At 73.4% G+C, this 50,890-nt stretch carries 36 protein-coding genes and 2 pseudogenes; 26 read left to right on the top strand and 12 right to left on the bottom strand.

The annotated features are described in order from the left end of the window. Positions 1-78: 78 nt before the first annotated feature. The 3 genes from ACZ3UD_RS31415 to ACZ3UD_RS31405 all read right to left on the bottom strand — a co-directional run bounded on the left by ACZ3UD_RS31415 (position 79) and on the right by ACZ3UD_RS31405 (position 2,915). Positions 79-993, bottom strand: a complete 915-nt coding sequence (locus ACZ3UD_RS31415; protein ID WP_465595263.1) for a metal ABC transporter permease — start codon at positions 991-993, stop codon at positions 79-81. Next, positions 977-1,876 (bottom strand): metal ABC transporter ATP-binding protein, encoded by a 900-nt coding sequence (locus tag ACZ3UD_RS31410; RefSeq protein ID WP_465595260.1) that lies wholly within the window; start codon positions 1,874-1,876, stop codon positions 977-979. Before ACZ3UD_RS31410 ends, ACZ3UD_RS31415 begins: the two co-directional genes overlap by 17 nt. A 73-nt stretch (positions 1,877-1,949) precedes the next feature. Then, positions 1,950-2,915 carry a metal ABC transporter solute-binding protein, Zn/Mn family gene (locus ACZ3UD_RS31405; RefSeq protein WP_465595257.1) on the bottom strand — a complete coding sequence of 322 codons (966 nt, stop codon included), beginning with the start codon at positions 2,913-2,915 and terminating at the stop codon, positions 1,950-1,952. 303 nt (positions 2,916-3,218) lie between these two features. Here ACZ3UD_RS31405 and ACZ3UD_RS31400 point away from each other — a divergent pair, with 303 nt between their 5' ends. The 4 genes from ACZ3UD_RS31400 to ACZ3UD_RS31385 are packed head-to-tail and all read left to right on the top strand — an operon-like array spanning position 3,219 to position 8,937. Continuing rightward, a complete protein-coding gene (locus ACZ3UD_RS31400; protein WP_465595254.1) occupies positions 3,219-4,814 on the top strand; it encodes an ABC transporter substrate-binding protein in 1,596 nt (531 codons plus the stop codon). Next, the gene (locus ACZ3UD_RS31395) at positions 4,811-5,755 is read left to right on the top strand and encodes an ABC transporter permease (RefSeq protein ID WP_465595251.1); all 945 of its coding nucleotides are present in this window, start codon (positions 4,811-4,813) and stop codon (positions 5,753-5,755) included. The genes ACZ3UD_RS31400 and ACZ3UD_RS31395 overlap by 4 nt, the downstream gene beginning before the upstream one ends. Next, positions 5,752-8,187 (top strand): ABC transporter ATP-binding protein/permease, encoded by a 2,436-nt coding sequence (locus ACZ3UD_RS31390; RefSeq protein WP_465595248.1) that lies wholly within the window; start codon positions 5,752-5,754, stop codon positions 8,185-8,187. Before ACZ3UD_RS31395 ends, ACZ3UD_RS31390 begins: the two co-directional genes overlap by 4 nt. Before the next feature lie 12 nt (positions 8,188-8,199). Beyond that, positions 8,200-8,937 (top strand): thioesterase II family protein, encoded by a 738-nt coding sequence (locus ACZ3UD_RS31385; RefSeq protein ID WP_465595245.1) that lies wholly within the window; start codon positions 8,200-8,202, stop codon positions 8,935-8,937. Positions 8,938-9,015: 78 nt separating this feature from the next. On the opposite strand, the gene ACZ3UD_RS31380 is transcribed toward ACZ3UD_RS31385, so the two are convergent. Next, on the bottom strand, positions 9,016-10,530 hold the full coding sequence (locus ACZ3UD_RS31380) for a DHA2 family efflux MFS transporter permease subunit (protein WP_465595266.1): 1,515 nt from the start codon (positions 10,528-10,530) through the stop codon (positions 9,016-9,018). A gap of 207 nt (positions 10,531-10,737) precedes the next feature. Here ACZ3UD_RS31380 and ACZ3UD_RS31375 point away from each other — a divergent pair, with 207 nt between their 5' ends. The 13 genes and pseudogenes from ACZ3UD_RS31375 to ACZ3UD_RS31315 form a co-directional block, all read left to right on the top strand. Further along, positions 10,738-18,336, top strand: a complete 7,599-nt coding sequence (locus ACZ3UD_RS31375; protein ID WP_465595242.1) for an amino acid adenylation domain-containing protein — start codon at positions 10,738-10,740, stop codon at positions 18,334-18,336. A gap of 61 nt (positions 18,337-18,397) precedes the next feature. Next, positions 18,398-19,483, top strand: a complete 1,086-nt coding sequence (locus tag ACZ3UD_RS31370; RefSeq protein WP_465595239.1) for a saccharopine dehydrogenase NADP-binding domain-containing protein — start codon at positions 18,398-18,400, stop codon at positions 19,481-19,483. Next, complete coding sequence (locus ACZ3UD_RS31365) at positions 19,480-21,738, top strand: Gfo/Idh/MocA family oxidoreductase (RefSeq protein WP_465595236.1); 2,259 nt, start codon at positions 19,480-19,482, stop codon at positions 21,736-21,738. The genes ACZ3UD_RS31370 and ACZ3UD_RS31365 overlap by 4 nt, the downstream gene beginning before the upstream one ends. A gap of 5 nt (positions 21,739-21,743) precedes the next feature. Continuing rightward, a complete protein-coding gene (locus ACZ3UD_RS31360) occupies positions 21,744-22,454 on the top strand; it encodes a VOC family protein (RefSeq protein WP_465595233.1) in 711 nt (236 codons plus the stop codon). Next, on the top strand, positions 22,445-23,800 hold the full coding sequence (locus ACZ3UD_RS31355) for an FAD-binding oxidoreductase (protein WP_465595230.1): 1,356 nt from the start codon (positions 22,445-22,447) through the stop codon (positions 23,798-23,800). Before ACZ3UD_RS31360 ends, ACZ3UD_RS31355 begins: the two co-directional genes overlap by 10 nt. Beyond that, entirely contained in the window at positions 23,797-29,160 is a 5,364-nt protein-coding gene (locus tag ACZ3UD_RS31350) for a non-ribosomal peptide synthetase (protein WP_465595227.1), read from the top strand. Before ACZ3UD_RS31355 ends, ACZ3UD_RS31350 begins: the two co-directional genes overlap by 4 nt. 11 nt (positions 29,161-29,171) lie before the next feature. After that, a complete protein-coding gene (locus ACZ3UD_RS31345) occupies positions 29,172-30,467 on the top strand; it encodes a salicylate synthase (RefSeq protein ID WP_465595224.1) in 1,296 nt (431 codons plus the stop codon). Positions 30,468-30,493: 26 nt separating this feature from the next. Continuing rightward, positions 30,494-32,101 carry a (2,3-dihydroxybenzoyl)adenylate synthase gene (locus ACZ3UD_RS31340; RefSeq protein ID WP_465595221.1) on the top strand — a complete coding sequence of 536 codons (1,608 nt, stop codon included), beginning with the start codon at positions 30,494-30,496 and terminating at the stop codon, positions 32,099-32,101. Beyond that, positions 32,094-33,929, top strand: coding sequence for an ABC transporter ATP-binding protein (locus ACZ3UD_RS31335; RefSeq protein WP_465595218.1), 1,836 nt, complete (start codon positions 32,094-32,096; stop codon positions 33,927-33,929). The genes ACZ3UD_RS31340 and ACZ3UD_RS31335 overlap by 8 nt, the downstream gene beginning before the upstream one ends. After that, positions 33,926-35,719 (top strand): ABC transporter ATP-binding protein, encoded by a 1,794-nt coding sequence (locus tag ACZ3UD_RS31330; protein ID WP_465595215.1) that lies wholly within the window; start codon positions 33,926-33,928, stop codon positions 35,717-35,719. Before ACZ3UD_RS31335 ends, ACZ3UD_RS31330 begins: the two co-directional genes overlap by 4 nt. 707 nt (positions 35,720-36,426) lie before the next feature. Further along, the gene (locus tag ACZ3UD_RS31325) at positions 36,427-38,073 is read left to right on the top strand and encodes an IPT/TIG domain-containing protein (protein WP_465595212.1); all 1,647 of its coding nucleotides are present in this window, start codon (positions 36,427-36,429) and stop codon (positions 38,071-38,073) included. Positions 38,074-38,575: 502 nt separating this feature from the next. After that, positions 38,576-39,539: pseudogene (locus ACZ3UD_RS31320) on the top strand (integrase core domain-containing protein). A gap of 20 nt (positions 39,540-39,559) precedes the next feature. Then, positions 39,560-39,769, top strand: a pseudogene (locus tag ACZ3UD_RS31315) (MerR family transcriptional regulator); the annotation flags it as partial. Positions 39,770-40,595: 826 nt separating this feature from the next. Here the strand turns inward: ACZ3UD_RS31315 and ACZ3UD_RS31310 are convergent. From ACZ3UD_RS31310 to ACZ3UD_RS31300, 3 genes are all read right to left on the bottom strand, one after another. Then, positions 40,596-40,976: a CBS domain-containing protein gene (locus ACZ3UD_RS31310; RefSeq protein WP_465595209.1), complete on the bottom strand. Its 381-nt coding sequence runs from the start codon at positions 40,974-40,976 to the stop codon at positions 40,596-40,598. Between the two features lie 162 nt (positions 40,977-41,138). Continuing rightward, on the bottom strand, positions 41,139-42,662 hold the full coding sequence (locus tag ACZ3UD_RS31305; RefSeq protein WP_465595206.1) for a DEAD/DEAH box helicase: 1,524 nt from the start codon (positions 42,660-42,662) through the stop codon (positions 41,139-41,141). 355 nt (positions 42,663-43,017) lie between these two features. Further along, on the bottom strand, positions 43,018-43,221 hold the full coding sequence (locus tag ACZ3UD_RS31300) for a cold-shock protein (RefSeq protein WP_099897249.1): 204 nt from the start codon (positions 43,219-43,221) through the stop codon (positions 43,018-43,020). Between the two features lie 516 nt (positions 43,222-43,737). Between ACZ3UD_RS31300 and ACZ3UD_RS31295 the strand changes: the two genes are divergently transcribed. The 3 genes from ACZ3UD_RS31295 to ACZ3UD_RS31285 all read left to right on the top strand — a co-directional run bounded on the left by ACZ3UD_RS31295 (position 43,738) and on the right by ACZ3UD_RS31285 (position 45,054). Continuing rightward, entirely contained in the window at positions 43,738-43,965 is a 228-nt protein-coding gene (locus ACZ3UD_RS31295; protein WP_280682232.1) for a hypothetical protein, read from the top strand. A gap of 344 nt (positions 43,966-44,309) precedes the next feature. Then, complete coding sequence (locus ACZ3UD_RS31290; RefSeq protein ID WP_465595202.1) at positions 44,310-44,597, top strand: hypothetical protein; 288 nt, start codon at positions 44,310-44,312, stop codon at positions 44,595-44,597. A 94-nt stretch (positions 44,598-44,691) separates the two neighbouring features. Next, positions 44,692-45,054, top strand: coding sequence for a hypothetical protein (locus tag ACZ3UD_RS31285; protein ID WP_465595199.1), 363 nt, complete (start codon positions 44,692-44,694; stop codon positions 45,052-45,054). A gap of 382 nt (positions 45,055-45,436) precedes the next feature. Here ACZ3UD_RS31285 and ACZ3UD_RS31280 read toward each other — a convergent pair whose 3' ends face one another. After that, on the bottom strand, positions 45,437-45,718 hold the full coding sequence (locus ACZ3UD_RS31280) for a helix-turn-helix domain-containing protein (RefSeq protein ID WP_380396685.1): 282 nt from the start codon (positions 45,716-45,718) through the stop codon (positions 45,437-45,439). Between the two features lie 915 nt (positions 45,719-46,633). On the opposite strand from ACZ3UD_RS31280, the gene ACZ3UD_RS31275 reads away from it, so the two are divergent. After that, a complete protein-coding gene (locus tag ACZ3UD_RS31275; protein ID WP_396254322.1) occupies positions 46,634-46,828 on the top strand; it encodes a hypothetical protein in 195 nt (64 codons plus the stop codon). 321 nt (positions 46,829-47,149) lie between these two features. Here the strand turns inward: ACZ3UD_RS31275 and ACZ3UD_RS31270 are convergent, their stop codons facing one another. After that, positions 47,150-47,548 (bottom strand): DUF2267 domain-containing protein, encoded by a 399-nt coding sequence (locus ACZ3UD_RS31270; RefSeq protein ID WP_465595196.1) that lies wholly within the window; start codon positions 47,546-47,548, stop codon positions 47,150-47,152. Positions 47,549-47,603: 55 nt separating this feature from the next. Beyond that, the gene (locus ACZ3UD_RS31265; RefSeq protein WP_400673481.1) at positions 47,604-48,008 is read right to left on the bottom strand and encodes a DUF2267 domain-containing protein; all 405 of its coding nucleotides are present in this window, start codon (positions 48,006-48,008) and stop codon (positions 47,604-47,606) included. Positions 48,009-48,207: 199 nt separating this feature from the next. Here ACZ3UD_RS31265 and ACZ3UD_RS31260 point away from each other — a divergent pair, with 199 nt between their 5' ends. Next, positions 48,208-48,495, top strand: coding sequence for an STAS domain-containing protein (locus ACZ3UD_RS31260; protein WP_465595191.1), 288 nt, complete (start codon positions 48,208-48,210; stop codon positions 48,493-48,495). Here the strand turns inward: ACZ3UD_RS31260 and ACZ3UD_RS31255 are convergent. Next, the gene (locus ACZ3UD_RS31255; RefSeq protein ID WP_465595188.1) at positions 48,458-48,892 is read right to left on the bottom strand and encodes an Hsp20/alpha crystallin family protein; all 435 of its coding nucleotides are present in this window, start codon (positions 48,890-48,892) and stop codon (positions 48,458-48,460) included. The genes ACZ3UD_RS31260 and ACZ3UD_RS31255 overlap by 38 nt on opposite strands. A gap of 109 nt (positions 48,893-49,001) precedes the next feature. Between ACZ3UD_RS31255 and ACZ3UD_RS31250 the strand changes: the two genes are divergently transcribed. The 4 genes from ACZ3UD_RS31250 (at position 49,002) to ACZ3UD_RS31235 (ending at position 50,196) form a co-directional block, all read left to right on the top strand. Then, entirely contained in the window at positions 49,002-49,271 is a 270-nt protein-coding gene (locus tag ACZ3UD_RS31250) for a hypothetical protein (RefSeq protein WP_465595185.1), read from the top strand. 18 nt (positions 49,272-49,289) lie between these two features. Next, complete coding sequence (locus ACZ3UD_RS31245) at positions 49,290-49,532, top strand: hypothetical protein (protein ID WP_465595182.1); 243 nt, start codon at positions 49,290-49,292, stop codon at positions 49,530-49,532. Next, positions 49,507-49,803, top strand: a complete 297-nt coding sequence (locus ACZ3UD_RS31240) for a hypothetical protein (RefSeq protein ID WP_280682213.1) — start codon at positions 49,507-49,509, stop codon at positions 49,801-49,803. Before ACZ3UD_RS31245 ends, ACZ3UD_RS31240 begins: the two co-directional genes overlap by 26 nt. 228 nt (positions 49,804-50,031) lie before the next feature. Continuing rightward, positions 50,032-50,196 carry a hypothetical protein gene (locus tag ACZ3UD_RS31235; protein ID WP_280682209.1) on the top strand — a complete coding sequence of 55 codons (165 nt, stop codon included), beginning with the start codon at positions 50,032-50,034 and terminating at the stop codon, positions 50,194-50,196. A 94-nt stretch (positions 50,197-50,290) separates the two neighbouring features. Here the strand turns inward: ACZ3UD_RS31235 and ACZ3UD_RS31230 are convergent. Continuing rightward, positions 50,291-50,890: hypothetical protein (locus tag ACZ3UD_RS31230; protein WP_465595177.1), on the bottom strand; the 600-nt coding region annotated here is incomplete at its 5' end.

Here is a 50,890-nt window from a genome sequence, read left to right as displayed (position 1 = left end):
GACGGGTCAGCGTCCTGTGGGCCCTCCTGCGCGACAACCGGGTCTTCACCCCCGATCCGGCCGCGCAGACGGCTTGACTCAATCATTGAGACTCCCCGTTTGTAGTGGCGCCCGACGGCCGACGGCCTCACGGGCGAAGCGGTACAGGTGGGCGAACACGAAGGCGGCGAAGGCGAAGCCGGTGACGAAGAAGCCCAGCGGGTACGGCTGGTAGTACGCCGCGATCAGCCCGGCCCAGCACGCCGCCAGCCCGATGGCCACGGACAGCAGCAGGCTCAGTCCCGGCCGGGCGGTGAGCTGTTGGGCGGTCGCCGGCGGTATCACCATCAGCGCGAACACCAGCAGCGTGCCGGTGATCTGGCTCGCCTCGGCGGTCGCCGCGCCCAGCAGCACCAGGAACAGCGTGCCCAGCAGGCGCACCGGCACGCCTCGTCCGGCCGCCACCTCGGGGTCGACCGAGGCGAACAGCAGCGGCCGTCCGATCACCGCCAGCACGGCCAGCACCACCGCGCCGACCACGGCGAGGACCACGACCTGGCCGGTGGTGATGCCCAGGAAGTCGCCGAACAGCAGCGCCGTCGGCCCCTCCAGCAGACCCTTGTACAGGCTGATGAACAGGTACCCGCAGGCCAGCGCGAACGCCTGCACCGTACCGGTGACCGCCGACTCCTCCGCCCCGCTCTCCCGCCCCTTGCGCCGCAGCGCTGCTATCACCAGGGCAGCGGCGACACAGAACCCGAAGTAGCCGAGCGAGGCGCTGAAACCCAGCAGGACCGCCAAGGAGGCGCCGGGGAAGGCCGCGACCGACAGCGTGTGCCCGGCGAACGTCTGCCGGCGCAGCACCATGAACCAGCCGACGACCGCGCACACCACGGCCACGACCAGGCCGGCCCGGAAGGCGTTCACCATGTACAGGTAGGACCACATGTCCTGGAAATCGGCGATCGGATTCCAGCTGAAGACCGGCGAGGTCGCGTCAGATGCCAGCAGCATGGCCGCCACCGTTCCCGTGCCGGTCGGTGTGGACGGCCGGGGCCTCCGGCTGACCGACGACCACCAGCCGCCCGTCGCTGGTCTCCAGCACCTCCACAGGTGTGCGGTACAGGCGGGTCAGCGTCTCGGAGGTGATCACCTCGGCCGGGATGCCGGACACCGCGCCGCCCTCGGCGATGTACACCACCCGGTCCAGGTGGTGGAGTATCGGGTTGACGTCGTGCGCGACCATGACCACCGACACCTGTTCCAGGTGGCAGATCTTGCCCAGCAGGCATGCGATCGCCGCCTGGTTGGTCAGGTCCAGGCTGTCCAGCGGCTCGTCCAGCAGCAGCACTCGGGGACGGCGGACCAGCGCCTGCGCGATCAGCAGCCGCTGTTGCTCGCCGCCCGAGCACTGCCCGATCGGCCGGTGCGCGTACTTCGATGCGCCCACCAACTCGATGACCTCCATCACGCGTTCACGAGCGGCCAGGCGCTTCGCGCGGTTCAGGAACGGGACGGGTATCCCCCACGAATCCCCGTCCAGCCCAAGCCGCACCACGTCGAGACCGCGGATGCGCACGCTCGCGTCGAAGTGCCGCCGCTGCGGCAGGTAGCCGACGGCGGCGTTGCGCTCGCCGGGCGCCGCGCCGAGCACGCGCACCTCGCCGGCCGCGGCCGGGAGGATGCCCAGCAGGACCTTGACCATGGTCGACTTCCCGACCCCGTTGGGGCCGAGGACGGCGGTGAACTCCCCGGCCCCCACGGTCAGATCGACACCCGACCACAGGGTCCGCCCGCCCACGCGCACAGCGGCCCCGCGCAGCGACAGCACCGGCTCCCCGCCGGGCGCGGTGCGCTCCATCTCCGTACGGACCTCCTCGGTCGGGTGGATGCTCATGCGCCCGTCTCGCTCCGCTCGCCAGGGGCATTCGCCGATGCGCACCTCTTGATGGTGAGCTCGCTTCGCTCGCTCACTTGCCCGTCGCCTGCTTCAGCGCGTCGGCGATGCCCTGGAGTTCCTGGGTCTGCCAGTCCTGGAAGGTGGCGTTCGCCGGGGTGAGGGTCTCGGTGACCTGGGCGACCGGGATGCCCTGCGCCTTGGCGGCGTTGACCTGGGCCACGACATCGGGGTTGGAGTTCTGGGAGTTGTAGACGTAGATCTTGATCTGCTTGCCGGCGATCTGCTGGTCGATGGCGGCCTTGTCGGCGGCGGTGGGGTCGGTGCCCTCGCTCTCCGCGTCCAGGAAGGTCTCGGGGGTGAGCATCTTGAGGCCGACGCTGTCGGCGAGCGGGGTGACGATCGACTCCGAGGCGCCGATCGGGGTACCGGCGTACTTGGCCTTGATGTCGGCTTCCAGCTGGGTGTACTTGGCCAGGGTCTGGGTGGTGAAGGTCTGCTTCTGGGTGTCGAAGTAGGCCGCGTCGGCCGGGTCTATCTTCTTGTAGTCGGCGGTGATCTGGTCGATGACCTTGGTGACGCTCTCCGCCGAGTACCACTGGTGCGGGTTGTCGCCCTCCTTCTTGCCCAGCAGGTCGCCGACCTTCAGCGCGGTCCGGCCCTGCGCCGGGTTCGCGGACAGCAGCTTGTCCGACCACGCGTCGTAGCCGATCCCGTTGCTGATCACGTAGTCCGCGCCCGCGATCGTGCGGCCGTCGGCGGCGGTCGGCTCGTAGGAGTGCGGGTCGGTGTCCGGGTTGGTGATGATGCTGGTCACCTTCACGTGGTCCCCGCCAAGCTGGGTGGCGATCGAGCCCCAGAAGTTCTCCGCCGCGGTGACCTGGATCACCTTCGAGCCGCCGCCGGCACCGCTCGAACCGGCGGACGCGGTCTTCGCCGGGGAGGTGGTCGAGCAGGCGGTGGTCGTGGCGAGTGCGGCGACGGCAGCGGCGCCGAGAACGGCTCTGAGGGGCTTGCGGCGGGACGGGGCGGTGCTCATGGCGGACTACTCCTCGCATACCTGCCGACCCTGCCCCGTGGGCAGGGTCCGGCGCTGGTGGACACCGCACACCCTAGGTGGAAACGATTTTCACAACCAGCCCCGCCAGGGCCGAGATGGAAATCATTACCAAAGCTTGGCGTACTCCAGGACCGAGAGTGACCGCCGAGGCCGGGCCGCGTCACCGCATGTCCCGGAGTGGCGCGGAGGTACCCGGAGCGAGCGACATCCGCAGGCTTATTGAAAAGCATTATCGTTTCATTCTAGGATCGCGTGCATCGACATGCCTGGAGTGAGGACGCCGTGACGTTTCATCAGATAGACCGCCGTGCCCTGCTGCGCGGCGCCGGAGCCGGGCTCGGAACCCTGCTGGCCGGCGGACTGCTGGCCGCCTGCGGGAGCGGCGGCGGCAAGGCCCCGCAGCTCGCCACGAGCAGCGGACCGTCGATGGCCCCACGCAAGGGCGGACGGCTGCGCGCCGCGTTCGCGGGCTCCGCCGCCGAGTCCACCAACGTGCTCCAGGCCACCAACAGCGCCGTCGACTACGTCCGGGCCCGGCTGGTCTGGGACACCCTCGGCGAGATCGACGCCAGCAAGCCGGTGTGGCGCCTCGCCGAGTCCGTCGAGCCCAACGCCGACGCCACCAGGTGGACCGTCCGCGTCCGCGACGGCGTCACCTTCAGCGACGGCCGCAAACTCACCGCCGAGGACGTGCTGTTCAGCCTGCGTACCCTGGCCGGCAACCCGACCACCCAGGCCGGCCTGCTGGCCGGGCTCGACCCGGCCGCCAGCGCGGTGCGCGACCCGCGCACCGTCGAGCTGGCCCTCAAGTCCCCCGACGGCTTCTTCGACCTCGCGCTCGCCCAGTCCATCTTCGTCATCCCGAACGGCACCACCGACTTCGAGCACGCCGTCGGCTCCGGCCCGTTCGTCCTCAAGAACTGGACCCGAGGCGCGAGCAGCCTGCTCACCGCGCGCACCGACTACTGGGGCGCGGCGCTCGGCGGCGGGCCCTACCTGGACGAGATCGAGCTGTCGTCGGTCGCCGACGCGGGCGCCCGGATCAACGGGCTCAAGGCCGGCCAGTTCGACTACGCCGGCGGGATCACCCTCACCGCCGCCCGCGCCGAGGCCAGGAACCCCGACGTGCGGGTGGTCACCGCGCCGCAGGAGCTGTGGAGCGACCTCGCGCTCACCATGAACCTCGGCCTCCAGCCGTTCGACAAGCCCGCCGTGCTCCAGGCGGTGCGCTACGCGATCGACCGGGAGGCGATGGTCCGCACCGTCACCCTCGGCTACGGCGAGGTCGCCGACGACGCGCTGGGCCGTCACCAGTCCTGGTACGACAGCTCGTTGCCGCGCCGGGCGTACGACCCCGAGAAGGCGAAGAAGGCGCTGGCCGACGCCGGGCTCTCGGACGTCAAACTGTCCGTGCGCACCAGCGACTACGAGTACGGCACCCTGGAGAGCGCCACCGCCTTCGTCCAGCAGGCGCAGGCCGCCGGGCTCGCGGTGGGCGTCGACAAGATCCCGGCCGCCGACTACTACACCGACTTCAAGGCACTGCTCAGCACCCCGCTGCAGACCAACCTCTACCACGCGATGCCGCTGCCGCTGCAGCTGTCGTTCTTCTACGGCTCCAAAGCGTCCTACCCGTTCACCGGGCCCGCCGGCCCCACCCTGGACGGGCTGCTGACGGCGATGCACGCGGCCGTCGGCGACGACGCCAAGCGGACCAAGGCCGTGCAGGACGTCCAGCACTACCTCTACGACCAGGGCGGCGACGCCGTCTTCGCGCGGATCCCCCCGGTCGCGGCGGCGAAGCCGACCGTTCAGGGCGTCAAGGCGCTCGGGTCCTTCGACTACCCGTGCCTGCGCGACGCGTTCCTCTCCTCGTGATCCGCTGGTTGCGCCGGCTCGGTGCGGCGGCCGTGACCCTGCTGGCGGCGTCGGTCCTGGTGTTCACCGCCACCGCGCTCGCCCCCGGGGACGCGGCCTCCGCCCGGCTGGCCGGCCGGGCCGGGCCCGAGCAGGTCGCCGCGCTCCGGCACCAGCTCGGCCTCGACCAGCCGTCCTGGGCCCGCTACCTGCACTGGCTCTGGCACGCCCTCCACGGCGACCTCGGCACCTCCTACGCCAACGGGGTGCCGGTCTCCCGGCTGGTCACCGAGCGGGCGGGCAACTCGCTGCTGCTCGGCGCGGTGACCGCGCTGCTGCTCGTGCCGCTGGCGATCGCGCTCGGGCTGTGGGCGGGGCTGCGGGCCGGGCGGCTCACCGACCGGGTGCTCTCGATCGGCACGCTCACCCTGGTCAGCCTGCCGGAGTTCGTCGTCGGCACGTTGCTGGTGCTGTTGTTCGCGGTGGGCCTCGGCTGGCTGCCCGCCGTCTCGGTTCCGGCGGCCGGCGAAAGCCCCTTCTCCCAGCCGGAGTTGCTCGTCCTGCCGGTGCTCACCCTGCTCTCGGTCAGCCTGGCGCAGAACGTCCGGCTGGTCCGCTCCGGGGTGGCGGAGGCGGCCGGCTCGGACGCGGTGCTCGCCGCCCGGCTCGGCGGGGTGCCGGAGCACCGCGTGGTGTTGCGCTGGATCCTGCCGGCCGCCGTCGTGCCGGCCGTTCCGGTGCTCGCCCGCTACCTCGCCTACCTGCTCGGCGGCACGCTGGTCGCCGAGAGCCTGTTCGGCTACCCCGGGCTGGCCGCGGCCTTGGTCAACGCCACCGCCTCCCGCGACACCCCGGTGGTGCTCGGCATCGCACTGCTGGTCGCCACGCTCACCGTCGCCCTCAACCTGCTGGCGGACGCCCTCGCCACCATGCTCAACCCGGCTGCCAGGAGAACGAATTGACCCCCCATGTCAACCCGGCTCCATCGAAGCGGCGGCGGCTGCGGACGGCACTCTCCGGGACCGTCCTGGCCGCCGCCGTACTGCTCGCCCTGGCCGGCCCGGCCCTCGCCCCGCACGGCCCCGGCGAGGTGCTCGACATGCCGTACGGGCCGGCCGGCGGCGCCGCCCCGCTGGGCACCGACCATCTCGGCGCGGACGTCCTCAGCCGCTTCCTCGACGGCGGACGCTCCCTGGTCATGCTGTCGCTGGGCGCGCTCGCCGTCGCCTACCTGGCCGGCGGCGCGGTCGGCATGACGGCCGCGCTGCGCGGCGGGCGGGTGGACGCCTGGATCCTGCGGGCGGCGGACGTACTGCTCAGCCTGCCCGGATTCCTGCTGCTCAGCGTCACCGTGGTGGCCACCGGGCGGGGCGCCCTCGGGGTGGGGGCCGCCGCGGCCGTCGTCCTGTTCCCCGAGATCATCCGGGTGGTCCGGGCGACCGCGCTGCAGGCGCTGCAACACGATTACGTGGAGGCCGCGTTGGCGCGCGGCGAGCGCACTTGGTACGTCCTGGCACGGGAGGTGCTGCCCAACGCGGCGCCGGTGCTGGCCGCGGACGCGGGGGTGCGGTTCGTCGGGGCGGTGTTCATCGTCTCCACCGCCTCGTTCCTCGGGTACGGGGCACAGCCTCCGGCGGCGGACTGGGGGTTGATGATCCTGGAGAACCGCGACGGGCTTGCCCTCCAGCCGCTCGCGGTCGCCGTTCCGGCGGTCGGCATCCTGGTGCTGCTGCTGAGCGCCAACCTGCTGGTGGACAGCGCCTTTCCGGCCGCTGCTCGGCGAACTCGCCCCGCGAGTAGCACAGTTGCGGCATCCGACCACAAGTCGGTGCTCGCGGTCCGGGAGTTGACCGTACGGACGTCGGCCGGCGCCGTCGTCCTGGACAGCGTCGACCTGGACCTCGCGCCGGGCCACATCCTGGCCCTGGTCGGCGCCTCCGGCAGCGGCAAGACCACCCTCGCGCTCGCCGCCCTCGGCGAGATCCGCCCGGGGCTGGTCGTCGAAGGCGGCTCGGTCCACCTCGCCGGCGAGCCCGTCCTCGGCCTGCCCGACCGGACGCTGCGCCGCCTGCGCAGCCGGCACTCCGGGTACGTCCCGCAGGACCCGCGCACCTCCCTGGCGCCCACGCTGCGGGTCGCCGACCAGATCGGCGAGTTCCTGCGGGCCCGGGCGGTACCGAAGGCCGAACGGTCCGAACGGATGCGCGCCGCCCTGCGGTCGGCCCGGCTGCCGGACGACCCGGCCTTCCTGCGGCGGCTGCCGCACCAGCTCTCCGGCGGCCAGCGGCAACGGGTGGCGCTGGCCGCCGCGCTCGCCCACCGGCCGGACCTGCTGGTGCTCGACGAGCCGACCAGCGCTCTCGACCCGGCCACCGCGAGCGCCCTGCTCGCCGACGTACGGCGGCTTCGGGCCGACGGCGGACCGGCCGTGCTGCTGGTGGCCCACGACCTCGCGCAGGTGGCCGAGGTCGCCGACGAGGTCGCGGTCCTGGACGGCGGGCGGGTGGTCGAACGCGGCCCGGTCGGTGAGGTGCTGGCACGGCCCGCGAGCGCGGCGGGACGGCGGCTGGTCGAAGCGGTCCGGGTCACCGCGCTGCCCAAGGCGGTGGCCGCCTCCGGTGCTCCCGTCCTGGAGTTGACGGGCCTGGTCGCCCGGCGTGGTGGCACCACCGTCCTCGACGGCATCGACCTCGCGCTCGCCCCCGGCGGCTGCCTGAGCGTGGTCGGCCCGTCCGGTGGCGGCAAGACCACCCTGCTGCGCTGCCTCACCGGGCTGCACGCCGACTGGACCGGCACCCTGCGGCTCGGCGGCGAGCCGGTCGCGCCCGGGGTGCGGGCCCGGGGGCGGGCCCAGCTGCGCCGCCTCCAACTCGTCCCGCAGGACCCGCAGGACTCGCTCAACCCCCGCCACCGGGTCGGCGCGGCCGTCGCCCGCCCGCTGCGGCTGTACCGGCCCGAACTGGACGCGGTGGGCGTCCGGGCCGAGGTGCACCGCCTGCTGGACCGTGTCGGCCTGACGCCCGAGCACGCCGAGCGGCTCCCGTCCGGACTCTCCGGCGGGCAGCGCCAGCGGGTCGCGCTGGCCCGTGCCCTGGCGGCCGGGCCGGACGTGCTGCTCTGCGACGAGGCCACCAGCGCCCTCGACCCGCCGACCGCCGCCACCGTGCTCGCCCTGCTCGACGAGCTGCGGCGGGAGCTGGGCGTCGCACTGGTCGTCGTCACCCACGACCTGACCGTGCCCGCACGGCTGGGCGGTCACCTCGCGGTGCTGGCCGAGGGTGCGATCCGGGAGGCGGGGACGGTCGAGCGGGTGCTCGCCGCCCCGGCCGACCCGGTCACCGCCGCTCTGCTGGCCGCCGCCCCCGGTCTGCCCGCTCTTGTCTCCGACTCCTGAGGATCCCGTGCCATGACCACCACCCGCTGGCTGCGCCGCCCGCAGCCGCGACCGGCCGCCGCGGTCCGGCTGTTCTGTCTCCCGCACGCCGGCGGCTCGGCCGGCCTCTACCGCTCCTGGGCCCCGCTCCTGCCGCCCGACGTCGAGCTGCTGACGGTCCGCCTGCCCGGTCGCGAGGACCGGCTCGACGAACCCCTGCCCGTCGACCTGCCCACGCTGGTGGCCGACCTCGCCGCGGCCGTCGGGCCGCTGCTGGACCGGCCGTGGGCGGTGTTCGGGCACAGCATGGGCGCGGCCGTCGGCCACGAACTGGTCCTGCACCTGCTGCGGCAGGGCCACCGTCCGCCCGTCCACCTCTTCGCCTCCGCCCGCGAGGCGCCGCAGTACCACCGCGGCGGCACCGTCCATCTCCAGGACGACGACGCGCTCTGCGCCGAACTCGCCCGCCTCGGCGGCACCGACGCCGAGCTGCTGGCGATCCCCGAAGTCCGCGCCCTGGTCCTCCCGGCCGTGCGCGGCGACTACCGCATCATCGAGACGTACCCCGCCCGCCCCGAGGGGCTCCTGCCCTGCTCCGTCACCGCCCTCGTCGGCACTGAGGACGAGGAGCTCACCGTCGAGGAGGCGGAGGGCTGGAAGTCCTGGACCGACGCCGGCTTCGACCTCCTGGGCTTCCCCGGCGGCCACTTCTACCTCTCCGAGGGGCCCGCGGCCGTCGCGGCGGCCGTCGTGGAGCGGCTGCGGAACTGAGCTGCGGACCCGACCCGGCAGGACACGTGCCTGTGCCCGGCCGCCCTCACGGGGGCGACCGGGCACAGGCGTCGGCGGCTACGCGGCGGCGTCGCGCGGGCGGACCAGGAGCAGGCTGGCGCCGGCGGCGACCAGGGCGGCGATGGCGGCGATCAGGAAGATGGAGGACAGGGCTGAGGTGTAGGCGGAGTGGGCGAGGGCGAGGACCTGGTCGCGGGCGGGGGCCGGATAGGGGGCGGCCATCGCGTCGAACTGCCCAGCGGTGACCAGCTCGTGGACGTGGCCCGCGTCGGAGGCCGGGACGCCGAGGGCGGCGAGCGCGGACGGGGAGAGCGCGGAGTCGACCCGGTGGGACAGGATGACGCCGAAGAGCGCGACGCCGCAGGCCGTGCCGAGCGGGAAGAAGCTGTTGGCCGCGCCGGAGGCGGTCCCGGCCCGGGCGGCGGGGACGACGCCGACGGCGAGGTCGAGCAGGTGCGGGAGGGCCAGGCCGGCGCCCGCGCCGAGCAGGATCAGCATCGGCAGGACAGCGGTCCAGCCGTCCGCCGAGCCGATGCCGACGGCGGTGAACATCCCGGCGGCGACCAGCACCATGCCGAGCGCCAGGACCACCGAGACCGGAACCTTCTTGGCGAGCAGCATGCCGACGGGTGCGGCGACCAGCAGCGCGACGGACTGGGCGAGCAGCACCAGGCCGATCCGGAACGGGGAGAGGCCGAGCATGCCGCCGAGCCAGAGGGTGAGGAACGGCAGCAGGCCGAAGCTGAAGATCCGGGCGGCGAAGCTGAGCAGCACAGCTCCGCTGAACGTGGGGATGACGAACAGCCGCAGGTCGAGCATGGCGTGCTCGCCGAGCCGCCACTGGACGAGGGCGAAGGCCGCCGTCAGCACGGCCCCGGCGGCGAGCGAGCCGACCACGTCCGCCCGTGACCAGCCGTGCTCGGAGCCGGTCAGGAGGCCGTAGTTGAGCGCGAAGAGGGCGAGGACGGCGAGCACCGCGCCCGCCCGGTCGACCCGGCCGGACGCGGCGGGGTCGACGCTCTCCGGGACCTTGCGAACGGCGCCGTAGAGGATCAGCAGGCCGACGGGAACGTTGACGGCGAACAGGAAGGGCCAGCTCAGCCACTCGGTGATCGCGCCGCCGACCAGGGGGCCGAGTGCTGCGGAGACGGCCGCGCCGGCGGTGTAGAGGCCGATCGCGCTGGTGCGGGCCCGGGCGGGGGCGCCCTCATAGGCGCCGGCGATGAGGGCGAGCGAGGTGCCGAGGACCATGGCGCCGCCGGCGCCCTGGACGGCCCGGGAGGCGATCAGCACGCCGGCGTCGGGGGCGAGCGCGCAGGCGGAGGAGGCGACGGTGAAGACGGCGACGCCGACGAGGAAGACCTTCCGGCGGCCGATGCGGTCGGACACCGAGCCTGCGGTGAGCAGGAGGGCGGCGAAGGTCAGTGTGTAGGCGTTGACGATCCACTGGAGGGCGTCGAGCGAGGCGTCGAGGTCCGCGCCGATCCGGGGCATCGCGACGTTCACGACGGTGATGTCGAGGGTCATCATCGCTGCCGCGAGCGAGGTGACGGCGGTGGTCCAGGTACGCATCGAGCGCACGCCGGACGACACTTCCTCCGCCTCTTCCCGCCTACTCACAAGTGCTTCTGACGCTGCGTCATTCATTCCCGCCCCTTCCTCGCTACCTGCTGGAGACAGCGGGGACGCTAGCACTAGATGGAAATGGTTTTCAATGCTATTAATGATGAACACACCACGCCTTCGTGATTCGCCCCATGCCTAAGGAAGGATCTCCACGTGTCGCATGACCGCGCGGCGACCGCCGTCAATCTGCCCCAGGCGGTCGGCGAACTGCTCGACCTGACCGCCGAGTCCATCGCCGACGACGCCAACCTGATCGAGCTGGGACTCGACTCGCTGACGATGATGCGACTGGCCGGGAACCTCAACCGGGCCGGCGTCGACGTGGGCTTCGCCGAGCTCGCCGCCCAGCCCACCCTCGCCGCCTGGCGAGCCCTGGTCAACGGGCACCGTACCCCCGCCGACGCCGCTACGGCGGCCGAGCGCGCCGTCGTCGACGAGGACGCCCCCTTCGACCTCGCGCTGATGCAGCACGCGTACTGGGTCGGACGGGCCGACGGGCAGCAACTCGGCGGCGTGGCCGCCCACTTCTACCACGAGTTCGACGGCGCCGGAGTGGACCCGGAGCGGCTGGAGGCCGCAGTCCGGTCCGTGCTCGCCCGCCACGGCATGCTCCGGGTGCACGTCCTCGACGACGGCCGGCAGCGGATCGCACCGCAGGCCGCCTGGCCCGGGCTGCGGGTGCACGACCTGCGGGAACGGAGCACGGCCGAGGCCGAGACGGAACTCGCGGAGCTGCGCCGATGTCTCTCCCACCGCACCCTGGACATCGCCGCCGGCGAGGTCCTGGACGTCCGGCTCACACTGCTGCCGGACGGCGTCCGCCCGGGCGGGACCAGACTCCACCTCAACCTCGACATGGTCGCCGCCGACGCGCTCAGCCTGCGTGTCCTGCTCGCCGACCTCGCCCGCGCCTACAGCGCCCCGGACCAGGAACTCCCCGCCCTCGGCTACAGCTTCCCGCGCTACCTCGCCGACCGGGCCGCGGCCACCGACCCGGCTGCCCGCGAGGCCGACCGCGCCCACTGGCGCGCCCGCCTGCCCGAACTGCCCGCCGCGCCCCTGCTGCCGCTCGCCCCGAACGCGCACGGCGCCGCCGCGACCACCGTGCTGCGCCGCCATCGCCTGCTGGACACCGCCGAGTTGGGACGCTTCGAAGCGCACGCCAGACGGCACGGCCTGACCCCGGCCATGGCCCTGGCCGCCGTGTTCGCCGAGACGCTGACCGCGTTCAGCGCCGAACCGGACTTCCTGCTCAACCTCCCGCTCTTCGACCGCGCCCCGCTGCACCCCGAAGTCGGCGAACTGGTCGGCGACTTCACCTCCTCCGTGCTCCTCGCCTGGGACGGCTCCACGCCGGGCACCTTCGCCGAGCGGGCGGTGCGCCTGCAGCGGCGCTTCCACGCGGACGCCGCACACTCCGGGCACTCCGGCGTCGAGGTACTGCGCGACCTGTCCCGGCTGCACGGCGAGCAGGTGCTCGCGCCAGTCGTCTACACCAGCGCGCTCGGCCTCGGCGAGCTGTTCGCGCCCGCCGTACGGGAGGCCTTCGGCGAGGCGTCCTGGATCATCTCGCAGGGGCCGCAGGTCTGGCTGGACGCCCAGGTCACCGAGATCGGCGGCGGCCTGCTGGTCAACTGGGACGCCCGCGAGGACGCCTTCGCCCCCGGCGTCCTGGACGCGATGTTCGCCGCCTACAGCGGCCTGCTCGACCGGCTGCTCGCCGACGAGACCGCCTGGTCCGCCGCCGTCCCAGCGCTCCTGCCGGACGCTCAACTCGCCATCCGCGCCAGGGCGAACGACACGGCGGCGCCCCGCACCGGCACCCGGCTGCACGACGGCTTCTTCGCCCACGCAGCCACCCACCCGCAGGCCCCCGCCCTGCTGTGGGGCACCGACGGCGCCCTCGACTACGGCGGGCTCGCCCACCGGGCCCTGGCGCTGGCAGGCCACCTGCGCACACGCGGGGCCGGACCGGGAGAACTGGTGGCCGTCACCCTGCCCAAGGGCCCCGAGCAGATCCTCGCCGTCCTCGCCGTGCTGGCCACCGGCGCCGCCTACCTGCCGCTCGGCGTCGACCAGCCCGCCGCCCGTCGCGAGCGTATCCACCGCGCCGCGGGCATCCGCCTGGTGGTCGACGACGTCACCGTCCCCGCCGGCACCGATCCCCTGCCCGCCCCGGTACCCGGCGGTGACGGCGACCTCGCGTACGTCATCTACACCTCCGGCTCGACCGGCGAGCCCAAGGGCGTCGAACTCACCCACGCCGCCGCGATGAACACCATCGAGGACCTCAACTCCCGTCTGAAGATCGGCGCTTCGGACCGCACCCTGGCCCTGTCGGCCCTGGACTTCGACCTCTCGGTGTACGACGTCTTCGGCCCGCTGTCGGCCGGCGGCTCGGTGGTCTGCGTCGAGGAGCCGGACCGCCGGGACGCCACCGCCTGGGTCGACCTGGCAATCCGCCACAGCGCCACGGTGGTCAACTGCGTACCCGCGCTGCTGGACATGCTGGTCACCTCGGCGGACCGGCCGCTGACCGGTCTCAAGGCCGTCCTGCTCGGCGGCGACTGGGTGCCGCTCGACCTGCCGGCGCGGCTCGCGGCCGTCGCCCCGCAGTGCCGGTTCGCCGCGCTCGGCGGCACCACCGAGACCGCCATCCACTCCACCTGGTGCGAGGTCCACGAGGTCCCCGCCGACTGGGCGTCCATCCCGTACGGCACGCCGCTGGAGAACGTCGCCTGCCGGGTGATCGACCCGCTCGGCCGGGACCGCCCCGACCACGTCCCCGGTGAGCTGTGGATCGGCGGCGCCGGCGTCGCCCGCGGCTACCGGGGCGACCCGGACCGCACCGCCGACCGCTTCACCGAACTGGACGGCGTGCGCTGGTACCGCACCGGCGACCGCGCCCGCTACCGGCCGGACGGCACCCTGGAGTTCCTCGGCCGGGCCGACCACCAGGTCAAGGTGCGCGGCCACCGGATCGAACTCGGCGAGATCGAGGCCGCGTTGACCGCCTTCCCGGGCGTGGCCCAGGGCGTCGCGGTGGTCTGCGCGGACGGCCGGCTCGCCGCAGCCGTGACCGACGACCGGGCGCAGCCGCCCGCCGACTGGTCGGCGCTGGCCACCGTCGGCGCGCTTCGCGACGGCGGAACCCCAGCCGCCCTGCGCGAACACCTCCAGCGCGTGCTTCCGGCCCCGATGGTCCCCGAGCGGATCGCCGTCCTGCCGGGCCTGCCACTGACCGCCAACGGCAAGATCGACCGCGGGCTGCTGCGCCGCGTGCTGGCCACCGCCGAGCTGCCCGGCCGTACGCCGGTGACCCCACCGGCCGGCGAGGCCGAGCAGCGGGCGGCGGCCGCCTGGGCCGAGGTGCTCGGCGTCGACGCGGTCGGCCGCGAACACGACTTCTTCGCGCTCGGCGGCGACTCGCTGCTCGCCACCCGGCTGATCGGGCGGCTGCGGGCGGCCGGTTTCGCGGGCGTCCGGCTGTCCGAACTGTTCGCCCACCCGGTGCTGGCCGACTTCGCGGCGACGCTCCAGCCGCTGAAGGCCGAACCGGAGAACGCGGCACTCGCGGCCGACCCGGCGCTGCGGCACGAGCCGTTCCCGCTGACCGACGTCCAGCGCGCGTACTGGCTGGGCCGCGGCGAGGGCTTCACGCTCGGCGGCACCGGCTGCCACTACTACCGCGAGTACGACGTACCGGACCTCGACCCGGCCCGCCTGGAGGAGGCCGTCAACCGGCTGGTCGCCCGGCACGAGATGCTGCGCGCGGTCGTCGACGAGCGCGGCGAGCAGCGGATCCTCGCCGAGGTGCCCCGGTTCACCATCCCGGTCACCGAGGCCGGCGACGACCCGGAGGCCGCCTTCACCGAGCTGCGCGAGACCGCCTCGCACCAGGTGTTCGACCCCGGCTGCTGGCCGTTGTTCGCGATCCGCGCGGTCCGCGCGGGCGGGCGCACCCGGCTCGGCATCGGCATGGACAACATCGTGCTGGACGCACTGAGCATCCTGCGCTTCTACGGCGAGCTCGGCGCCCTCTACAAGCACCCGGACGCCGAACTCCCGCCGGTGGACGTCTCGTTCCGCGACTACGTGCTCGGCGCCACGCCCGCGCCGCAGGAGCTGGCCGCCGCCCGGGCGTACTGGGCGGAGCAGCTGCCCGCGTTGCCGCCGGGGCCCCAACTGCCGCTCGCGGTGGACCCGGCGGAGATCGGCCGGCCGCGCTTCACCCGCCGGGAGGCCCGGGTCCCCGGCGAGCGGTGGCGGCCGGTGGTCGAGCGGGCGCGCGAGCACGGGCTGACCCCGTCGGCGGTGCTCCTGGCCGCCTTCGCCGAGGTGCTGGGGCGCTGGAGCGCGCGCCCGGACCTCACCGTCAACCTCACCCTGTTCGATCGCCGCGACGTCCACCCGGACATCGGTCTGGTGCTGGGCGACTTCACCTCGCTGGTGCTGGTGCCCTCCCGCCCCGAGCCCGGCGAGAGCTGGCTGGCGGCGGCCCGGCGGGTGCAGCGGGAGCTGTGGCGCGGGCTGGACCACCGGGAGCTGTCGGCGGTCCAGGTACTGCGCGAACTCGCCCGCTTCACCGGCGAGCCGGAGACCACCATGCCGGTGGTGTTCACCAGCGCGCTCGGTGTCGGCGGCGAGCCGGCCGAGGGACCGTTCACCGAGCCGGTCTGGGGCGTCTCGCAGACCCCGCAGGTCTGGCTGGACCACCAGGTCACCGAGACCGCCGACGGCGGCGTCCGGCTGACCTGGGACGTGGTCGAGGAACTGTTCCCGGCCGGGCTGGTGGACGAGATGTTCGCTGCCTACCGACGGCTGGTCGACTGGCTCGGCGGGACCGGCGCCGACTGGCAGGGCGCGGCACCCGACCTGCTGCCCGAGGCGCAGCGGCGCACCCGGGCGGCAATCAACGCGACCGGCGAGGGGGCCGAGGACCGGCTGCTGCACGCGGAGTTCTTCCGCCGGGCCGCCGAGCAGCCCGAGCGCACCGCGCTGGTGTGGGGCGAGGACGAGTCGATGACGTACGGCGAGCTGGCGCAGCGGGCGCTGCGGGTGGCCGCAGTACTGCGCGACCAGGGGGCCGGGCCCGGCGAGCCGGTGGCGGTGACGCTGCCGAAGGGCCCGGAGCAGCTGGTGGCGGTGCTGGGTGTGCTGGCCACCGGCGCGGCGTACCTGCCGGTCGGGGTGGACCAGCCGACGGCGCGGCGCGAGCGGATCGTCGGCGTGGCCGGGGCACGGCTGGCGGTGACCGAGGAGGTGCTGCGGCAGGCCGAGGCGGCCCTACCGGCAGCTCTGGCGCAGGCCTCCCCGGACGACCTGGCGTACGTCATCTTCACCTCGGGCTCCACGGGTGAGCCGAAGGGCGTGGAGATCACCCACCGGGCGGCGGCGAACACCGTCACGGACGTCAACGAGCGATTCGGCGTCGGCGAGCAGGACCGGACACTCGCGGTGTCCGCGCTGGACTTCGACCTGTCGGTGTACGACGTCTTCGGCCCGCTGTCGACGGGCGGGGCGATCGTGCTGATCGGCGAGGAGGACCGCCGGGACGCCCGGCGCTGGCTGGAACTGGTGCGCCGGCACGGGGTGACGGTGTGGAACACCGTGCCGGCCCTACTCGACATGCTCCTGACGGTGGCCGAGGCGGCCGACACACCGGACCCGCTGCGGCTGGCGCTGGTCTCCGGCGACTGGGTCGGGCTGGACCTGCCCGGCCGGCTGGCCGTGCTGCGGCCGCGGTGCCGGTTCGTGGCGCTCGGCGGGGCGACCGAGGCGGCGATCTGGTCCAACTGCTTCGAGGTGGCCGGGGTGGACCCGGCCTGGCGCTCCGTCCCGTACGGCCACCCGCTGCGCGGCCAGCGCTTCCGGGTGGTGGACGCGCTCGGCCGGGACTGCCCGGACGGTGTGCCGGGCGAGCTGTGGATCGGCGGCGCGGGCGTGGCGCGCGGTTACCGGGGTGCCGTCGAGCTGACGGCGCGGCGCTTCGTGGCCCACGCGGGCGAGCGCTGGTACCGCACCGGGGACCTCGGACGGTACTGGGCGGACGGCACGCTGGAGTTCCTCGGCCGGGCCGACCAGCAGGTCAAGCTGCGCGGCCACCGGATCGAGCTGGGCGAGATCGAGGCCGCGCTGCGCTCGGGGCCGGGGGTGGGCCAGGCGGTCGCCGCGGTGGTCGGCGAGGGGACCGGCCGCAGGCTGGTGGCGGGCGTGGTACCCGTCCCGGCGGCTGTCGACGGCTCCGGGGCACCCGGTGGCGCCGGGGTGCCCGCCGACGTCGCCGTGGCCCGGGCGGGCGCGTGGGAGCTGGAGGCGGACACCGCGAGCGCGGTGCTGGCCCGGCTGCTCGGCCTGGACGCCCTCGGGGAGGGGACGGCCTGGCGGTTCGAGGACCTGGTGGCGCGCCTGGACGCGGTGGACGAGCACCATGCGGTGCTGCGGCTCTGGCTGGGGCTGCTGGTCGACCGGAAGGTGCTGGCCGAGGACGAGGGCCGCTACCTGGCGGGCCCCGAGCTGGCGGCCGCGCTGCTCCGCGAGGCCCCCCGGGCCGGGGCGGACGAGTACGGCGCGCTGGTCGCGCGGGCGCACCGTCGGCTGCTGGAACGGCTCGGCGACTACCGGGAGATCCTGGCGGGCCGGCTCGACCCGGCGGCGCTGCTGGACGACGACGTCCTCGCCCCGGCCAGCCTGGCCGACCACGACCCCGGGACGGCCCTTGCGCTCGCCAAGCTCGCTTCCCAACTCGCGGACATTTCCGATGAGTTGGGTCGACCGGTCGAGGTGGTCGAACTGGCCGGGCGGGACGGCCGGACCGCCGAGCGGCTGCTCGGCCTGGTCAGCCCCGGCCAGGTGCGCTACACCCTGCTGGACACCGCCCCCGGCCTGGTCGCCACGGCGACCAGGCGGCTGGAGGCCCTGCCTCACGACACCGTCTGCCGTCTGCTGCCCGGCTCGGCGGTCCCGGATGACCTGCGGTACGGCTTCGACGTGGTGCTGGCCGGCAATGTGCTGCACCGCTACCCGGAGCCCGGGCAGGGCCCGGCGATGGCCGCTCTGCTGGCGCGGCCGGGCGGACGGCTGCTCGCGGTGGAGCGCGCCGCGCTGACGCCGGTGGCGTTGCTGACGGCAGGTCTGCTCGACCGCGGGTACGACGGCTTCGACCGGGCACGGCGCCTGGCCGGCTCGCCGATGCTTCCTGGAGAGCGCTGGGCGGAGCTGTTCGCGCGCGCCGGGCTGAGCGGGGCCGGTCACCGGCCGGTGGGTGGATCGTTCATGGACCTGCTGTGGGCCGAACGCCCGCACAGCGTGGCGGCTCCCGACCCGGCGGCGCTGCGCGAGCACGTCGCGGGCCTGCTGCCGGGCCACATGGTGCCCGAGCGGATCGAGGTGCTGCCCTGGCTGCCGCTGAGTGCCAACGGCAAGGTCGACCGCAAGGCGGTGGCGGCGGTGCTGGCCGGCGCCGGGGACGAGCTCGGCGCCGACGAGCCACCGGAGGGCGAACTGGAGTGCGAGCTCGCCGCGATGTGGCGGGAGTTGCTGGGAATCCCGGAGGTCGGCCGACGGCGCGGCTTCTTCGAGCTGGGCGGCGACAGCCTGCTCGCCACCCGTTTCATCACCCGGGTGCGGCAACGTTTCGCCGTCGAATTGCCGCTGCGCCGCATCTTCGCCGGCCCGAGCCTCGCCCAGGTCGCCGCCGTGGTGGCCGACGAGCTCGCCCAGCTGGCGGACGTGGAAGAAGGGGCGCTGTGACCGGCGTCGTCGGCCCTCGAACACACGTCGCCCTGCTCGACGACCTGAGAGAGGAAGCTCTGTGATCGGCATCATCGGCGGCTACGGCGCCGTCGGGGCCCAGGCCGCCCGGCTGCTGGCGGCCTGGGGAGCCGGGCCGCTGCGGATCGGTGGGCGGGACGAGGCGCGCGCCGCCCGGCTGGCCGCCGGCCTCGGCCCGGAGGCGGAGGCCGCCCGGGTGGACGTCGAGGACGAGACCGCGCTGGCCGCCTTCGTCGACGGGTGCGAGCTGGTCGTGCACTGCGCGGGGCCGTCACACCGCACCGCCGTCCCGGTGGCCCGTGCGGTACTCACGGCGGGTGCGCACCACGTGGACGCCGGGACTGCCGACGGCCTCGACACGCTCGAAGCGGCCGACGGCGCAGCCGTGTTCGCGGCCGGCGCGCTGCCCGGCCTGTCCGGGCTGCTGCCGCGCTGGCTGGCCCGGCAGGACTTCGCCGAGATGCACCGGCTCACCGCCTATGCGGCCGTCCTGGACGCGTTCACGGCGACCGGTGCCGAGGACTACCTGCACGGCGTCCTCGGCACCGACAGCGAGCCGCTGGCCGCCTGGACCGACGGCGCCCGCCGCCCGGGTGCACTGGCCCGGGCCACCGGGCAGCGCCTGCCGTACCTGCCGCGCCCGGTCACCGTCCTGCCGTACCTGGACGGCGAGGGCGAGCGGGTGGCCCGCGCCCTCGGGCTCGACCACGGCCGGTGGTTCACCGCGCTCGACGGCGAACACCTCGCCGCCGCCCTCGACGCGGCCCGCACGCTGAACCGGGCGGACGCGGTCGCGGCGCTGTGCCGGGCGACGGCGCTGGATCTCGCCGGGCGCAGCCCGTACGCCGTGCTGCTGGCCCAGCTGGACGGGGTCACCGAGGGCCGCCCGGTCAGCCGGACGGCAGTGCTGCGGGCGCCGGGGATCGCCGAACTGACCGGCGCGGCAACGGCGGTGGCCGCCCTGGCGGTCCTGCACGGCGAGGTGCCGGCCGGGGTGCACCTCGCGGACGCGGTACTCGACCCGGTCGCGGCCGTCGGGCGGCTGCGGGAGGTGCCGGGGGTCGTGCTGACGGTGGCCGACGAGGCGGTCGCCGAGCTCGCCGTGGAAGAGGAGGGTGCGCTGTGAAGGGCCGTCGGCTGCGGGTGGTGGTGTGCGGGACGACGTTCGGCCAGTTCTACCTGGCCGCCCTCGCCGGGCTGCCGGAGGAGTTCGAGATCGCCGGGGTGCTGGCGCGCGGCGGTGAGCGGTCGGTGGAGTGCGCGCGCCGGTACGGGGTGCCGCTGTACACCGATCCGGACACGCTGCCGGGCGACGTCGACCTGGCCTGCGTGGTGGTGCGCTCGGGCGTGATGGGCGGCGCCGGCACGGAGTTGGCGCTGAAGCTGCTCGGCCGGGGCGTCCATGTCCTCCAGGAGCAGCCGGTGCACCATGACGACCTGGCCGCCTGCCTGCGCGAGGCCCGCCGCCGGGGCGTGAAGTACCGGCTGGGCGACCTGTACGTCCGGCTGCCTGCCGTGCGGCGGTTCACCGCGGCGGCCCGGCGGCTGCTGGACCGGCGGTCGGCGCTGTACCTGGACGCTGCCTGCTCGGTGCAGGTCGCGTTCCCGCTGGTGCACATCCTCGGGGACGCGCTGGGCACGCTGCGCCCGTGGAAGCTGGAGGCGCTGCCGGCCACCGGCCCGTTCGGGCTGCTCACCGGGACGGTCGGCGGGATCCCGGCCGCCCTGCGGGTGCAGAACGAGGTGGACCCGGCGGACCCCGACAACCACGTGCACCTGCTGCACCGGGTGACCCTGGGCACGGCAGCGGGCAGCCTCACCCTGACCGACCCGCACGGCCCGGTGCTGTGGAGCCCTCGGCTGCACATCCCGGACGCGGTGAAGGAGCGGTTCGACTTCGACGGTCCGGACACCGGCCACCTGGCCGAACCCACCACGGCTGCCCTCGGCCCGGCCGAGCCACCGTGCTACCGGGACGCGCTCGGCGCGGACTGGCCCGGCGCGATCGGGGCGGACCTGCTCGGCCTGCGGACGGCGGTGCTCGGCGAGCCCGGCGCGGAGCGGCCCGAGCAGTACCACCTGACGCTGGCCCGGATGTGGCAGGACGTCACGGCCCGGCTCGGCTACCCCGCGCTCCGGCCCGGGCAGCACCACGAGCCGCTCCCGGTGACCGAGCTGTGGCCGGCGGGGGCCGCCGGGGCGCCGACGCTGGACGGCGTGGTCCGGGCCGCCGCCGAGGCCGCCGAACCGCAGGCCCGGCACGTCGCACGCGGTCAGACGGAGGAGTTCGTCCGCCGGCTCGACGAGGCGGTACTCGCCGCGATGCTGCTGTCCTTCCAGGACCGCGGGCTGCTGCTGCCCGCCGGGACCGGACACACCGTCGAGGAACTGCTCACCGGGGTCGCACCCGCCCACCACGTCCTCGTCGGACGCTGGCTGACCGTGCTGACCGAGCGCGGGTGGCTCACTCGGGACGGCAAGCGCTACACCGGGGTCCGCACCGCCGACGCGGCCTCCACCGCCCGGGCCTGGGACCGGGCCGCCGGGCTGTGGAAGGACGGACTGGGCGGCGCCGAGTTCGTCGACTACCTGCGGCTGAACGCCGAGCTGCTGCCCGCGCTGCTGACGGGCGAGCAGCAGGCGACGCTGCTGCTCTTCCCTGAGGGGCGGACCGAGCTCGCGGACGCCGTGTACCGCGACACCGTGACCGCCCGCTACCTCAACACCGCCGTCGCCACCGCGGTCCGCCGGCTCGCCGCCGCGGGCGGCGGCGAGCCGCTGCGGGTGCTGGAGGTCGGCGCTGGGACGGGGGCTACCACCGAGGCGGTGGCGATGGCGCTCGCCGGCGAACCGGAGGCCCGGGTGGACTACCTGTTCACCGACGTGTCCCGGTTCTTCCTCGACCCGGCCCGGCAGCGGTTCGCCCGGCTGCCGTGGCTGCGCTACGGAACGTACGACATCGACCGGGCACCGGACGAGCAGGGCCTCGCCCCCGGCTCCTTCGACGTGGTGATCGCGGCCGGGGTGCTGAACAACGCCCGGGACACCGACGCCACTGTCCGCGCGCTGACCGAACTCCTCGTCCCCGGCGGCTGGTTGCTGGTCACCGAGCCGACCAGGGAGCATCTGGAGATCCTCTCCTCGCAGGCGTTCATGATGACGGCCGCCCAGGACGCCCGGCTGGCCTCGGGCACCACCTTCCTCTCCCGCGAACAGTGGCTGGGCGTCCTGGCGGGCGCCGGGATCCCCGAGGTCCGCACGCTCCCCGCCGAGAGCCACCCGCTGGCCCCGCTCGGGCAGCGACTGTTCGCCGCCCGTACCGCAGGCGGGCGCACCGCAGCCGAACACACCCCAGCCGATCGAAGAGCAACACGGAAATGAGCACCATGGCACGCAGTCTCGACCTGAGATGCAGTCACATTCTCTGCAAAGTCCACGACATCCGGTCCGCCGTCGCGGACTTCACCGCCGCCGGGTTCACCGTGACCTGGGGAAGCGCACCGGACAAGGCCCACAACGCCCTGATCTGGTTCGAGTCCGGCCCGTTCATCGAACTCTTCGAACTGCCGGAGCGGTTCGGCCTGCTGAGCCTGCCGTTCGGGCTCGTCAACGGCGCCCCGGCCGGCCGGCGGCTGGCCCGCTGGGCGGCCGGCGGCGAAGGCTGGCGGGACGTGGCACTGGAGACCGACGACACCGAACTGACCGGCGCGCACCGGGCGTTGCGCGAGACCGGGATCCCCGGCTCGCGGGTGATGAAGGGACGCCGCAGCACGCCGGACGGCTCCCGGGTGCGGTACCAGTTCCTCACCCCGGCCCCGGCCCGGCTCCCGTTCGTCGTCTCCCAGTACGACCCGCCGCAGCGGCCGGCCGCCGTCAGCCACCCCAACGGCGCGCTCGGCGTGGCCCGGGTGCGCTTCGGCGTGGCGCGGCAGGACCGCGAGGCCTTCGACGCGCTGGCCGGCACGGACCGCCGGCTGGCCGCCGAACCGGCCGACCGCACCGGCGTCCGGGCGGTCCGGCTCACCGGCCTGGAACACGAGATCCACCCCGCCGACGTCCACGGCGCGGTCTTCGAGCGGAGCCCCGGATGCAGCTGATCACCCCCACCGACCCCGGCTACGACCAGGCCCGCCGGGTGCGCAACGCCCGCGCCGACCGACGCCCGGCCGCGATCGCCCGCTGCGCCGACCCGGCGGACGTCCGGACAGCGCTGGAGCACGCCCGCCGCCACGGCCTGCCGGTCGCGGTGCGCGGCGGCGGCGCCAACGTCGCCGGCTGGGGCACCTGCGACGGCGGGATGGTCATCGACCTCGGCGGCATGAAGGGGATCGAGGTCGATCCGCAGAACCGCCTGGCCGTCGCCGAACCCGGCGTCACCTGGGGCGAGTTCGACGCCGCCACCCAGCGCCACGGCCTCGCCCTGCCCGGCCCGCGCAACCCCGACGTCGGCATCGCCGGCCACACCCTGAACGGCGGCATCGGCGACCTCTCCCGCCAGTACGGGCTGACCAGCGACAACGCCGTGTTCTTCGACCTGGTCACGGCCGACGGGCGACAGCTCAGGGCGAGTGCGAACGAGCACCCGGAACTCTTCTGGGGCCTGCGCGGCGGCGGAGGCAACTTCGGCGTCGTGGTGCGGTTCGGCTTCCGGCTGCACCCGGTGGCCGGCGTGATGGCCGGTCCGCTGGTCCACCCGGCCGCGCACGCCCAGGCCGTGCTGCGCACCGCCCGGGACTGGCTGACCGAGGCCCCCGACGAGGCCTCGCTGATCATGCTGCTCTGGACCGCGCCCCCGTTGCCGTTCGTCCCCGAGCGGCTGCACTTCGAACGCTCGATGGTGCTGATCCCGACCTGGTTCGGCGATCCGGACCGCACGGACGAGGTGCTCGGCCCGCTGCGCCACGGCGACCCCGCACCGGTCGCGGACGGCATCCGCCCGATGGCGTACACCGCCTACCAGCGGCTGCTGCCGTCCCCGCCCGACGTCACCCGCCAGCAGGTCTACAACCGCGGCGAGCTGCTGCCGGAACTGTCCGACGCCACCATCGACGACCTGCTCGCCCGCTGGGCGACCGGTGGGCCGAACTTCTCGGTGGTGCTCGGCGCCCTCGGCGGCGCCATCGGCGGCGCCCCCGCCGGACCGACCGCCTTCACCCACCGGGACGCCGCCTGGTTCGCCGAGATCTGCGCCCAGTGGTACGGCGACCCGGACAGCGCCGCCCACCTGCGCCCGGCCCGGGACGGCTGGCGCGCCCTCCAGCCGGTCACCCGGGGACCGTACGTCAACCTGCTGCCCGACCCCGAGCCGGAGTGGGTCCGCGCCGCCTACGGGCCCGAGACCTACGAGCGCCTGGTCCGGCTCAAGACCGCCTGGGACCCGGACAACGTGTTCCGGTTCAACGCCAACATCCGTCCGCGACCCGAAGAGGCCACGCACGCATGAACGTCACCGAGCTGATCACCGAACTCCGCCGCACCGGAGTGCAGTTGTGGGAGGACGCGGGCCAACTCCGGTACCGGGCACCCAAGGGCGCCCTCACCCCGGACCTGCTCGCCCGGCTCAGGGCGGGCAAGGAGGCCGTCCTCGCGCACCTGGCCGAGGAGCACGCCGGGCCCGCGATCGTCCCCGATCCGGAGTCCGGCGCCGAGCCCTTCCCGCTCACCGACGTGCAGGCCGCCTACCTGCTCGGCCGGGGCGACGCCTTCGGCCACGGGAAGGTCGCCTGCCACGTCTACCTGGAGGTCAACTACCCCGATCTCGACCCGCAGCGCACCGAGCGGGCGTGGAACCGACTGGTCCGGCGGCACGGCATGCTGCGCGCCGTGGTCGAGGCCGACGGCTACCAGCGGGTGCTGCCCGAGGTCCCGCACCTGACCGTGCCCGCCACCGACCTGCGGGGTGCCGGCCAGGACCTGCGCCAGGCCGAACTCGACGCGGTACGCGAGGACTTCGGCCACCGGGTGTACCGGACCGACCAGTGGCCGCTGTTCGACCTCCGCGTCACCCGGACCGACGAGCGGGCCGTTCTCCACCTGTCGATGGACTTCCTGATCGCCGATTGGGCCAGCATCTGGCTGCTGCTCGCCGAGTTCGAGACCCTGCACGCCCAACCGGACGTCGAACTCCCCGTGCTGGACCTGGAGTTCCGCGACTACCTGCTGGCCGAGCGGGCGCTGCGCGAGTCGCCCCGGCACGAGCGCGATCGCGCCTACTGGTGGGAGCGGATCGACGAGCTTCCGCCCGCTCCCGACCTGCCGGTGCTCGACCGGGAGACCCCCGGCCGGTTCCGCCGCCGCTTCCTCAAGCTGGACACCGCCGCCTGGGACGCGCTGCGCGAGCGCGCCCGGCGGCACGGCCTCACCCCGTCGTCGGTGGTGCTCGCCGGGTACGCCGCCGTACTCGAACGGTGGAGCCGCACACCGAAGTTCACCCTCAACCTCACCGTGCTCAACCGGCTGCCGCTGCACCCGCAGGTGGACCTGGTGGTGGGCGACTTCACCTCGGTCAGCCTGCTCGCCGTCGACTGGGCGCCGGGCGCGTCCTTCGCCGAGCGGGCCCGGGCGCTCGGCGGGCGGCTCTTCGAGGACCTCGACCACCGGCTCTGCTCCGGTGTCGAGGTGCTGCGCGAGCTCGCCCGCCGGCGCGGGCGCGAGGCCGCCCTGATGCCGGTTGTCTTCACCAGCGCGATCGGCCTCGGTGAGGACGGCACCGAGCGTCGTGCCGAGGGCCGCCTGGACGGCTTCGGCATCACGCAGACCCCGCAGGTGTTCATCGACTGCCAGGCCATGGACGACGCCGAGGGCCTCCAGGTCAACTGGGACATCCGCGAGGGGATCTTCCCCGACGGCCTGGCGGACGACATGTTCGACGCCTTCGAGGCGCTGCTGCGCGAGCTCGCGGCCGATGACCGGCCCTGGGACGCCGACGATGTCGTCCCCCTGCCCGCCTGGCAGGCCGAGGAGCGGCGGGCGGTCAACGACACCACCGCGCCCCTGCCGGACGCCCCGCTGCACCACCCGGTGTTCGCCCAGGCCGCCCGCACCCCGGACCGGCCCGCCGTAATCGGCCCGCACGGCACCGTGAGCTACGGCGAGCTCGCCGGCCGGGCCGCAGCGGTGGCCGAGGCGCTGCGCGCGGCAGGCTGCACGCCGGGCGAGCGGGTGGCGATCGTCATGGACAAGGGCGTCGAACAGGTCGCGGCCGTGCTCGGCACCCTCCTCGCCGGGGCGGTCTACCTGCCCGTGGACACCGTGCAGCCGGCGCTGCGCCGGGAGGCGATCCTGGCGGACGCGGGCGTGCGGCACGTGCTCACCCAGTCCTGGACGGAGGTCGCGCCCGGTGCCATCGCGGTGGACGGTCTCACGCCCGTCGAGCCACCGCTGCCGGACAGCGGCGACCCGGACGGCCCCGCCTACGTGATCTACACCTCCGGCTCGACCGGTCGGCCGAAGGGCGTCGTGGTCAGCCACCGCGCCGCGGCCAACACCGTCGCGGACGTCAACCGCCGCTACGCGGTCACCGCCGGGGACCGCGTGCTCGGCCTGGCCAACCTCGGCTTCGACCTGTCGGTCTACGACGTGTTCGGCCCGCTCTCGGTCGGCGGGGCGCTCGTCCTGCCGGACCACGAGCGCCGCACCGACCCCTCGCACTGGGCCGCCCTGGTCGCCGACCACGGCGTCACCGTCTGGGACTCGGTGCCCGCGATGATGCAGATGCTCGCCTCCTACCTGGACTCCGAGCCCACCCTGGCGCTGCCGTCGCTGCGCCTCGCCCTGCTCTCCGGCGACTGGGTGCCGCTCACCCTCCCCGACGAGATCACCACCCGCCTGCCCGGCCTGGAGGTGGTCGCCCTCGGCGGTGCCACCGAGGCCGCCATCTGGTCTATCGCCCACCCGTACCGCGGCCTCGAACCCGGCTGGCGCAGCATCCCGTACGGACGCCCGCTGGCCAACCAGGGCTTCCGCGTGCTCGACGCGGCCCTGCGGGACCGCCCGGTCTGGACGGCCGGCGAGCTGTACATCACCGGCGACGGTCTCGCCCAGGGCTACCTCGGCGACCCGGACACCACCGCGCGCCACTTCCTCACCCACCCGATGGACGGCCAACGCCTTTACCGCACGGGAGACTTCGGGCGCTACCTGCCCGGCGGCGAGATCGAGTTCCTGGGCCGCGAGGACACCCAGGTCAAGCTGCGCGGGCACCGGATCGAGCTCGGCGAGATCGAGGCCGCGCTGCTCGCCCACCCGGCGGTCGCCGCGGCCGGGGTGGTCCTGGACGGCGAGGGCCTGCTCGGCATCGTGGAGCCCGCTCGCACCGGGGCGCAGGCGCCCGACGACGGCGCGCTGCTGGCGTCGGCCTCGGTCGAGGCCGACGCGGCCGTCCCCGGGCTCGACCCGGCCACCGTCGCGGACGCCGTCGAACGGCTCGACCACGCGGTACTGACCTCGATGGCGCTCGCCCTGGCCCAGGCCGGCGAGGACGTCGCCGAGCGGCACCGCTGGCTGGCGCGCCGCTGGGAGTCGGTCCTCGCCGGGACCGACCTCGGCCCGGTCGACGCGACCACCGCCGCCGCCCGCTGGGAACGCGCCGAGCGGGCCTGGACGGCCGAGCTGGGCACCCCGGAGTTCCCCGCCTACCTGCGCCGCAACGCCGAGCACCTGACCGAGCTGCTGGCCGGCCGTCAGGACCCGCTCGAACTCCTCTACCCCGAGGGCGGGTTCGCCACCACCCGGGCGCTGTACCGGGAGAACGCGATGGCCCGCTACCTCAACGGGGCGGTGGCCACGCTGTTCCAGCGGATCGCCGCCGAAACCGCCGGGGCCGGCCGGCCGCTGCGCGTCCTGGAGGCCGGCGCCGGCACCGGCGGCACCACCGAGTCGGTCCTGGAGGCGCTCGCCGGCACCGCGGTGGACTACCTGTTCACCGACGTGGCGCCGTTCTTCCTGCCCGAGGCCCGAGCCCGGTTCGGCGAACACGCCGGAGTGCGCTTCGGCGTCTTCGACGTCGACCGGGACCACCGTGCGCAGGGCCTCGCCCCGAACTCCTTCGACGTGGTCCTGGCCGCCGGCGTGCTGGAGAACGCCCGGGACATCCCGGCCGCGCTCGCCAGGCTCGCCGAACTCGTCTCCCCCGGAGGCTGGTTGGTGCTCACCGAGCCCACCAGGGAGCACCCCTGGATCCTCGCCTCGCAGGCCTTCCTGATGACCCCGCCGGCCGACGAACTGCGCGACGGCGGCCCCTCCTACCTCGACCGCGACCAGTGGCTGCGGCTCATCGAGGCCACCGGCGCCGAGCGGGTGCTGACCCTGCCCGAGGACGGCCACGCCCTCACCCCGCAGGCCGTCCACCTGTTCGCCGCGCGGCTGAAGACCGACCGCACCCCGGTGACCGAGGCCGAGCTGCGCGAGCACCTCTCCGAGCGGCTCCCGGCCCACATGGTGCCCTCGCACCTCCAGGTGGCCGACGCCCTCCCGCTCACCGGCAACGCCAAGGTCGACCGGAAGACCCTGCGCACCTGGCGCCCGGCGGCCGGCACCGCCGAGCCGACCGCCACCGGCGACGCACCCGCCGACGAACTGGAGGCGAGGCTGGCCGAGTTGTGGGCGTCCACGCTCGCCATCGCCCGGATCGGCCGCAGCGAGAGCTTCTACGACCGCGGCGCCGACTCGCTGATCATGGCGCGGATGGCCGGCCGGCTCCGCGAGGAGCTGCCGCAGGCCGCCGACGTCCCCTTCGACACCCTGCTGCGCCAGCTGCTCAACCAGCCGACCGTCGAGGCGCTCGCCCGCTTCCTGCGCGGCCGCGACACCGGCGGGCGCGACGGCGCCGAGCCCGAACTCGTGGGCCGGCGCGGCGAGTCGGGCAACGCCCTGCTGGTGCCGTTCAGCACCGGCGGCGACGGCCCGCTGCGCGTCCTGTTCCACGCAGGTCTGGGCACCATGGACTGCTACCGGCCGCTCGCCAAGGAACTGGTCGCCCAGAACCTCGGGCCGGTGCTCGGCATCGTGATCGACGACACCGAACGGTACCTGGCGATCGACCCGGCCGAGGTGATCGAACGGGCCGCCGACGACTACGCCGAACGGCTGATCGCCGAAGGCCACACCCGGGTCCAGCTGGTCGGCTACTGCCTCGGCGGCCTGTACGCCACCGAGGTGGCGCGCCGGCTGGACGAACGCGGCATCGTGGTCGAGGACCTGGTCCTGGCCAGCAGCCACCCGGTGGTCTTCGACGTCGACGACGACCTGATGATCGAGCTGCTGTTCCTGCCCAACCTGCACATCGCGCTGCCGCAGGCCGGCTTCGGCCCGGTCGACCCGGACGCCGTCCTGAAGGCCTTCATGCAGGTGATCGAGCGCCACGGCGGCAAGGTGCCGGAGGGCTCCCTGCTGGAGGTCGGAGGCGATCTTGAACTCGACGCGGCCGCCGCGTACTTCCGGCTGCTCACCGCGCACACCCGCAGTGATCGCTTCGCCCGCTACGCCCGTGCCGCCTCCGCCGAGACCGGCCAGGAGCTTCCCGCCGAGATGGCCGAGGGCATGTTCCGGGTGTTCACCCAGAGCTTCCGCTCGGCCCGGTTCACCCCTCCCCCGTACGCCGGTGACGTGCGCTTCCTGCGCCCGCGCGGCTCCTCCGGTTTCGCCCCCGGCATGGACGAGACCACGCTCGCCTTCTGGCAGGACGTGGTCCTCGGCGAGCTGACCGTCACCGACATCGAGGGCAACCACTTCAGCTGCATCGAGGAGCAGAACGCCCGCGCCGTCGCCGACCTGATCGCCGCCCCGCTGCGCACCACCCCGTGAGGAGCACCGTCTTGATTCAGCAGTACCAGGAGTCAACCGTCCAGGGGCCGTTCGACCCGCTCGCGGTCGTCGCCCGGCTGACCGGCTCGGGGATGCTCGGCGAGTACGTGGTGTACGAGCGCGGCGGGCGCTGGCACGTCGCCGGCGACGCGCTGGCCGAGGTCAGGGTCGACGCCCGGCACGTGCGCACCGGTGACGGCGAGGCCCTGGAGTGGTCCGGCACCCCGTGGCGGCAGGTCGCCGAGGCCCTGGAACGCACACCGGTCGCCGACTGGCGCGTCTACGGCTGGGCCTGCTTCGAGCTGGCCGCCCCGGACCTGCCGGCCGACGGCCAGGTGCTCGCCCATCTCGTCGTCCCCCGGCTGGAGTTCGAGATCACGGCGGACCGGGTGCTGGTCCGGGCGGTGGACCCGGGCGAGCTGGACGCCGCGCTCAAGCTGGTCACCGAACCCGGCGCCCGACCCGGGCACCAGCCGGTCCCGGTCGACATACGCGCCGACCCCACGACATACCACTGCGGGGTCTCCCACACGGTCGCCGAGATCGGGCGCGGCCGGCTGGAGAAGGCCATCGTGTCCCGCCCGGTGCCCGTCCCGTTCCGGGTCGACCTGTGCGCCACCTACCTGACCGGCCGCCGCCACAACACCCCGGCCCGGTCCTTCCTGCTGGACCTCGGCGGCTGGCAGGCCGCCGGGTTCAGCCCCGAGACGGTGGTCGAGACGGACACTTCGGGCCGCGTCTCCACCCAGCCGCTGGCCGGCACCCGGGCGCTCACCGGCGATCCCGACACCGACGAGGCGCTCCGCGCCGAGCTGCTGACCGACCCGAAGGAGGTCTACGAGCACGCCGCCTCGGTCCGCCTCGCGGTCGAGGAGCTCACCTCCGTCGGCCGACCCGGGTCCACCCACGTCACCGAGTTCATGACGGTCAAGCGGCGCGGCAGCGTCCAGCACCTGGCCTCCCGCGTCGCCACCACCCTGGCCGAGGGCCGCACCGGCTGGGACGCGCTCGGCGCGGTGTTCCCGCCCGTCACCGCCTCCGGCATCCCCAAGGCCGCCGCCTACCGGCTGATCGCCGAACTGGAGGACCAGCCGCGCGGCCTGTACGCCGGAACGGTGCTGATGGCCGGCGCCGACGGCTCGCTCGACGCCGCGCTCGTGCTGCGCGCCGTCTACCAGCGCGACGGCCGGGCCTGGCTACGCGCCGGCGCGGGCGTCGTCGCCGGCTCGCGGCCGGCCCGGGAGTACGAGGAGACCTGCGAGAAGCTCGCCGCCGTCGCCCCGTACGTCGTGCCCGCCGACCACTGACCCACCGAACCCCCTGGAAGGGCCCCATGCTCGACGGATTCACCGCCTGGCCGACGGAGTTCGCGGACCGCTACCGCGAACTCGGCTACTGGCGGGGCCGCACCCTCGGCTCGCTGCTGCGCGAACAGGCGCTCGCCACGCCCGAGCACACCGCCGTGGTGGACGGCGGCCACCGCTGGACCTACCGCGAGGTCGACGACCTCGCCGACCGGCTGGCCGCCGGACTGCACCGACGCGGGTTCACCGCCGGTGACCGGGTGCTGGTCCAACTGCCGAACATCGCGGAGTTCGTGCCCCTGCTGTTCGCGCTGTTCCGGCTCGGCGCGGTCCCGGTGCTCGCCCTGCCCGCGCACCGCGAGACCGAACTCGTCCACCTGGCCCAGCTATCAGGGGCGCGGGCGTACGTGATCCCGGACGTCCACCTCGGCCACGACCACCGGGCGCTCGCCCGCACCCTGCTGGCCGAGGCGCCACAGCTGCGCGAGGTGCTGGTGGCCGGCGAGGCGCAGGAGTTCACGGCGCTGGCCGAAGTGACCGCCGACCCGCTGCCGCTGGCCGGGCCGGACCCGTCGGACGTGGCGCTGCTGCTGCTGTCCGGCGGAACCACCGGCGCGCCCAAGCTCATCCCGCGCACGCACAACGACTACGTCTACAACGCCACGGCCAGCGCCGAGGTGTGCGGCTTCGACGCCTCCACCCGCTACCTGGCCGCGCTGCCGGTCGCGCACAACTTCCCGCTGGCCTGCCCGGGCCTGCTGGGCACGCTGAGCGTGGGCGGCACGGTGGTGCTCACCCCGACCCCGAGCCCCGACGACGCCTTCCCGCTGATCGAGCGGGAGCGGGTCACCGCCACCGCGCTGGTGCCGCCGCTCGCCCTGCTCTGGCTGGAGGCCGCCGAGTGGACGCCCGCGGACCTCGGCAGCCTGGAACTGCTCCAGGTCGGCGGGGCCCGGCTCAAGGCCGAGGCCGCCCGGCGGGTCGGCCCGGTGCTCGGGTGTGCCCTCCAGCAGGTGTTCGGGATGGCCGAGGGCCTGCTCAACTACACCCGCGCGGACGATTTCGAGAAGTTGCTGCTGGAGACCCAGGGCCGCCCGCTGGCCGAGCACGACGAGCTGCGGATCGTCGGTCCGGACGACCGCGAAGTGGCGCCGGGCGAGACCGGCGAGCTGCTGGTGCGCGGCCCGTACACGATCCGCGGCTACTACCGCGCGCCCGAGGCCAACCGCGCCGCGTTCACCCCGGACGGCTTCTACCGCAGCGGCGACCTGGTGCGCCGACTGCCCAGCGGCCACCTGATCGTCGAGGGCCGGATCAAGGACGTGATCAACCGGGGCGGCGACAAGGTCCCGGTGGAGGAGGTGGAGAACCTGCTGCTCGCCCACCCGGCCGTGCACGACGCGGCGCTGGTCGGGGTGCCGGACGACGTGCTCGGTGAGCGCAGCTGCGCCTGCGTGATCGCCCAGGGCGCCGCCCCCACCCGTGCCGAGCTGAACGCCCACCTCACCGGCCGCGGCCTCGCCGCGTTCAAACTGCCGGACCGCCTGGTCGTGCTGGACGCCTTCCCCCGGACCGCCCTCGGCAAGGTCAACCGGCGCGAACTCGCCTCCCTGGTAAGGGAGTCGGACCATGGCTGAGCACACGGAAGGCGGACTGCGCACGCTGTCCGCCCTGGTCGCCACCGAGCCGGGCATCCGCGCCCGGCTGCGGTCGGCCGCCCTGCTCGGCGTCATGTCCGGAGCCGGGGCGGTCGCGGGCTTCGTCTGCGCCGCCTACGCCACGGGCGGGCTGTTCGGCGCCGATCCGTCCTTCCCGGTCGGCTGGACGGTCGGTGCGCTCGCGGCGCTGATGCTGTCCTTCGCCGCCCGCTGGCTGGCCGACCATCTGGCGCACGAGGCCAGCTACGACTTCGAGGTCGCGCTGCGCCGCCGCCTGGCCGACGCGCTGGCCCGGATGCCGCTCGGCGAGGTGCAGCGGCTGGGCTCCGGGCGGATCAAGAAGATCCTCCAGGACGACGTCAAGGCCCTGCACAACGCGGTGGCCGATGCCCTGCCGTTCGTCGGCTCCGGGATCGCCCAGCCGCTGGCCGCGCTGCTCGCCCTCGGCGTCGTCCAGTGGCGGCTGCTGCTCGCGGTGCTGGTGGTGGTCCCGGTGGCGATCGTCTGCATGTCGCTGCTGACCCGGGACCACGCCGAGCAGCGGGCCCGGTACAACGCCGCCAACGAGCGGGTCAACGCGGCCGTGGTGGAGTTCGTCCAGGGCATGCCGGTGGTGCGGACCTTCGACGACGGCCGCTCGTCGGTCGGCCGGTTCACCGCCTCGGTACGGGAGTTCACCGAGGCGGTGGCCGCGTGGATCGCCACCTCGCGGGCCTCCGGGGTGGTCAACCAGCTGTTCGTGGTGCCGCTGCCGACGCTGCTGGTGGTGGCCGCCGCCTCGGTGCCGATGCGCGCGGCCGGCTGGATCTCCACCACCGAGCTGCTGCTCGCCCTGATGACCGGGGCGATGCCGGTCGAGGCGGTGGCGCCGCTGATGCACCTGGCCAACCACCTCAACGACGCCAAGGCGGGCGCGGTGCGGATCGCCGAGCTGCTGGCCACCGGGCCCCTGCCCGAACCGGCTCACCCGCGCGTGCCGGAGGGCTCCGCGGTCACCCTGGAGGGCGTCACCTTCCGCTACCCGGGCGCCGACCGGACCGAGCCCGTCCTGGACGGCGTCGACCTGCACGTCCCGGCCGGTACGGTGTGCGCGCTGGTCGGCCCGTCCGGTTCCGGCAAGTCGACGGTGGCCCGGCTGATCCCGCGCTTCTTCGACGTCGAGGCAGGCTCGGTGCGCATCGGCGGGGTGGACGTCCGCGACATCGCCGGGGACGTGCTGCTGCGGCACGTCGCCCTGGTGTTCCAGGAGCCCTTCCTGGTCGCCGGAACGGTCGAGGAGAACATCCGCCTCGCCCGGCCGCAGGCCACCGACGCCGAGGTCCGCGCCGCGGCCCGGGCCGCCGCCGCCCACGACTTCATCGTCGAAGAACTGCCGGACGGCTACCGCACCCAGGTCGGGGAACGCGGCTCCCGGCTCTCCGGCGGGCAGCGCCAGCGGATCACCATCGCCCGCGCGATCCTCTCCGACGCGCCGGTCGTCGTCCTCGACGAGGCCACCGCCTTCGCCGACCCGGAGAGCGAGGCCGCCATCCAGGAGGCGGTGGCCCGGCTCACCCGTGGCCGGACCGTCCTGGTCATCGCCCACCGGCTCGGCACCATCGCCGACGCCGACCAGATCGCCGTGCTCGACCACGGACGGATCGTCGAACGCGGCCGGCACGCCGACCTGCTCGCCGCCGACGGCCGCTACGCCCGGCTCTGGGCCCGCCACGACCGGGCGGCCGGCTGGGGGCTGTCCGGCCACTGTTCGAACGCCCAGGACGCCACCGGCGCTCAGGAAACCACCGGAAAGGAGGCCGTCCGATGAGCCGGATCCTGCGCCTGATGCTCACCGCGGCCGGCCCGTACGCGCCGCAGTTCCGCCGCACCCTGCGGATCTCGGTCGCGGCGAGCCTGGTCCAGGCGGCGGCGTACGCGAGCTTCGTACCGCTGCTCGCCGAGCTCACCCACGAGCCGGTGGACACCGGCCGGGCCTGGCTCTGGACGGGGGTGCTGGCCGTCCTGGTGGTGCTCGAAGGGGCGCTGCGGGTCCGGGAGCTGGGCTTCACCTACGGCTACTGGCACCTGGTCACCGAGGCCACCAGGCTGCGGCTGGGCGAGCGGCTGCGGGCGATCCCGCAGCAGGAGCTGGCCCGCCGGGCGGCCGGCGACCTGACCTCGGTGGTCGGCGCCAACGCGACCGCTGCGGCCACCGCCGTGTCCACGCTGTCCACCCTGTTCGTCCAGCTGGTGACCGTCCCGGTGGTGCTCGGCCTGATGGTCGTCCTGCTGGACTGGCGGCTTGGGCTGGTGCTCGCGGCAGCGGTGGGCGCGGCACTGCCGCTGGTCCGCCGGGTGCAGCGCTCGTCCAACGCCGGCTTCCACGCGGTGGACGAGGCCGACGCGCGGACGGCGAGCCGGATCGTCGAGTACGTGCAGGGTCAGCCGGTGTTCCGGGCCACCGGGCAGTCCGGCGCCGGCTCGCCCCGGCTGAAGGAGGTGCTCGCCCACCAGCACCACATCCAGTCGGCCGCGAACCGCTCGGCCGCCGTGCCCCTTGCCGCGGCCCAACTCCTGGTCCGGCTGGCCCTGGTGGCGCTGGTCGCGGTCGGCGCCGCGCTGGTCCTGGACGCCCGGCTCTCCCCCGGGCTGCTGGTCGCCGTGGTGGTCACCGCCGCCCGGTTCGCGGAGCCGCTGAGCATGGCGGCCGTGATGACCAAGCTGTTCGAGATGTCCGAGGCCGCGCTGGCCCGGGTGGACGAGGTCCTCCAACTGCCGTCCCTGCCGGTCGAACCGGGCGGCACCGAACCCAAGGGCTTCGAGCTCCGCTTCGAGCAGGTCACCTTCGGCTACGACGGGCAGGAGCGCCCCACCCTGCGGGAGTTCGACCTCACCGTGCCCGAACGCAGCCTGACCGCGCTGGTCGGGCCGTCCGGCTCGGGCAAGACCACCGTCACCCGGCTCATGGCCCGCTACGCCGACCCGCAGCACGGCACCGTCCGGCTCGGAGGGACGGACCTGCGGACCCTCGAACCCGACGAACTACTGCGCCACATCGCCGTGGTCTTCCAGGACGTCCACCTCTTCGACGACACCATCCGGGCCAACATCGCCATGGCAAGGCCGGACGCCACCGACGAGGAGGTCGAGGCGGCGGCCCGCGCCGCCAACGTGCACGAGTTCGTGGACCGGCTGCCGCAGCGGTACGGGACCCGGGTCGGCGAGATCGGCTCGGCCCTGTCCGGCGGCGAGCGCCAGCGCATCTCGATCGCCCGGGCGATCCTCAAGGACGCGCCCGTGGTCCTGCTCGACGAGCCCACGGCCGCCCTCGACACCGAGTCGGAACTGGTGGTCCAACAGGCGGTGGAACGCCTGGTGGCCGGCCGGACGGTGGTGGTGATCGCCCACCGGCTGTCCACGGTGGTCGGCGCGGACCAGATCGCGGTCGTCGAAGAGGGCCGGGTCACCCAGCGCGGCACCCACACCGAACTGCTCGCCGAACCCGACGGCCGCTACGCCCGGATGTGGGCGGCCCAGCAGACTGCCCGCCGCTGGCAGCTGCCGGCGTCATCCGCCCAAGGAGCCGTTCAGCGCCCAAGCGAGTCGGTCCGACCCTGATCCGAATTCGGCGTTCCGGCCCGGTTCCGGTGTTCGTCACCGCCGCATCCGGGACGCCTCATCGAGCAGACCTGCGACGGTGTCATCGCTGAGCGCGCACCGGACGACCCGACCTTCCCCGGTGGCGCAGTCGGTCGCGGTCCAGGACCAAGGCGCACACCGTCCTCCGGGACACCGACCTCGACCTCTCCCCCGGCACCTGCACCGCCTGCGGCCGCGGGTCTGTCCATCGGCCGCCGATAACGGGTCTGTACGGTCTTCTGGACAGGCCCGAGGTCGTCTCCACTCGCGCGACCAGGTCGGCACCCGATACGACCAGGGCCCGCACCGTCGGGTGCGGGCCCTGGTCGTTGAGCAGGTCCGGCCCGACGCCGAAGACCTCCTCGACGGCCCAGGCAGCTGATGGGAGCTGACTGGGTGTCACCGTCGCGTACGGACAGCGTGCGGTGAACGCGCACGCTCGGCCAAACGGATGAGATGCGACCCTTTTGCTAGTCGCCCAGCGCCACCAGTGCGCTACTTGGAGCAATCACATTCCGATGGGCCGCCCATCCCTTGCCGGGGGACATGGTCGAACCATCCGGAGACATCGGTGTTCCCGGTTCGGCAGCTGCGGGCGCCCCCGGTGAGGATTTCCGGTCTGTTGTCGGCTGACGCGTCTGCGGCGGCCGACAGCGGTCGACGGCCCCGTGAACGAAGGGAACGTCATGCCTGCGATTCTCAGTTGGGGACCACTGGTGGAAGGTCCCACCGTGCCTGTGGGAGCCGGTCCCATCGGTATCGCCATCACACCGAGCGGGCGATACGCGTATGTCGCCAACAACGGCGACAGCACCGTGAGCGTGATCGACACCGCGTTCTTCACCACGGTCGCCACCATCCCCGGTCTCGCCGGCCCCGTGGGTGTGGCCCTCGGCCCGAGCGGAACCAGCGCCTACGTGACCAACGCCAGCTCTGGCACCGTCAGCGTCATCAGCACTGCCACCAACACGGTCACCGCCACCATCACGGTGGGAAGCAGTCCGTTCGAGGTGGCACTCACACCCGACGGGACGCTCGGCTACGTCGCCAACCACGGATCCGGCACCGCCAGCGTCATCGACACCGCCACCAACACGGTCACCGCCACCATCGGGCTGGGCAACAGCCCCAACGGGGTCGGCGTCGCACCCGACGGGCGCCGGGTCTACATCAGCAACCAAGGCTCCGGCACCGTCAGCGTCATCGACACCGCCACCAACACGGTCACCGCCACCATCACGGTCGGTGCCAACCCCATCGGGGTGGCGGTCACCCCGGACGGGAGCCACGTCTATGTGGCGAACAACGGCGACGGCACCGTGAGTGTGATCGACACGGCCACCGATACCGTGGTCGGCTCCCCCATCCCGGTGGGCACCAACCCGGCCGGCGCGGCGAGCAGCCCGGACGGCTCCCAGATCTGGGTGGTCAACTTCGGCTCGAACTCGGTGAGCGTGATCGACACGGCCACCAACACCGTGACGGACACCCTCACTGTGGGCGCCTCCCCCTCCCGGGTGGCCATCACTCCCAACGGGCTGTCCAGTTATGTGACCGACAACGGCGCGAACGCCGTCACCGTGATCGAGAAGCTCCGTGCCATCAGTCCTAATGCCGGCCCCATCGAAGGCGGCACGGTGGTCACCATCACCGGGGTCAACCTGGCGGGCGCCACCGCAGTGAACTTCGGTTCCCGTCAGGCGTCCGTCATCGCTGACACGGCCAACCAGCTCACCGTCATCAGCCCACCTGGTTCCGGTACGGTCCCGGTCACGGTCGTGACGCCCGGGGGTACCAGCAACCAGGCGCTGTTCCAGTACGTCCCCCCTCCGGTGGTGACGGGCATCGACCCGATATCCGGGCCCATCGCCGGTGGCACCAGCGTGACCATCTCCGGCATCGGCCTGCGGACCGCCCACTCGGTCACCTTCGGGGCAACCCCGGTGCGTCCCACCGTGGTCTCCGACACCCAGCTGACCGTCACCGCCCCGCCCGGCACCACCGCAGGGTCCGTCCCCGTCAGCGTCACCACCGCCGGCGGGACGGCCCGCAACCTCACCTACACCTATCTGGACGCCCCCACCGTGACGGCCCTCAGCCCCGGCTCCGGACCGGTCGCCGGCGGTACACCGATCACCCTCACCGGTACCGGCCTCACGACAACCAACCAGGTGACCCTGGGCGGTGTGCCGGTGGCGTTCAACGTTATCTCGGACACCACCCTCACGCTCCAGTCCCCGCCTGGGACGGCAGGTCCCGCGAACCTGACCGTCATCACCTCCGCCGGCGCCGCCACCGTCACCTACACCTACCTGCCCGCGCCCACCGCCTAGGCGACGGCACCGCCTCGCCCCTGTCTCGAAGGAGCAATCACGCGACTCAACCACCTGGCCGTCCGCTGCGGCTTTACCTGGACGGCCGGGACGTGCCCGGCCCGGGGGAGCAGCCGGAGGAGGCGTTCACCGCCTGCCTGACGGCCATTGAGGGCCGCGCCCGGGAGCACCTGGTCGCCGTGTAGCCCCGCCGTACGCCGAAGGGCGGCACCGGTCTTGATGGTCCGGTGCCACCCTTCGGCGTACGCGTGGTCCTCCCCGCTGCCCTGCCGACTCGGCGTCAGGCTCCGCGGTGCCCGCCGCGACCGGTTCGAGGGCAGTCTCCTGGTGCCGCCCGTGGAGACCGACCCCGCGGCTTCACCACGAACCCACGGGTCCTGTCGGGCTCGGAAAGTCATCGCCGCAGGTGGCAGCGATAGAGCGACCTCGGCTGGCACCATGTCCGCGTGATCGTTTCGCTGCTTACAAGGTGGCCCGCAAGCTGTTGTCCGTACCCGGGGTGCTGCTGCGCCGCCAGATATCCGGCCGCTCCGCTACGAGCCCGCGGACAGGTTCTGGCTGGCAGCGCTCCCCAGCCTGATACCCCGTCACCGTTGGCGGGCAGTCTTCCCGGTCACTCCCGGCACGCTGCTGGCTTGGCACCACCGACTCATCACGGCGAAGTGGGCTACAGCACACGGCGCACCCGCACCGGGCGACCGCCGACCAAGGCAGCACTCAAGAAGCTGATCCTGCACCTCGCCCGAGAGAACACGAGGTGGGGCCACAAGCGGATCCAGGGCGAGCTGGCCCGTCTCGGGCACCCGATCGCCGCATCCACGGTGTGGGAGATCCTCCATGCCGCCGGCATCGACCCAGCCCCGCGCCGCACCGGCCCGTCCTGGCGCGAGTTCCTCACGAACCAGGCCGAGGGCATCCTCGCGGCGGACTTCCTCCATCTGGACACCGTGTTCGGCCAGCGGCTGTACGCGCTGGCGTTCCTCGAACACGGCACCCGACGCCTGCCCATCACCGGCGTCACCGCCCACCCCACCCGGGACTGGGCAGCGCAGCAGGCCCGGAACCTGGCAGCCGACCTCGGCTCCCATGCGGAGTCCCTACGCTTCCTGCTGCGCGACCGGGACGGCAAGTACGGCCAGGCCTTCGACGCCGTCTTCGAGGCCGAAGATATGGAGATCCTCAAGAGTGCGCCGCGAACTCCCCGGATGAATGCCCACTGCGAGCGAGTGATCGGGAGCATCCGGCGTGAGGCCCTCGACCATGTCCTCATCTTGAACGAGGCCCACGCCCGGCAGGTCCTGACCGCCTACCAGCAGCACTACAACGCACACCGCCCCCACCGGGCACGCAACCAGCTACCGCCCGGCGCCCACGAGCAGCCCACCGCACACGACCTCGAGGGCCGAAAACTCCTGCGCACCCGCGTCCTCGGCGGCGTCATCAACGAGTACCGATACGCAGCTTGACCAGCAGCGATGACTTTTCGAGCCCCACACGTTCCGACGGCGGCCACCGCCGCTACTCCCGCTACCAACTGCGCATCGCCATGCGCGCCCGTGACCTCGTCGACCAGGGCACCGCCATCGAGGCCGCCTGCCGCATCGTCATCCTCGAAGACCAACTCGAAGAAGCCCTGCGTATCAACGAAGAGCTCCGCGGTTCCCCGCGCGGCCAGGAGTCCGCCGCCGACACCTGACCCGCCTGCCAGGCCGACTAGACCGGTCCGCGGCGAGCGACGGGCGCTCACGCCGCCCCGGACACGATTACCCCTCAGCCCCCGGTCGCCGGCTGACCGTTCTCCACCGGCCAGGCCGCCCGACACCCTGCCTCACTGGCGCGGACCGGTTCCAGGCCGCCCGGTACGACGGCACGCCGCCCGTTGAAGTACACACCCGGGGCGTTCGTCCACTACCGTTCCGCCCGGGTCATGACGCGTGCCCCGCAGCGTGAGCCCGGGCCCGGCCTGCTTCCCGTTGACCGGACCGAGCCCGCGCTCCCACTGCCTCGGTCGTATCCCCGATGACCACTCGCGACCGCCCGCGCCGCGCGAGTGGTGACCGAGGAAGGGACGCCGACGCTACTTCCGCACGGCCCGCTCTTCGGATGCACCGGCCCCCTCGGGACCGGATCGTTCAGGCCACGCTCAGTGCACAACTGTGCTTCCCTTGCCTGGCCCTTGGCCGCGCCCGCCGCTGACGGTTCGCCTGCGCTGAGCGGGGCGGTCCGCGCGGTCGCCCGGCCGCTACGGTGGGGTTGCGCCGCCGCACGCGGGTCGTCAGGCAAGTCGCCCGTTTTGCGGGCGCACTACGGCCCGCCCGAGACCGGGCCGCGAGGAGTACTCGGTGGCCGTCCCCGCGGAGTCCGCCCCCCTGCCCTCGACATCCGCCTGCGATCGGGAACCGGCGGCCTGGTGCTCGACCCGATGGGCGACCCGGACCAGGACAGCGGCCCAATGCTGAACGCTACCGTGGACAGCGCCCTGGACGCGCGACTGTCGGCGCGTCGGCGCCGGCAGAGCTGGCCTAGAAGCTGAGCAGGCCGATGGCGTGGCCGTCGGGGTCGACCACCGGCCACGTGTCCAGGCCGTGGGCCCGCATGGTGGCGGCTGCGGTGGTGGCGAGCATGTCGGCGGTGGCGAACGGGGCCTGGTCGAGGACGATGTCGCGCACCGGGGTGCGCTCGGTGGACCGGGTGCGGGTCTGGAACGGTGCGAGGTGCAGGCGGGTCAGCAGCCCGGCGCAGCGGCCGTCGTCGTCGCGGACCAGGAGGTGGTCGGCGCCGGAGCTGTGCAGGATGTCGATCGCCATGTCGACCATGACGTCGTCGCTGATCTGCAGCTCGGGGTGTCTCATGAGGTCGCCGACCGTGACGGTGGTCGCGGGGTGTTCGAGGGTGAGGGTCATGGGCGGACTCCTTGGTGTCGGTTCCGCCGGGGCCGGCGGTGGTCGGGGCATCGGCGGTGGGATGGCCGGCGGGGGTCCGCCGGAGCGGGCAGGGACTCGTGTTTCGCGCTGGTGAGTCGTTTGGGCCTGGACCGCAGCGCGGTCCAGGCCCACAGCTGCCTACTAGGCGGCGAGGGCGACGCGCCTCGGTGCCCGGCGGCGGCCGGAGGAGGCCTGGTTGTCGCGGCCTGCGACGGTCTCGCGGGTGTCACCGGCCGCGTGGGCGGGACGGCCGCGGCGGCCGCGACTCGTGGACGGGCTGCGGCGCGGCCGCTCGACGACGGGGGCGGCGATCACCGTGGGGATACCGGTGGGCACGCGGGCGCCGGTGATGCGGGTCAGGTCCTCGTCGCCGGCGCTGACCCTGGTGGTGACAGGGGTGATCCCGGCGGCGGTCATCAGGCGGGCCATCGCACGGCGCTGGTTGGGCAGCACCAGCGTGACGACGGTGCCGGACTCGCCGGCCCGAGCGGTGCGGCCGCCCCGGTGGAGGTAGTCCTTGTGGTCTGCCGGCGGGTCCAGGTTGACGACCAGGTCGAGCCCGTCGACGTGGATGCCGCGGGCGGCGACGTTGGTCGCGATCAGCGCGGTGACCTGGCCGGTGCGGAACTGCTCCAGGGTGCGGGTGCGCTGCGGCTGGGACTTGCCGCCGTGCAGGGCGGCGGCCTTCACCCCGTTGGCGAGCAGGTCCTCCACCAGGCGGTCCGCGCCGTGCTTGGTGTCGATGAACATGATCACCCCGCCGTCACGGGAGGCGATGTGGGCGATCGTGGCGTTCTTGTCGTAGTTCTGCACGTGCAGGACGTGGTGCTCCATGGTGCTGACCGCTCCTGCGGACGGGTCCACCGAGTGCGTGACCGGGTCCTTGAGGAAGTTCCGCACGAGCCGGTCGACGTTGCGGTCCAGGGTGGCGGAGAACAGCATGGTCTGGCCGCCTTCGGCGACCTGGCCGAGGAGCTCGGTGACCTGCGGCAGGAAGCCCATGTCGGCCATCTGGTCGGCCTCGTCGAGGACCGTGATGCCGACCCCGTCCAGCTGGCAGTCGCCGCGCTGGATCAGGTCCTTGAGCCGGCCGGGGGTGGCCACCACGACCTCCGCCCCGTGATTCAAAGCTTTGGCCTGACGCCCGATCGACATCCCGCCCACCACGGCCGCCATCCGCAGCCGCACCGCGTGCGCGAACGGGGTGAGAGCGTCGGTCACCTGTTGCGCGAGCTCGCGGGTGGGGACCAGCACCAGGGCCAGCGGGCGGCGCGGCTCGGCGCGCCGCCCGGCGGTGCGAGCCAGGACGGCGAGGCCGAACGCGATGGTCTTGCCGGAGCCGGTGCGGCCTCGGCCCAGCACGTCGCGTCCGGCCAGCGAGTTCGGCAGCGTCGCGGCCTGGATCGGGAACGGCGCAGTGACGCCCCGGCGGGTCAGGGTGGAGAGCAGAGCCTTGGGCATGTCCAGTTCGTCGAACGCTTCGACGGCCGGGAGCGCCGGGGTGGTGCTCACTGGCATAGCGAACTCGCCCTGCGGAGAAGAACTCTGGCGGGCGCTACGGCCGCGGGCGGGCCGGTCTCCGTAGAAGGAGCTGCCGCTGGACCGGGAGGATGCCGAGGAGCGGGAGTTGGCGTTCTGGTACGAGGAGCGACTGGAGCGGTTCATGTGAGACCTTCCTGGGGCGGCACGTCGCGAGGAAGCTCCGCAGCGCGAGGCGCCAGCAGGAGGTCGCAAGGAACGGGCCGAAATGTGGGGAGCGGGGCGTGGACGGTGGAACCGTGCGGCACGCGCTCGCCGCGGAGGGCGGGAGCGGAGAACCTCGAACCGTGAGCTGTCACGGCAAGGCCGCGATCCGGACGCGGCGCTGTGCGTCTCGCGTGGGGATGGCCGCCGGTCGCGGAGCCAGGGGGCCAGAAACAGCCGGGGAAGTGCGTCGTGGCGCAATGCCGAGGGGCCCGCACCGGGCATCATGTACGCGGTGCGGGCCCCTCGCTGCTAGGCGGGTGCCATGGCAGAAAAACTACAGCGGACGAATGTTCTCGGCCTGCGGGCCCTTCTGGCCCTGCGTGACGTCGAACTCGACCTTCTGGCCCTCGAGCAGCTCACGGAAGCCGTTGGCGTTGATGTTCGAGTAGTGGGCGAAGACGTCAGCGCCGCCACCATCCTGCTCGATGAAGCCGAAGCCCTTTTCCGCGTTGAACCACTTCACAGTGCCATTAGCCATAAAGAAATCTCCTTCAAGGGGCTGTCCGAAGCACGCACAGCGCGCGCTTCGAGTCGCCGCGATGAGCACCCACCCGGGGAAGAGCCGGGAAACAAAAATGTGCCTGCGAAACACCAGCAGGCGCACACAAAGTTCATGGGAACCACTACTGCAACTAAAACGACTCTAGCAGGCCCGGGCCCGCCGCGGGCGGATATTCCACCCCGGTCCTGCAGAGCCCCTTCCCCGGGACCGCCGGGCGCGGGGCAACAGGCCCGTCAACACGCATGAACGGCAGCCCGGTTGGGCATGGATCCCGCCTCCTGGGCACCGACCACTCGCTCTTCCAGGAGGGCGAGTCGCGCGGGAGCCGAGCACCCGCCCCCCGCCGCGACAGGCCCGGGAAAGCGACGCACCACGCCCACCGGCGCCATCCGGGGGCGCGCTGGACGGCTTGCGCGAAATTCCTGTCGTAGCTCCGAAATCGAGTGCGCCGAGAAGTCCCGCTCCCGCGATTTTCGGCGCATACTGCAGGGAATGACGAAATCTGCAGCAGTCCGCCGTGTCCTGCCCACCAGCCCCTTCAAGGCCCGGATCGAAGCACCGCGCAAGCACTTCGCCGTCGGCGACCGGGTCACCCACGACACCTACGGCCTCGGTCGGGCCATCGGCGTCGAAGGCGACAGCGACATCGCGGTACTCGTCGACTTCGGATCGCGGCGGGAACGCATCACCCAGCCCTACACCGCGATGTTCAAACTCTGACCCAGGACGCACGCGGTTCTCCGCCGAGTGCGCCGCGCACGGCGCGGACCCTGCGGTACGCCCCTGGCCCGTCGGATCGGCGCACCGTCCACAGGACGCGCACCCTGGCCGGGTCGAACGGGAACCCGACGCTCCGGCCCCGTAGCCTCACCGGCAATGGCCGGAAGGGCATGTGACGAGTCGTCACCGATGGGCGGGTGCGGGCTGGGCAGGCGATAAACTCTGCGCGTGGATGACAAACATCTGTTTGAGTCCGTCTGTGCGGTGCTCTCCCACCGGGTTCGAGCCGACACCGTCGCAGGCGGCCGGGCTCTTCGCCCGGCCGCGGCCGGGGGGGCGGCCTGGTGCTGGGGTGGAGCCCGGGCCAGGACCTGATCGGACCGACCCTCCACGCCTGCCCGCATCCCGCCGACGTCGCCGGGCGCACCGAGTTCCGCGGCGTCCGCGGCGCGCTGATGCTGGCCCTGGCGGAGGTCCTCGGCTCCGCGGGCTTCACCGTCACCACCCTCGGAGCCGACCTGCTCGTCACCGCCGGCCCGCATGATCCTGGCGATGCCCCGGCCCTCACGGCCGCCGCCACCTGCCCTGCACCGCGGCGCAGCCGATCGGCGTGTCAGGTCGCCGTCGCGTAGCGCCCGGCCGTGCAGCAGGCGCAAGGCCCGTGGCCGCCATGGCCGCTGCCCCGGGCCCGTGGGCGCCGCGGAGGCCGTGTCCTATTCTGGGGGCATGTCGAACCCTGACGGGCTGCTCGTCGACATCGCCGCGATGGTCGAGTCCGAGCACAGCAATCAGATGTCCCTGACCGTGGTGGTCCCCGGCGCCGTGATCACCGGCAGGCTCGCGCCGGTGACCCTGTGGTTGGAGCGGGTCGAGGAGGTCCTCCAGGCCTCGGAGCACCTGAAGCCCTTCGCCGCTCTCTTCGCCCCGCCCGCCGACGGCCCGCCCGCGCGGCCCACTCATCTGCATCTCCACCGGGCGAAGATCCTGCAGGGCGACTTCGGGCTGCCCCACACCGGCGGCATGTACCGCATCGCCATCGAGGACGTCAGCAGCTGGACGGTCGGGGACCTCAGCTACTCCGATTCCTGAGAACCACCGCAGGCCCAAGTGGCCGCCTGGCCTGGCGCCCTACGTCCCCGCAACAAGGAGTCGCTGAGCCTTGAGTGGGGTGTCGTGACGGCTGGTCCGGGTGGGACCGCTGACGGCCCTGGCCGCAGAGGCGAAGGGCACAGCGGGCGGAAGGCACCGGCGCCCCGGGCGGTGCCGCCCTCTCTGAGCGGACCATCCCGAGCACCTGGCCGACGGGGTCCAGCCCGGCCGCGCCCTCCAGCCGCCACCTCTTGTGCCGCGCCGCGGTGTTGCCGTACGGGGCGACGGCCGGAGCGTGCGGCGCGAGGCCGTCCCCCTGTCTGGCCTCTGCGGCGGGCGGCCGTACGGCTGGAAGGAGCTGTGGGCCAGGTTGCCGGTCCGGTCAGGTGTCCGTGGTGGGCTCCTGGTGGTGTTGGGTGCGGCGGAGTTGTTCGTTGATGCGCAGGGCTTCCTCGAGTTGGTCTTCGAGGATGACGATGCGGCAGGCGGCTTCGATGGGGGTGCCCTGGTCGACGAGGTCACGGGCGCGCATGGCGATGCGTAGTTGGTAGCGGGAGTAGCGGCGGTGGCCGCCGTCGGAGCGCAGGGGGGTGATGAGGCGGTGTTCGCCGAGGGCTCGTAGGAAGCCGGGGGTGGTGCCGGTCATCTCGGCGGCGCGGCCCATGGTGTAGGCGGGGTAGTCGTCGTCGTCGAGTTTGTCGGGTGTGTCGGGGCTGGCCGTTGTAGTCACTGCACCTCTCTGGTTCTCGGGGAGAACGCGTCGAGGGGCCCCGGGGCCGTAGTCGGCTCCGGGGCCCCGAAGGGGAACAACACCATCTACCGGCCTTGGCCGGTCCTGTTACTTCCGCACTGCCCCGGGGGGGTGTGCGGGGATCGCGAATGCGTGACCGGAAACCACCGTCCTTGCCTTGGGGTCTGCGGTGTCCGCCCGGGTGAGTGTTCACGGGCCGGGCGATCCTGATGGCGCTTGCGCCCTCCGTTCATCCTTTGTACTGAACTGTCACTTTCGTACTGCTGGTACCGCACTCACTGAACTGCGTACTGCTGGTCGGTGGCCGTGACGGCCCACCCGATCCGGCAGCCCGGGCCCCGCCGGCCGTCCTGCACCTGCGCCGACTTGGAACCCCACTGCCCGGACCCCTCGACACGCGCGCCCGCAGTCTGGGCGCCTTTGCCGAGGTCCTGCCTGTCTTGCGACTGCCGGTACTGCACTCACTGAACTGCGTATCTACGGGTATCGCTGGTGGCGGCCCCTGATACCTGCGGGCCGCCCGGTCCGGCAGCCAGCCCCGTCGCCGTCCTGCACCTGCCTGGCTTCGGAACTCCACTGCCGGACCGAACCGCGAACTTCTGTCCAACAACCCCGGCCAGTTCGTGTCTGGCCGGTATCGCCGACTGCTGTCTACGAGAGAAACGTTAGACCCGCCCACGGGCAATGTCTACTCCGGCGCGCATAGATTTTGCGGCGCCCGCGAGTGAGGTAGCCTTCCGCTCCGCGGCGGCGGCAACCCCCCGAGCCGCCGCCGCGCGCCCGAAGAAACGAGCGACACCCCGCATGGAGGCGGCAGTGGAACACCTGGTGCCCACAGCACCAGAGACAGCCCGCAACGGACAGGCGGATCTGATCGAGGCGATCACCGGGGCCGTGCGCGACGGCGACAACCGAACTGTCCGCCGGCTGCTGGACCGCTTCGCCGAACTGGCCACCATCGCCGACCTGTACGCCTTGCGCGACGCCCTCGACACCGCCCGCCCATCTGGTGCCCACGGGTAGAGGTGACTCCTGCCGGAACGCCCTAGCGGACCTGCCCGACCAGGGCGTTTCAGATCGATCTTGCGCCTGGCGTCGTGGTGCGCAGCGCGCTCGCCCTGAGTGGTCGGGGCGAGGGGAGCCGATGCCCGTCCAGTAGGCGAGCTCCAGCACCGTGCCGGTGCCCGCCAGTGCCCGGTACGGCTGGACGGAGCGCACCTGCCGAGGCGGATGTCGCAGCGCACCACTGTGGCGCCGGACTTGAACCGGGTACTCGGCAGGGGCGGTAGCGGTCCTGCGTCGTCGGCCTGCGCGCAGAGGCCGACGACGGTGGTGTCGCCCTGGTCAAGCCGCGGCGGTGAGGTCGGCGCGGCCGAACAGAAGCGCGTAGCCGCGGGGCAGGTGGGCGAGGATTCGGTCGGTGAGCCGGTCGCCGGCCGGGTCGGCGAGGGCGGCCAGGACGGAGGAGGCGTCCCAGCGTGCGCTGGTGAGGCTGGTGTTCAGGGCGCGGGCGACGGCTTCGACGAAGGCCGGGGCAGCAACGGGCTGGGGCAGCGGGATCTGCGAGGCGAAGACGGCGCGGGCGCGTTCGGGCAGGGCTGCGGCGAGGTCGCAGCGTTCCTCGCCGGTGAGCTGGCTGCCGAGGACGGCCAGGACGGCGTGCAGGACGCGTTCGGCTTCCTCGTCACAGGTGTAACGGCCAAGGGTGCGGACGTGCTCGAGAAGGAGGCGGTACCGGGTCATGGCGGTGGCCTTCCGGGGCGGGGCCGACCAGGCGAGGGCGGCGGCGCGGACGGGTTCAGGGGCGGCGGCCGGGCTGGGGCCGGCCGAACAGGAGGTCGTAGCCGGGCGGCAGCTGGAGCAGGACGCGCTCGGTGAGGTCGTCGCCGGCCGCGTCGGCCACGGTGGACAGGACGGCGCCGATGTCCCACAGGGCGGTGGTCTCGGTGGCGCCCTCGATCCAGGCCGCGGTCGCGCGCACGAACCGCTCGGGGCTGAGTGGCTCGGCGGCCTGCAGCGGGTTGAGCAGGATCAGGGCGAGGGTCTCGGGCAGGCGGGCGGCCAGTTCGGCGCGCACGTCGCCGACCAGGTGGGCGCCGAGCAGGGCCAGGACGACCCGCGCCGCCCGCTCGGCCTCCTGGGGTGTGTCGTATTCGCCGCGCTCCCGGACCTCCTCCAGGAACGCCTCCCATCGAAGAGTCACCGCGGTTCTCCCTCCATCCTGAGGAGCCGGTGCGAACGGGTGCCCGGTCAGGGCTCGACGGTCAGGCGCCGGTGCAGGCCGGTGAGTTTGAGCAGCCGGACCACGCACTCCCGGGCCCTGCGGGACGGCCACCCCAGCCGGACGACCCGCCCGGCCCCGCGGTCCCCGACACACCACGGGCCGACAGCGAGAGACCACCATGCGCGATCAGGTCCAGGTGCCCTTCGTGGTGAGGGCCGGCGGCGAGATCGACCTCGACACCGCCCCCTCACTGCGCCGTGCTCTGCACGCCGCGCTCGAGTCGCACCGGGAGGTGGTGCTCGACCTGTCGGAGGTGACGTTCATGGACTGCGCGGGCCTGAGCGCCCTCGTCCAGCCCCTCAACCAGGCCGACCGCTTCGGCGCCCGTCTGGTCCTGCGCGGGGCGGGACGGCGGTCCGTGGGGCCGGTCAGGCCTGGATCTGCTTGCGGTCGCCGCTGTGGCTGATGGCGATCTTGCGGGGCTTGGCCTTCTCGGCGACCGGGATCTTCAGGGTCAGTACGCCGGCGTCGTAGTCGGCGCTGATCCCGGCGGGGTCGAGGGTGTCGGAGAGCATGAGCTGGCGGGAGAACACGCCGAGCGGGCGCTCGGACAGCTCCCACTTGACATTGTCGCCCTCGTGGCGGGGGCGGCGTTCGGCCTTGACGGTCAGCATGTTCCGTTCGACGTCGATGTCGATCGCCTGCGGGTCCACCCCGGGCAGGTCGAAGCAGATCACGTACTCGTCGCCGACACGGCAGGCGTCCAGCGGCATCGGGGCCGGCCGGGACCAGGTGCCGTTCGTGCCCAGGAACTGCTGGGTCAACCGGTCCAGTTCGCGGAACGGGTCAGTGCGCATCAGCATCGCGAAACACCTCCGCTGATCGATGGGAGCCAGTGCGCTTCACCTGAAACTGTTCTAGCATGTCATCTATCCGATGACAAATCCCTGAGTCACCAAAGAAGTGACACCAATGGGCAGACGGCCCGACCCGCCGGCCACCGGAGGCAGCCCGCCCACAGGACCGGCGTCCTTCCTCGCCGCCGCCGCGCTCGCCGCCATCGACGACGCCGTCCGCACCGCCCGGAACACCAGCCCGGCCGCCCGGCCCGGTGCCGGTACACCGGATGAGGGACCGGAGCCCGCGCTGGCCGCGCTGGTGCTGCTGCGCGAGCTGCGCACCGAGCTTGCGGGCTGGGAAGCGGGCCTGGTCGATGCCGCCCGCGCCGGCGGCACCACCTAGGCCGAACTCGGCCAGCCCATGGGCGTCGCCAGCCGCCAAGCCGCCGAGAACCGCTACCTGCGCCTGCGCCCCACCGACAGCACCTCCACCGAGGCGGAGACCAGCGCGGAGCGGGTCAAAGCCGTGCGCGACAAGCGGGCCGCCGAGCGCGCCGTCACCGCCTGGGCCCGCGACCACGCCGCCGACCTGCGCGTGCTGGCCGCCCAGGTCACCGCCGCGCCCGACCGCCTCCGCCATGACAGCGACCAACGACGCACCTGACGCCACCGCCGAGGAGCGCCGGCAGCACATCGAAGACCGGCTCGCCGCCATCGAACGCCGCATCCGCGAGCACAGCAGCGACGCCATCGCCACCATCGACGCCTGCCTGGCCAGAGTCGACGCCCTCCGCCACGACATGGCCCCGCAGGCCTTCCCCGCGCCCGCAGGCCCGCCGGCCATCCCGCCGCAACCGGCGCGAGCCCGCCTGAGAGCCTGCCCGCAACGGCTGGCCACCGGCAGTACCGAACGTCCCGGACGCACCGCCGGCTGAACAGCCCCCCGCCTGACCCCGCACCGGCCAGGACGGCCGCTGATCCCGTTCCGCGCGCATGAAAGGGCGAATATCGGTAAAACGGGTGGCGAAGGGGCGGTGCGGCTGCGCCGCCGGCGGTCGAAGCTCAGGCAGGCCGCGGACGACGTCAGGGGCGCCGTACAAGGCGCCGCGGACCGGGTGAAAGGCGCCCCTGAAGCGCAACGACTGACCAAGGAGGGCAGCGGCATGGCCCTGTTCCTGTTCATCCTGCTCATCGCCGTGGTGTTCGGCTTCCTCGGCGCTCTCGTGAAGGGCCTGCTGTGGCTGCTCGTCATCGGTGCCGTGCTGTTCGTCGCAGCCCTGGTGCTCGGCGGCGTGCGCCTGGGCCGCGGGCGAGGCGCACGCAGATAGGCGGGCCCCCGGGGCGCACCGTCCGCACCGGGTAAGGATCGTGCGCGAAGTGTCGGTGAAAGGGGACGGTGAGGCGTAGCCCGGCTCGTCGAGTTCAGCTGGCCGTGGCCCACTGGGTGGTTCGCGCGTGCAGAGGGGAGACGACGGCGGCGTAGCAGTTTCCGGGCAAGTCGGTGACCCAGTCGAAGGTGTCGAGAGTGACGCCGTGCTGGGCGGCGGCGTGGAGCATGTCGGCCAGCAGGGCGGTCGCGGCGGCTTTCTGCTCCTCGGTGCCGGGGGTGGTGCGGCGCTGAGCGGCTTCGTTGATGCGGTCGGTCAGGTCGCGGTGCCTGCGGACGGCGCGGTAGCACGTGCTGGGCAGGTCGGTGACCCAGTCGAAGGTGTCGAGAGTGACGCCGTGCTTCGCCGCGGCGTGGAGCATGTCGGCCAGCAGGGCGGTCGCGGCGGCGCGGTCCTGCTCGGTGCCCTCGTCGAGGCGGCGCTCGGCGACGGCATTGACGCGGTCGGCCAGGGTGCGGCGCCTGGCCATGGCGCGGTAGCACGTGCCGGGCAGGTCGGTGACCCAGTCGAAGACATCGAGGGTGACGCCGTGCTGGGCGGCGGCGTGGAGCATGTCGGCCAGCAGGGCGGTCGCGGCGGCGCGGTCCTGCTCGGTGCCCTCGTCGAGGCGGCGCTCGGCGACGGCATTGACGCG

The sequence above is a fragment of the Kitasatospora sp. NPDC023118 genome (assembly GCF_055560875.1).
This window is presented reverse-complemented; position numbering and strand designations above follow the sequence as displayed.

Bases quoted from the DNA above. Each gene is read 5' to 3' on its own strand.
- ACZ3UD_RS31415 (WP_465595263.1), bottom strand. From the start codon at position 993: ATGCTGCTGGCATCTGACGCGACCTCGCCGGTCTTCAGCTGGAATCCG.
- ACZ3UD_RS31410 (WP_465595260.1), bottom strand. From the start codon at position 1,876: ATGAGCATCCACCCGACCGAGGAGGTCCGTACGGAGATGGAGCGCACC.
- ACZ3UD_RS31405 (WP_465595257.1), bottom strand. From the start codon at position 2,915: ATGAGCACCGCCCCGTCCCGCCGCAAGCCCCTCAGAGCCGTTCTCGGC.
- ACZ3UD_RS31385 (WP_465595245.1), top strand. From the start codon at position 8,200: ATGACCACCACCCGCTGGCTGCGCCGCCCGCAGCCGCGACCGGCCGCC.
- ACZ3UD_RS31380 (WP_465595266.1), bottom strand. From the start codon at position 10,530: ATGCGTACCTGGACCACCGCCGTCACCTCGCTCGCGGCAGCGATGATG.
- ACZ3UD_RS31360 (WP_465595233.1), top strand. From the start codon at position 21,744: ATGGCACGCAGTCTCGACCTGAGATGCAGTCACATTCTCTGCAAAGTC.
- ACZ3UD_RS31355 (WP_465595230.1), top strand. From the start codon at position 22,445: ATGCAGCTGATCACCCCCACCGACCCCGGCTACGACCAGGCCCGCCGG.
- ACZ3UD_RS31350 (WP_465595227.1), top strand. From the start codon at position 23,797: ATGAACGTCACCGAGCTGATCACCGAACTCCGCCGCACCGGAGTGCAG.
- ACZ3UD_RS31340 (WP_465595221.1), top strand. From the start codon at position 30,494: ATGCTCGACGGATTCACCGCCTGGCCGACGGAGTTCGCGGACCGCTAC.
- ACZ3UD_RS31335 (WP_465595218.1), top strand. From the start codon at position 32,094: ATGGCTGAGCACACGGAAGGCGGACTGCGCACGCTGTCCGCCCTGGTC.
- ACZ3UD_RS31330 (WP_465595215.1), top strand. From the start codon at position 33,926: ATGAGCCGGATCCTGCGCCTGATGCTCACCGCGGCCGGCCCGTACGCG.
- ACZ3UD_RS31325 (WP_465595212.1), top strand. From the start codon at position 36,427: ATGCCTGCGATTCTCAGTTGGGGACCACTGGTGGAAGGTCCCACCGTG.
- ACZ3UD_RS31310 (WP_465595209.1), bottom strand. From the start codon at position 40,976: ATGACCCTCACCCTCGAACACCCCGCGACCACCGTCACGGTCGGCGAC.
- ACZ3UD_RS31305 (WP_465595206.1), bottom strand. From the start codon at position 42,662: ATGAACCGCTCCAGTCGCTCCTCGTACCAGAACGCCAACTCCCGCTCC.
- ACZ3UD_RS31300 (WP_099897249.1), bottom strand. From the start codon at position 43,221: ATGGCTAATGGCACTGTGAAGTGGTTCAACGCGGAAAAGGGCTTCGGC.
- ACZ3UD_RS31295 (WP_280682232.1), top strand. From the start codon at position 43,738: ATGACGAAATCTGCAGCAGTCCGCCGTGTCCTGCCCACCAGCCCCTTC.
- ACZ3UD_RS31285 (WP_465595199.1), top strand. From the start codon at position 44,692: ATGTCGAACCCTGACGGGCTGCTCGTCGACATCGCCGCGATGGTCGAG.
- ACZ3UD_RS31280 (WP_380396685.1), bottom strand. From the start codon at position 45,718: ATGGGCCGCGCCGCCGAGATGACCGGCACCACCCCCGGCTTCCTACGA.
- ACZ3UD_RS31270 (WP_465595196.1), bottom strand. From the start codon at position 47,548: ATGACCCGGTACCGCCTCCTTCTCGAGCACGTCCGCACCCTTGGCCGT.
- ACZ3UD_RS31260 (WP_465595191.1), top strand. From the start codon at position 48,208: ATGCGCGATCAGGTCCAGGTGCCCTTCGTGGTGAGGGCCGGCGGCGAG.
- ACZ3UD_RS31255 (WP_465595188.1), bottom strand. From the start codon at position 48,892: ATGCTGATGCGCACTGACCCGTTCCGCGAACTGGACCGGTTGACCCAG.
- ACZ3UD_RS31250 (WP_465595185.1), top strand. From the start codon at position 49,002: ATGGGCAGACGGCCCGACCCGCCGGCCACCGGAGGCAGCCCGCCCACA.
- ACZ3UD_RS31245 (WP_465595182.1), top strand. From the start codon at position 49,290: ATGGGCGTCGCCAGCCGCCAAGCCGCCGAGAACCGCTACCTGCGCCTG.
- ACZ3UD_RS31240 (WP_280682213.1), top strand. From the start codon at position 49,507: ATGACAGCGACCAACGACGCACCTGACGCCACCGCCGAGGAGCGCCGG.
- ACZ3UD_RS31235 (WP_280682209.1), top strand. From the start codon at position 50,032: ATGGCCCTGTTCCTGTTCATCCTGCTCATCGCCGTGGTGTTCGGCTTC.